We start from the raw sequence: 55,724 nt of genomic DNA, 5'->3' as shown, positions 1-55,724 counted from the left end.
ATCGCCGTGAACAAGATCGACCTGCTGGGCTACTCGCAGGCCGCCTACGACCAGGTGGCGACGGATGTCGCCGCGCTCGCGCGCGAACTCGGCCTGGAAGCCACGCACGTGATCCCCGTGTCGGCGCTCGCCGGCGACAACATCGTCGACCGCTCGGCGAACACGCCGTGGTACGACGGCCCGAGCCTGCTCGAACTGCTCGAGACGCTGCCGTCGCTCGACGAGCTCGAGACCGAGCTCGAGGCCTTCCGCCTGCCCGTGCAGCTCGTGATCCGCCCGCAGGGCGCGCTCGCGCACGACGTCGACGACGCCGAGGCGTTCCGCGACTACCGGGCGTTCGCCGGGCGCATCGCGTCGGGCACCGTGCGCGTCGGAGACCGGGTGCAGGTGTTCCCGGGCGGCGCGACGACGACCGTCACGGGCATCGACGCCGGCCCGTCGACGGTCGACGCGGCATCCGCCCCTCGTTCGGTGTCGTTGCGGCTGGCCGACCAGCTCGACGCCGCCCGCGGCGCCGTGATCGTCGCCGAGGGCGCGCTGCCGACGCCCCGCCGCGAGCTCGACGCCTCGGTGTTCTGGCTCGGGGCCGCCCCGCTGCGCCCTGGCGCCCGCGTGCTCGTCAAGTCGGGCACGAGCACCGTGCAGGCGCTCGTCTCCGACATCGTGGGGCGCCGCGACCTCGACACGCTCGCCCTCGAGCCCGCCGCGGCACTCGAGATCAACGACATCGGGCAGGTGCGCGTGCGCCTCGCCGCCGAGCTGCCCGTCGACGAGTACTCGACGCACCGTCGCGCAGGTGCGTTCCTCGTCATCGACCCGCAGTCGGGCTACACGCTCGCGGCCGGCATCGTGACCGAGGCGCCGGCCCCCACCCCCGAAGCCGTCGCCGAGGCCGAGACGGCCGCCGCCTGGGTGGCGGTATGAGCGGCGCGGCCCGCACCTCGGGCCGCGCTCGCGCGGTCGCGGGCGTCGTCGGCGGGCTCGTGCTCGCGGCGGCCATCGTCGTCGCGGCCGTGGTCGCCGGATGCCTGGCATGAGCCGTGGGTTCACGGCGCACGTCGCCGCCGCACGGCCGCGCCTCGAGCCCGGCCACGTCGCGCTCGTGGGCGCCGGCCCCGGGGACGCCGGCCTGCTGACCGTGCGGGGCCTCCGTGCCCTCGAGGCGGCCGACGTCATCGTCGCCGACCGCCTCGGCGCGCGCTCGGTGCTCGACGGGCTCGCCGCCGAGGGCGTGACGCTCACCGCCGAGGTCGTCGACGTCGGCAAGCTGCCCGGCCACCACGCCGTGCCGCAGGACGCGATCAACGCCCTGCTCGTCTCGCTCGCCCGCGACGGCAAGCGCGTCGTGCGACTCAAGGGCGGCGACCCGTTCGTCTTCGGGCGCGGCGGCGAGGAGCTCGCGTTCTGCCAGGAGGCCGGCGTCGCCGTCGAGGTCGTGCCCGGCATCACGAGCGCGATCTCCGTTCCGGCGATCGCGGGCATCCCGCTCACGCACCGCGGGCTCGCCACGGCGTTCACCGTCGCGACCGGCCACGACCAGATCCGCGACCTCGGCGGCGGGCGCGACCACACGGTGGTGCTGCTCATGGGCATCGGCACGCTCGCCAACTCGGCGATCACCCTCTCGCGCGGAGAGCGCGGCGGCGACTGCCCCGTCGCGATCATCGAAGACGGCTACGGCTCAGGTCAGCGTGTCACAGTGGGTACGCTCGACACGATCGCATTGCAGGCGGCCCGCCGCGGCGTCCGCTCGCCCGCAGTCGTCGTCGTCGGCGACGTGGTGACGCTGAGTCCGTACGCGCCAGAGGCGATCACCACCGGCACCGTCGCCACCGGCACCACCGCCATGGGCACGACCGTGCCCGGCGGCGAGGCCGCCCCCGGCGCCAACGGCGCCGGCCCCGAGACCATCACCCCTCCCGTCGACTGAAAGATCCCGCAGCCATGACCCTCTCCCTCCGCGTCGCGATCGTCGGCGCCGGCCCCGCCGGCATCTACGCAGGCAACATCCTGAACCGCCAGGTCACCGAGGCCGGCGGCGAGGTCGCGATCGACCTGTTCGAGTCGCTGCCCGCGCCCTACGGCCTGATCCGGTACGGCGTCGCGCCCGACCACCCCCGCATCAAGGGCATCGTCAACTCGCTGCACGAGATGCTCGACGCGGGCACGATCCGCCTCATCGGCAACGTCGAGGTGGGCCGCGACGTCACGGTCGACGAGCTGCAGGAGCGGTACGACGCCGTCATCTTCGCCACCGGTGCGCTGCGCGACGCCCCGCTCGACATCCCGGGCATCGACCTGCCCGGCTCGTACGGCGCGGCCGACTTCGTCGCCTGGTACGACGGCCACCCCGACGTGCCCCGCACCTGGCCGCTCGAGGCGCAGTCGATCGCCGTCATCGGCAACGGCAACGTCGCACTCGACATCGCCCGCGTGCTCGCGAAGCACCCGAAGGACCTGCTGTCGACCGACGTGCCGGCGAACGTCGTCGAGGGCCTCGAGGCCTCGCCCGTGACCGACGTGCACGTCTTCGGCCGACGCGGCCCCGGCCACGTCAAGTTCACGCCCATCGAGCTGCGCGAGCTCGGCGAGGTGCCCGACGTCGACGTGATCGTCTACGACGCCGACTTCGAGCGCGCCGCGAACGACCCGCACGCCGAACAGCTGCACGCGTCGAACAACCAGGTCAAGGTCATGACCCGCACGCTGAACGGATGGCGCAAGCCCGCCGGTCACGAGTACACGGCGTCGCGCCGCCTGCACCTGCACTTCCTGCACGCCCCGGTCGAGGTGCTCGGCACCGACGCGGTCGAGGCCGTGCGCTTCGAGCTCACCCGCCCCGTCGGCGACGGCTCGGTCGAGGGCACCGGTGAGGTCACCGACATCCCCGTGCAGGCGATCTACCGCGCCGTCGGCTACGCGAGCTCGCCCATCGTGGGCGTGCCGTTCGACGAGCGCAAGGCCGTCATCCCCAACGAGGGCGGCCGCGTCGTCGACGCCGAAGGCGCGCACCTGCCCGGCGTCTACGCGACCGGCTGGATCAAGCGCGGGCCCGTCGGCCTCATCGGCCACACGAAGGGCGACGCGCTCGAGACCATCACCAACCTGCTGGCGGATGCCACGGCGGGCTCGCTCCCCGCGGCCCTCGTCGATGCGGCCGACGGCGAGGAGATCTTCGCGCTGCTCGACTCGCGCGAGGTGAAGTACACGACGTGGAACGGTTGGCTCACGCTCGACGCGCACGAGCGCTCGCTCGGCGAGGCGTACGGCGCTCCCGCCGGCAGCGACACGGTGCGCGAGCGCGTGAAGGTCGTGCCCCGCGACGAGCAGGTCGACATCTCGCGCGACGGGTCGCTGGTCGTCTCGTGACCTACGTCATCGCGCTGCCGTGTGTCGACGTCAAGGACCGCGCCTGCATCGACGAGTGCCCGGTCGACTGCATCTACGAGGGTGAGCGTTCGCTCTACATCCACCCCGACGAATGCGTCGACTGCGGCGCCTGCGAACCCGTCTGCCCCGTCGAGGCGATCTACTACGAAGACGACCTGCCCGACGAGTGGGCCGACTACTACAAGGCCAACGTCGAGTTCTTCGACGACCTCGGCTCGCCCGGCGGGGCAGCCAAGGTCGGCGTCATCGCCAAGGACCACCCCGTCATCTCGGCCCTGCCCCCGCAGGGGCACTGAGCCGAGCGCCTGCGCCGCCGCACCGACCCGGGCGCCGGCGCCGCGGCATCCGTTCCGAGAACAGGAAGACCCGCCGCGACCGAACCCAGAACAGGCATCCGTCCCGCGTGTCGCGGGCGGGTGCCTGGTCTCGTGCGGGGCTCAGAAGCCGTCGGGGGGCACCAGCGGCGGCAGGCCGGGGGTGCTGGTGACCGTCGCGGCCAGTCCATCCGCGGCGAACGCACCGTGCACCGCCCGGATCACGTCCGAGGTCGCGCGCAGGCCGACCGCCGGGTCGTGCCAGAACTGGAGGCGAGCGATGACCCGGCCCGGTGAGATCGACTGGACGACGGTCTGCACGCGTTCGCCGTCGATGCCGTCGACCGATGACGCGGCCTCGACCGCGCGGGCGAGCACGTCGTCGACGACCTCGGCGTGGCCCCCGAGCTCGACACGCACCTGCACCTCGCTCCGGCGGGCGCCGCTCCGGGAGTGGTTGACGAGTGCGTCGGCCAGCAGCTTCGCGTTCGGCACGTGCACCGTGCGTCCGTCGACGGTGCGGAGGATGACGGATCGCGAGTTGAGTTCCACGACCGTGCCGACGATCGGCTCGCCGTCGGGGCCCTCCACCATGATCTCCTCGCCTGCCGTCACCGGCCGCCGGGTCTGGATGAGCACGCTCGCGGCGAAGTTGTCGGCGACCCCGCGCAGCACCAGCACGACGATAACCCCGACGACGAGCACGATCGCGATCAGGGGCTGCACGTCGGCGCCGAGGAAGGCGAGCGCGACGCCGATCCCGAGGAGGATCAGCAGCGTCCGCACGAATCGGGTGGCGAAGGTCAGCACCCCGGCGGGCAGGTTCGGCACTCGGCCGAGGACGACCGCGACCCCCTTGCCGACGAAGTGCGCGGCGACCCATCCGCCGAGGATCGCGATCACCGCCAGGAGCACCTGCGCCCAGGTGATGGTCGTCTCGGAGAGCTGACTCAGGTCCACACGGTCAGGATAGGAGCGCCGACCCGCTCCGCCCGGGAGCCTCGCAGGGTCAGCCCGCGAGCCACGCCCCGAGCGCCTCGCGGAACGCCTCGGGCTGCTCGACCCACGGGTAGTGCCCGCAGTCGTCGAGCAGACGCAGCTCCGCGCCGAGTGCCGCCGCATAGGCCTCGACCGGCGCGACCCCCGAGAGAATGTCGGCGTCGCCGCCGATGACCGTCGTCGGCACGCGCGGCGCGGCGAGGATGCGCGTGGCCGCGTCGTCGGGAACCCCCGTGAACCAGGCCTCGACCGATGCGAGCTCCCACCCGCCGACCGTGCTGTGGGCGCGCTCGCGCTCGGTCCAGCGTGCGTACCCGGCAGGGCCCTCCACGGCGCGGGCCGTCTCCCACTGCCGCTGGTCGAGCGGCTGCGGGCCCGTGAGCGACTCGAGCGCCGCGAACACCGCCGGGTCGCCACGGCGCCCGCCGATCGCGTCGCCGTCCCACGCGGCAACCGTCAGCCAGGCCGCCGCAGGAGTGACGAGCGCCATGCGCCGCACCCGCTGTGGGAAGCGAGCGGACGCCGCGAGCACGAGCCGTGTGCCCGCCGAGTGGCCGATCACGTCGAACCGGTCGAGCCCGAGGTGGTCTGCGAGCGCGACCAGGTCGTCGGCGTCGGCCCACCAGCCGTTGGACCGGCCGCCCGACGTCGGCGTGCCGCGCGGGTGCAGCACCGCGAGTGGCCGCTCGGCACCGACGCCGGCGAGGTCTTCGAGGTAGTCGACGCCGCGGCACGGGCCGCCGGGCACGACGAGCGCGGGCGCCTGTTCGGCCCGGTCGGCGCCGCCGCCGTCGCCGCCTCCGCCTATCAGGCTGTAGGCGAGGTCGGTTCCGTCAGCGGCTCGGAAGGTGCGCACCCGCCGACTGTACCCGCACCGACCGACGACCCGACGCGGACGCCGACCGGGTCATCCGTTGGGGGTCACTCCCGCGCGGGCACGTGCCGGGCGAGTGCGGCGAGCAGGTCGAAGAGCCCGGCGAGGTCGTCGCGCCCGACCGGCGGCACGGCGGCCGTCGCGCCGATCACGACGAGGTGCGGCAGCAGCGCCGCCGACCGGGCGGAGCGCTCGTCGCCCGTGATGCGCACCCAGACCGCGGTCAACGCCTCGAGGCGAGCCGCATCGATACGCGCCTGCGTCTCGCGTGCGTCGACGTCGTGGGCAGCCCAGGCCCGCACGGCCGCCTCGAGCGGCTGGTCGAGCAGCGCCGCGGCCTCGTCGCGCAGGAGCGCGGGAGCCTCGGCGGCCTCGAGCCCCGCAGCCGTGGCCGAGACGCCTGCGAGCGCGTCGAGCACCCGCCGCTCGTGCCGGGCGAGCAGGGCGCGTCGATAGTCGGCGGCTCCGGCGAAGTGATGGTGGAACGACCCCTTGGTCAGGCCGAGGCGCGCCGCGATGCGATCGGTGCGCACGCCGGGCTCGCCCGACTCGGCCAGCACGGCGAGGCCCTCGTCGAGCCAGTCGTCACGGGTGGACATGATCCATACCATACCGTATGGTACGGGGAGAAGGGAGCCGACATGCCCGCATCGCCCGATCCCGTGTGGCCGGTCCTCGTGCTGGCCCTCATCCAACTCGCCGACGCCCTGCTCTGCGTTCGACCGGTGCCCTTCATTGCCCGGTGCTTCGACGACGTGCGCTTTCCCCGGCGGCTGTGGTGGATCATGCCCCCGATCAAATTCGCGGCGGCGGCGGGGCTGGTCGCCGGCATCTGGATCCCCTACCTCGGCCTCGTCACCTGCCTCGCCCTGGTGACGTACTTCGTCGTCGCGATCGGCATGCACATCCGCGCCCGAGACTTCGGCCGCAACCTCTTCGTGAACGCGAGCGGGATGCTCGTGATCTGCGTCGGAGTGCTCGTGTGGTGCCATCTGATCTGACGGCGCCCGCCCAGCGTTCGCCGTGCCTCGCCGGCGACTCGGACCGGCTCAGGCGGCGAGGTCGGACCGCAGCAGCCCGCTCACGGTCGACAGTCCGCGCCCGAGCTCGGCCATGGTGGGCGCGCCGAGGCTGAGCCGCACGCCGCCGACCCGTTGGCCCGGATCGGCCAGCATCGAGTCGGGGTCCGTCACGAGCACCCCGGCGGCGTCGGCCGCGCGTGCGAGCACGCGGGCACGCTCGGGCGGCATGGGCAGGTAGACGTGGTAGCCGGACGCCGGTGCCACGAACAGGGCCGGCCCGAGCAGGTCCCGGGCGAGCGCGGTGCGCCTGGCCCCCTCGTCGCGGATCGAGGCCCGCACTGCGCCGGCGATGCCGGCGCTCACGAGCTCGTCGAGCAGCACGCAGATGAGCGGCGAGACCGGCAGCCCGAGCGCCCGGACCGCATCCGCGATGCGGGAGCGGAACGCGCAGGGGGGCTTGACCATGCCGACCCGGATCGCCGGGCTGAGGGCCTTCGACGCACTGCTCACGTGGAACGTGCGCTCGGGCGCGAGCGAGACCAGCGCGGGCGCCGTGCGCTCCTCGGAGAGCGCGTAGACGTCGTCCTCGATGATGAAGACGTCGTGCAGGCGCGCGATGCGCACGATCTCGCGCCGCCGCGACGCGCACATCGTCGCGGCGGTCGGGTTCTGCAGCGTCGGCGTGACGTAGAGCACGGGGCGGGGTCCGCCGGCGCGTGCGTGCTCGCGCAGCGCGCGGTCGAGCAGGTCGGGACGCATGCCCTGCCGATCGACCGCGACACCGTGCACCCGGTGTCCGGCGAGCCGCGCGTAGCTCAACGCGCCGTGGAACGTGACCTCCTCGGTGAAGACGGGCACCGGGCGAGCGCCGGGCGCGCCGCCGCTGAGCGCCATGAGCACCGCCGCGATGCCCTGCTGGGCGCCGTGCGCGAGCACCAGGTCCTCGGCCACGAGGTCGAGTCCGCTCGCCGCGATCCAGGCAGCGGCCGACCTGCGGTACTCGAGCCGACCGCCGGGCGGACCGCATGCCGAGAGCACCTCGGCGTCGACGCGGTGCGCACTCGCGGCGAGCGCCTCGCCGATGACGTCGTCGGAGAGCATGCGCGGCGGCATGTTCATCGCGAGGTCGATGCTGCCGGTCTGCTGTTCGGCGCGGTAGCTCACGAACGTGCCTCGTCCGTGGCTTCCCCGCACGAGTCCGCGCAGCGCGAGCTCGGCGTAGGCCTTCGTCACGGTTCCGACCGCGACGTCGAGCTGCTCGGCGAGCGCGCGATGCGGCGGCAGACGCTCGCCCTCGGCCACGACCCCGTCGAGGATGTCCTCGGCGAGCGCGGTGACGAGTCGCTCCGATGTCGTCGCCGTACCGGCGACGAGCCGAGGCGACCAGCCCGATGAGACGCGCACGCCCGCTCCGTTCCCCGGAAGTGTCGTGTGACACTTTGCCGATTCCTGCTCGAGTGTCCCAACATCGTCGCACATGGGAACGGGCGCCGAGCCGCGGCATCCGGATTCCCCAGACGAAGGAGGCGGATCGTGCCCGTCGAACCAGGCGCACTGCTCGGGATCACGCTCGTCGCCCTCGCCATGGTGCTCACCCGGGGCCGAACATGCTCTACCTGGCTTCGCGCAGCCTCTCGCAGGGCACCGCCGCGGGTTTCGTGTCGCTCGCCGGCACCGCGGTCGGGTTCGTGGTCTACCTGACGATGGCCAACCTCGGCCTCGCGGCGGTGTTCGTCGTGGTGCCATGGCTCTACACCGCGCTCAAGATCGCCGGCGCGGTGTACCTGCTGTACCTGGCCGTGCGGGCCCTCGCGCCCGGAGGCGCCGGACTCTTCGAGATGCGCGACGTCGAGCGCGACACGAACGCGCGGCTCTTCTCGATGGGGCTCGCCACCAACCTGCTGAACCCGAAGGCCGCGATCATGTACGTCGCGCTCATCCCGCAGTTCGTCGTCCCCGAGCACGGGCACGTCGTCGCCCAAGGGTTCATCCTCGGCGGCGTGCAGATCGCGGTCAGCATGTGCGTGAACGGGCTCATCATCGTCGCCGCGGGGGCCATCGCCGCCTTCCTGCGCAGGCGCCCGCGATGGCTGGCCTGGCAGCGGCGGGCGACCGCGACACTGCTCGCGGCCGTCGGCATCGGGCTCCTCGTCGAGGCCCCCGCGCCCGCGACGACCGCCGGCTGACGGCATCCGGGCCTCGGCCCGGCACCCAACAGCAGGGGTCCGGCACCCCACGCGGTCCGGCACCCCACAGAAGGAAGGACTTCCACGTGACCTGCGAGCTCTCCGCCAGCGAGCCTCTCCGCATCGCGCCCTCGTGCGCCGACCTGATCGCATACCTCCCGCTCGACCGGGCCGGAACCCGTGCGCGAGGCGACCGCGCGTTATTCACCCGCGCCTGGCGCGCCTCGTTCGCCCGGCTCCGCGACGCGCTGCGGTCCGACCCCGTCGACCTGCTCGACGAGTACCCCGAGTCCGAGCGGGCCAGGGCCCTCGGGCGGCAGTTCGCGGCCCTGCACTGGGTCAACCGCTGAGGGCCGCCCGCTACCGCTTCTGCTCGGCCGGCCCCGAGAGCTTCTGCGCGATGTAGATCGGGATGATCGACACCAGCACGAGCACCACGGCGATGACCGACACGATCGGCGCCTGGTTGGGGCGGAACATGTTGTTCAGGATGAAGATGGGCAGCGTCGTGACCCCCGACCCCGCGGTGAACGTGGTCACGATGATCTCGTCGAACGACAGCGCGAACGCGAGCAGGCCGCCCGCGAGGAGCGCCGACCGCAACTGCGGGAAGGTCACGAGCCGGAACGTCGTCCACACGCCCGCGCCGAGGTCGGCCGAGGCCTCCTCGAGGTTCGTGCCCTGCCGCCGCAGCCGCGCGATCACGTTGTTGAACACGGTCACGATGCAGAACGTGGCGTGCGCGATCACGACGGTCCAGATCGACAGCGGCACGCCCATGATCGTTCGGAAGAAGTTGTTCAGCGCGATGCCCGTGATGATGCCGGGCAGGGCGATCGGCAGGATCACGAGCAGGCTGATCGCGTCGCGTCCGAAGAACTCGAACCGCTGCAGCGCGATGGAGATGAGCGTGCCGAGCACGAGCGCGATGATCGTCGAGATGATCGCGACCTGCACGCTCGTGAGCACCGCCTCGAGTGCCCCGGCGCTCTGGAACGCCTTGGTCCACCACTCGAGCGTGAATCCGGGCGGCGGCCAGGTCAGCGAGGTCGACGTCGAGAACGAGTTCACGAGCACCACGAACAGCGGCACGTAGACCACCACGAGGATGATCGCGGTGACGACGCCGAGCGTGACGCGTGCGGGGCGGGAGAGGCGCATCCGTCTGCCTTAGAGGTTGTCGAGCGCGCCGGTGCGGCGCACGAGGAACAGGTAGCCGAAGATGATCACGATCGGGATGAGCGCGATCGCCGATGCCAGCGGGAGGTTGTTCGCGGCGCCCACGTTCGTGTAGACGAGGTTGCCGAGCATCTGGTTCGCGCCGCCGACGATGTTGACCGTGATGTAGTCGCCGAGCGAGAGCGAGAAGCTGAAGATCGTGCCGGCGATGATCGCGGGCAGGATGAGCGGGAAGACCACGAGCCTGATCGTCGACCACGACTTGCCGCCGAGGTCTCCCGATGCCTCGAGCAGCGAGTCGGGCACGCGCTCGAGCCCGGCGTAGATCGGCAGGATGACGTAGGGCAGCCACAGGTACGAGAGCGTGATGATCGTGGCCGGGAGCCCGTAGCCGGGCGTGTGCGCGCCGAACGGCGCGAGCAGCCACTCGAGGATGCCGTCCTGCGAGAGCACCGAGCGCCAGGCGTAGGCCTTCACCAGGTACGACGCCCAGAGCGGCGTGAGCACGAGGATCACGAGCACGCGCTGCATGCGCGGCGACGCGACCTTGGCCATGAAGAACGCGATGGGCAGCGCGAGCACCACGTCGATCAGGGTCACGGCGAGCGCGACCCCCACCGTGCGCAGGGTCACCGTCTGGTACAGGCTGCCCGTGACGACGGTGATGATGTTGTCGAGCGTGAACTCGGTCGTGATCTCGCCCGTGAAGCTGTCGACCGACCAGAAGGCCGTCACGAGCAGCAGTACGAGCGCGACGATGTAGACGACGACGAGCCAGAACAGCGGGGCTGCCAGCAGCAGCGCCAACCGCGTGCGCGGATGGGTCGAGAGGAAGGCGGAGCCCGCCCGCGCCGCAGAGCGACGCGGACGGGACTCCACTGAGGCCGAGGTCATCAGCCCTTGATCTCCTGCCACGCGGCGGTCCAGGCGGCGTAGTCGGTGCACGTGACATCCGTGCGACCGTCGAGGCACTTCTCGATGGGCGTGGTCCAGTACCAGATCTGCGACGCGTAGTCGGCGTCGCCGGCGTGGTAGGCCTCGCAGTCGTCGCGGAAGTCGCACGCGGCGTCGGACGACGGCGCCTCGCCGAAGTACGCGGTCGCGGTGGCGTTCGCCTCGGGGCTGGCGATGTAGTCGAGCCACGCGTACGCGCAGTTCGGGTTCTTCGCCTCGGACGCGATCATCCAGGTGTCCGACCATCCGGTCGTGCCCTCCTCGGGCAGCACGACCGCGGTGGGTGCCGCTTCGCCCTCGAGCACGTTCTGGATGACCTGCCAGCTCGTGCCGACGACGCTGTCGCCGGTCGTGAAGGCCTGGATCTCCTTGAGGTAGTCGCTCCAGTACTCGCCGACGCTCTCGCGCTGGGTCTTCAGCAGGTCGACCGCCGCGGCGAGCTGGTCCTCGTCGAGCGAGTACGGGTTCTCGATGCCGAGGTCGGGCTCGTGCGCCATGAGGTAGACCGCGGCATCCGCGATGTAGATGGGCGAGTCGTACGCCGTGACCTTGCCCGCGTTGTCGGAGGCCTTGTCGAACACGACGTCCCACGACGTGGGCGCGGTCGGGAAGACCTCCGTGTTGTACATGAGCAGGTTCGCGCCGTAGCCGTGCGGCACGCCGTAGGCGACGCCGTCGACCGAGTTCCACGGCTGGTCCTTCAGGAAGTCGTAGATGCCGGCGTAGTTCGGAATCAAGTCGGTGTTGACCGGCGCGACGTCGCCGCCCGCGATGAGGCGCAGGGTCGCGTCGCCCGACGCGGAGACCACGTCGTAGTCGCCCGTCTTCATGAGGTTCAGGGCCTCGTCGGAGGTGCCGAAGGTCTTGGTGGTGACCTCGCAGCCCGTGGCCTCGACGAACGGCGTGACCCAGTCGACGTTCGGGTCGTTGGTGCCGTCCTCGACGTAGCCGGGCCACGCGAGGATCGAGACCTGGCCCTCGTTCTCGCCGAGCTCGGTCGCGGCCTTCGCTCCCGAGTCGCCGGAACCGCCGGAGCCGCCTGACGTGCCGCAGGCCGTGAGCAGTGCGACCGAGGCGATCGCGAGCCCGACGACCGCGCCGCGGCGGGCCGTGTGCGGAATGCGCTTCATGGTTCTCTCCTTCTGTGTGGGACTGCAGGTGGTGCGGGTGGTGCTGGTGGGTGGTGCGGTCGGGGGCCCGGGTTCGGTTCGGTTCAGGCGACGGATGCCGCGGCATCCGCCTCGCTCGACGACCCCGCGGGCGAGAGCGCGACGACGTCGGCGTCGTGCCAGCTCACGTGCACACGGTCGCCCCGGTCGCCCGCGGCGAGCGCGCGTCGGTCGTTCTGCGCGAGCACGGTGATGCGCATGCCCGCGTCGAGGTCGACGACGGTGCGGATGCCGCTGCCGAGGTAGATGACCTCGACCACGGTTCCGGGGGCGCTGCGCACACCGGCCTCGGTCTCGGGTTCGGTCGAGACGACGAGCTTCTCGGGGCGCACGGAGTGTTCGCCGCCACGGCCGAGGAGCGCCTGCGACCGGGTGTCGTCGAAGAGGTTCGAGGTGCCGACGAATCCGGCGACGAACCGCGAGCCCGGCCGCTCGTAGAGTTCGGCGGGGGTGCCGAGCTGCTCGATGCGGCCGTCGTTGAACACGGCGACCCGGTCGGAGAGCGTGAGCGCCTCCTCCTGGTCGTGGGTGACGAAGATGAAGGTGATGCCGAGGTCGCGCTGGATCTGCTTGAGCTCGACCTGCATCTGCTCGCGGAGCTTGAGGTCGAGCGCACCGAGCGGTTCGTCGAGCAGCAGCACCTTCGGTTCGACGACGGTGGCGCGCGCGAGGGCGACCCGCTGGCGCTGGCCGCCCGAGAGTTGGGAGGGCTTTCGCTCGGCCATCTGCTCGAGGCGCACGCTCGCCAGGGCCCGCCTGGCCCGCTCGTTGCGCTCCTTCTTGCCGATGCCGCGCACGCGCAGGCCGTACGCGACGTTGTCGAGCACGCTCATGTGCGGGAACAGCGCGTAGTCCTGGAACACGGTGTTCACGTCGCGGTCGAACGGCGCGCGCTTCGTGACGTCTTCGCCGAAGAGCTCGATGGTGCCGCCCGTCGGCTGCTCGAATCCGGCGATGAGCCGCAGCACGGTGGTCTTGCCCGAGCCCGAGGGACCCAGCATCGAGAAGAACTCCCCGGCCGCGATCTCGAGGTCGACGTGGTCGACGGCGGTCACGGCACCGAACTCCTTGGTGAGTTCGGTCAGCCTGATCGCCGGCTGGCTGTCGGTCATGCGTTGCTCCTTCGCGAGGCGTGTTCAAAATCATATGGATCCAGATGTCTTAATCCAGACCCCCGTGTTACGGTCGTGTCACAGTTTCCGAGCCGCACACGGGAGGTCGGATGCCGCACGCAGCCGGCCGCACCGACGCCACCCGGGCCGTGGTCTTCGCCCCGCTCGACGGAGCCGGTCGCGCCGAGCTCGTCGAGCAGCGGATCACCGACGCGATCGTCGCCGGCGTGCTGCGCGACGGAGAGCGGCTGCCCAGCGAGTCCGACCTCGCGAAGAGCCTCGGCGTGGCGGTCGTCACGGCGCGTGAGGCGCTCGTCGCGCTGCGCGACAACGGCCTCGTGCACACCAGGCGCGGCCGCGACGGCGGCAGCTTCGTCACGTACGACCCCGACGCCTCGACCCGGCTCGTGGAACGACGGCTGAACTCGCTCAGCCGCGTCGAGCTGCGCGACCTGTCGCTGCACTACTCCGCGATCGCGGGCATGGCCGCCGAGGTGGCCGCTGATCGCGCGAGCGACGACGACCTCGCGAGCCTCGCCGACATCGACGCCCGCGCGGACCTCGCGACGCCGGGGGGCGCCAGGCGCTCGGTCGGGCGGTTCCAGCTCGAGGTCGCCGCGGTGAGCCAGTCGCCCCGGCTCGTGCACGAGGAGCTGCGCCTCCAGGCCGAGGCCGGTCCGCTGCTCTGGCTCTGCCTCCGCGAGCAGTCCTACCGCGACGCGAGCCGGGCGGCGCGGCTCGAGGTGATCGAGGCGATCCGCGCGGTCGACCCCGAGCGTGCACGCCGCGCCACCGCCTCGCACATCCAGCAGGCGGTGGAGTGGCTCATCGACGAGAAGGCCAGGCTCGAGGCCTCAGTCGCCCCCGTGGTCGAGGGCGACTGATCGACCGCGACTGGCCAGTCGCACCGGTCGATCGCACCGGCCGGCCGGGGCCCGGCCGACTGGGGCCCGGCCGACCGGTCGGGACTCAGGAGAAGAAGGCGTTCGCGCGCTTCGTCCAGAGCAGGATCAGGCCGATCAGCGGGAACAGCGCCGCGAAGAGCCCGCTCCAGAACGCGCCGAGCGTCATCAGCCAGATCGCGGTCGCGATGTTGATCACGAAGATGATCGTGACGATGATGCGCGCCGCGTTCGACCCGCGGAACAGGCCGAGGCTCACGATGATCGTGACGATGCCGAGGATGATGCCCCAGACGCCGGCGCCGAAGTTCTGGCCTCCCGGCAGGATCTGGATGACTCCCGTGATGATCTGCAGCGCGCCCGAGATCCACGCGAGCACTGCGACGAGCGTGACGCCGCCCGGACGTTCACCGGCCATGATGGAACCCCCTTCGTCAGGCCCGGCTCCGATGCCCGACCGTGACGCAACCGTACTCCCGGCCCGGAACCGAGGGAACCTCGACGCGCCCGCGCGGACGCAAGGCGGACTGGCCCGAAGCCGCCGCCTCTTGCCACGACGCGCCGGTGGGAGGAAGATGCTCGTGTCCGCGACCGCATCGCCCCGCGATCGGCCGAGGCGCTCGCCCCCGACGCGACACCCGACGTCGGGATGGCACCTGCGGAAGGAACCACCCGCGTGAACACCACCCTCGACCTCGCCGCCGAGCACATCGCCCGCCGCGTGGCATCGACGATCGAACCCGTGCTGGCCATGGTCGACGGCTGGCGAGCGGTGCTCGAAGCCGAGCTCTCGGGCCCGTTCGCGGGTGCCCTCACGGGCGCCCGTACCGCCGAGGCGATCAGCCTCGACCCGGTCGTCGCGGCGCTCGTCGGCCGCGAGCTCGAACGCGACGGCTCGCTGATCACGGGCGCGGGGTTCGTCGCCGCTCCCGGCTTCCTCGCCGACGCGCAGTGGCACCTCGCCTGGTGGCTGAGCAGTGCGAACTCGTTCGGCTCGCCCGGAACCGCGACGCTGCGCAGGCTCGACGCGGTGAGCGACCCCGACTCCGAGCAGTTCCGCGACTACACGACCCTCGAGTGGTGGCGGGTGCCCGGGCGCACGCTCCGCCGGCATCTCACCGGCCCGTACGTCGACTACCTCTGCACCGACGACTACACCGTCACGATCACGACGCCCGTGATCTCGGAGGGCGAGATGGTGGGGGTCGTCGGAGCCGATGCGTACGTCGCGCGCCTGGAGCGCGAGCTGCTGCCGGTGCTCCGCGAGTGGCGCGGAGCGTGCACGCTCGTGAACGCGTCGGGCCGCATCATCGCCTCGACCGACGCGCGACGGGCGACCGGCGCGCTGCTGCGCCTCGACGGCCTCGCCGAGGCGATCGCACCGCTGCACGAGGAGCACCCGGGGCACGCGGCCGTGCTGCCGGGCGGCGAGTCCGTGGTGCCGTGCGGCGACACGTCGCTCGCCCTCGTCGCCGGCGCGCCGACCGATCGCGCCTGACGGGCGCGCCGCTCCTGACGGGATGAGCGAGAGCGCCGACGGCCCGTGGACTCAGGTGTTGTTCGAGTCGTGCGGCAGGTAGGGCTCGATCGCCGAGGCGAGCTTCGCTGGGGTCATCGACTGGAGCCAGACGTGCCCCGGCCCGGTGAGCTTGGCGAGGAACAGCGAGTCTCCGAAGATCTTGTTCTTCACCCCGCTGATCGACGCGAACTCCATGCTCGTGCCGGCCGTGTACAGCGCGAGGTGGCCGGGGTGCACGAGGAGTTCCTCGCCGGGCGCGAGGTCGCGCTCGACGAGCTCGCCGGCGAGCTGCACCCACGCGGTGCCGGTGCCGGACAGCTCTTGGAAGACGACGCCCGCGCCGCCGAAGATGCCCGCGCCGAGCTTCTTCTGCAGGGCGACCGAGATCTCGACGTGGGGCGTGCTGGCGATGTAGGCGCCCGCGAGCACCATGAACCGGTCGGCCGCGTCGATCTGGAGCTCCTTGATGGTGCCGGGCAGATCGGCCGTGAACGAGACGTGCCCGCCGCGGGGTCCCGCCGTGTACTGGGTGAGGAACAGCTGCGCGCCGCCCAGCACGCGCTTCAGGCCGCTCATGAACCCGCCCTTGCCGCCGGTTCCGTGGGTCGTCGAGGTCTCGAGGTCGAAGTCGGACGAGAGCCAGGAGACGTCTCCGCCCTCGGCGATGATCTGCTCTCCGGCGTCCATCGTGATGGTCAGGACCGGCATGGTCGTACCGGTGATCGCTGTCTGCATAGCACGATGATGGCAGCACACCCCGCGTTCGGCAGCCCCTTCGCGGAACTCCGCGCCGAGGACGTCGGCGATGCACGACCGCCGAGCGTAGGCCCGTTCGTAGGATCGGACACGACGGAGGGGGGCCGGTATGCCGGCATGGCTCGTTGCGGTGCTCGCGGTGGCGGTGTTCGCGGTGGTCGGCACCTGGTTGGCGCGCCGGTGGTTCGACGCCCCGCTCACCTGGACGCGCGGCATCGTCGTGTCGGTGCTGGTCGTCGTCGCCGCCGCCCCCGGCGTGCTGTGGGTGATGACCGAGGCCCAGGTGGTGAAGGACGACCGGCTCATCGTCGACGACCTGGTCGCGGCGTGGTTCCTCGTGCTGATCACGGCCTGGGTCCTCGCCATCATCATGGCCGTGCTCACCGTGCTCGAGCTGCTCTTCCCGTCGAGGGGCGCCAGGAACCCCGTCGTCGTGATGCGGGAGTGGGTCGCCCGCCAACGACGCGCGCGCCGCTTCGCGAAGATCGCCTCGATCGCGTCCCGGCACGGCCTGGGCGGCCTCTGGAGCAGCAGGGGCTCGCCGGCCGACTGGGCGCCCGCGGCGCTCGTCGCCGCGATCAACGATGCGGGCGTGACGTTCGTGAAGGCCGGTCAGCTGCTCTCCACCCGTGCCGACCTGCTCCCGCCCGAGTTCGTGGCCGCGCTGGAGACGCTGCAGATGGACTCGACCCCGATTCCGTGGGCCGAGGCGCGCGGCGCGATCGAGGCGCAGCTGCGGCGGCCGATCGAGGAGGTCTTCGCCGAGATCGACGAGGAGCCGCTCGCCGCGGCATCCGTCGGTCAGGTGCACGCCGCACGCCTGATGGACGGCTCGAGCGTGGTCGTGAAGATCCAGCGCCCGCGCGCCCGGGCCGAGGTCGCGACCGATCTCGACATCCTGGAGCGCCTCGCAGGCGACCTCGAGCGTCGAGCGGGGTGGGCCGAGCAGATGGGGGTGCGGTCGATCGCCGGCGGCTTCGCGACGGCGTTGCGCGAGGAGCTCGACTACCGCGTCGAGGTCGCGAACATGGCGCTGATGCGCTCTGCAGCGGCCTACGACGACCGGTTGCGGATCCCCGTCGTGCACGCCGAGTTGTGCACCGAGCAGATGATCGTCATGGAGCGGGTCGAGGGCATCCCGTTCAGTCGCCTGGCAGGCGGCGCGCACGGGCTCGACGCCGACGAGGCTCGGGCGATCGCCGACTCGATCCTCGACGCGGTGTTCTCGCAGATCGCGATCCGGGGCATCTTCCACGGCGACCTGCACCCGGGCAACCTCATCCTCGCCTCCGACGGCGGCGTCTCGCTGATCGACTTCGGCTCGATCGGCGTGCTCGAGCGGAGCCTGCGGCGGCTCCTCCTCCCGATGCTCATCGCGATCGGCAACGACGACGACTCGAGCGCGACCGACGTCACGCTCCTGCTCGCGACGCCGAAGGGGGACGCCGACCTCGACATCGCCACCCTGCAGCACGACATCGGCGTGGTGCTCACGAGGGTGCGCAACAGCGGGATCGACGAGGGGGTCTTCTCGTCGGTGCTCGACGTCATGCGCCGCCATCGGCTCGCCGTCCCGCCCGGACTGCTCCTGGCCTTCCGCACGTTGGGTGCGCTCGAGGGGTCGCTCCGCCACCTCGTGCCCGGCTACGACATGACGAGTCGGGCCCTCGAGCGCGCGCCCTCGTACGTGCACGAGCTCGGGTCGTTCCGCTCGGCCGCGCTCACGGCCGAGGTGCAGTGGCAGGTCGGTATGGAGCGCATGCGCACGCTGCCGCGTCGGCTCGATGGCGTGCTCGGCTCGCTCGAGCAGGGCACGCTGTCGCTGCGGCTCAAGACGTTCGAGAGCCCGTCGGAGCGGTCGTGGATCCAGTCGCTCGCCGCCCAGGGCATCCTCACGGTCATCGGCGTCTCGCTCATGGCCATCGGGATCCTGCTCGGGCTGGCGAACGACGGGCCGATGCTCACGGGCGACGTGCCCGCGTATCCGTTCCTGGGCAGCGTGGTCGGGTTGAGCGGCCTCCTGCTGGTGCTGCGCGTGCTGCAGGGCGCGCTGCGCAGGAGCGGCCCTGGGCGGTGACCGGCCGGCTCAGCGGCCCGGCGCGACCGATGCCCCCGTCGCGCCCGGCGCGCGCGGCGCCTCGATTGCGTCGAGCGCTGCCCCGGGCGTGAGCAGCAGTTCGGCGATCGCCGGGTCGGCGCCGAGCGACACGAGGCGGTCGCGGTATGCGCGCCGCGCCCGCACGTAGTGCACGTCGCTCTCGCGGATGACGGCCATGAGGTTCATCCACTCGAAGGTGCCCTGCAGCTCGAACGCGAGCTGGTCGGGGTCGTCGAGGCCCGGCAGCTCGCCGAGCTCGATCGCGTACCGCGCCGAGGCCGAGATGTAGCCCATCCAGCTCTCGAGCTGGTCGGCGAGCGCGTCGCGCACGGGCCCGGCCTTGGCGTGGAAGTCGGCCGCGGCCGCCGAGAAGAAGCATCCGCCCGGGAACACCCGATCCTGCGAATAGGCCACGACGCAGTCGAGCAGCGCCGTCAGTCGACGGATGCCGCGGGGCTGCACCCGTGCGGGCACGATCACGGTCGCGGTGAACCGTTCGGTGGCCGCCGCGACCGTCGCGAGCTGGAGCTGCTCCTTCGAGCCGAAGAGCGTGGCGATGCCGCTCTTGCTGACGGATGCCGCGGAGGCGAGCCGCCCGATCGAGAGGCCGTCGAGTCCTTCGAGCGACGCGAGGTCGGCGGCGGCATCGAGCACGATCCGGCGCGAGGCGTCTCCGCGGGCCCGTCGTCCGTCGGTCGCGCGCTGCTCGGTCATCGCCATGCTTGCAGTTTACGCACGAACGTTCGTACACTCTACGTACGAACGTTCGTAGAGTTTCTGGAGGCACCCCGTGAGCGCACCGGCATCCGACACCGCTTCGATCCCGACCGTCGACCGGGGTCGCGCCGAGGCAGCCCGATCCGACGGGCGCGGGCAGGGACACGGGCATGGGCACGGGCGCGACGCCGTCCCTGCGCGCACCGCGCCGCCCGCACCTCCGCTCGCCCTCCGCGCCATGGCCGGGGGCGTGCGCCTCGCCTCGGCGATCTCTCCCGCGTTCGGCTCCCGGTTCGCGGTGCCGATGTTCCAGCATCTCGGCGCCCCCGTGAGGGTCGCGGCGGCCGACGCCGCCACGCATGCCGAGGCGCGGCGCGGCACCGTGCGGATCCCGGGCATCCGGCGCCGGGGCGTCGACGTCGTGACGTACGAGTGGGGCGGCGGGCCCGAGACGGTGGTGCTGGCCCACGGCTGGCAGTCCCGCGCGAGCGTGTTCGCGCCGCTCGTGCGGGAGCTCCGCGCCGAGGGGTTCCGCATCGTCGCGTTCGACGCGCCCGGCAACGGAGACTCGCCGAAGCAGCGCACGTACATCGTCGACCACCTCGACGCGCTCCGCGAACTGCAGCTCAGGCACGGCCGGTTCCACGCCGTCGTCGGGCACTCCTTCGGCGGCCTCGCCGCGACGCTCGCACCCGGCGAGGGCATCGACGCGCGCCGTGTCGCGACGATCGCCAGCGCCGCGACCCCGAACGTGTTCATCGACGGATTCGGCTCGGCGGTCGGCCTCGACGCGGCCACGCGACGCGCCACGGCCGATCGCTTCTCCCGCACGGTCTTCCCGCACGAGGCCGATCCGTTCGCCCGCTACTCCGCCACGCTGCGACCGCTGCCCTCCGACCTGCCGCTGCTGCTCGTGCACGACCACGCAGACCGGCGCGTGCCGTTCACCGAGTCCGAGGCCCTCGCCGCGGCGAACCCCCACGCGCGCCTCGTGCCGACCGACGGGCTCGGGCACAACCGCATCCTGCGGGCCGACGTCACGCTCGACGCGGTGGTCGACTTCGTCACGGCTCCGGATGCCGCGTTGCGGCCTGCAGCATAGGTCAGGCGAATCCCCAGGGCTGCGCCCCGGCGTACGTCGTCGCGCGTGCGCCGGCGGCGACGGCGGCGTGCAGCGCGTCCGTGCGATCCGCGCCGGCCGCGAGCTGCGCCACGAGGGCGCCCGCGAACGCATCGCCCGCGCCCGTGGTGTCGACGACGTCGACCGGGCGAGGGGCCGCCTCGGCGTCGCCCCATCGCGCCCCGGCCGCGCCGAGCGTGACGCAGGCGTCGGGCGGCGACCCGAGGGCGGCCCACTCGTGCTCGTTCACGATGACGACGTCGGCGAGCTCGAGCAGGGCGGATGCCTCGGGCGACACGGGCGACGCGTTGAGCACCGTCGTGGCGCCGAGCGCCCGACCCCGCCGCAGCACGGCCTCCGCGACCTCTGGCGCGAGCTCGAGCTGGGTGACCACGACAGCCGCGTCGTCGGGGATCGCCCGCGCCGCGGCATCCGGAGCCAGGCCCGCGTTCGCGCCGCCGATCACGATGATGCTGTTCTCGCCCGAGTCGGCGACCGTGATGAACGCCTGCCCGGTGGGCTGCGTCGGATCGACCGTGACGACCGACGTGTCGACGCCGTGCTCGGCGAGGCGCCCGACGTAGCGGCGGCCGAGGTCGTCGGCGCCGACCCGGCCGATGAGCAGCACGTCGGCGCCCGCTGCGGCTGCACCCGCGGCGAGGTTCGCGCCCTTGCCGCCGGGCAGCAGCTCGACGCCGAGGCCGAGCACGGTCTCGCCGGGCGCCGGATGCTCGGCGACGCGCACCACCGAGTCGACGTTGATCGAGCCCACCACCACGACGCGCGCACCCATGCCCGCGAGCCTAGCCGCGCAGCCTCACCCGACGGGCCCGGGCCTGCGCCGTGCCGCGAGCCGGCGGCCGATGCGGCGCCCGACGTGCAGCTGCACGAACAGCGTCGCCGTGCCGGCGATGAGCAGGCCCGCCAGGTTGATCGCGAGCTGCACGAGCGCCGCGACGGACTCGTCCCACGCCCCGACCGCCAGGGTCAGGCCGATCGTGCCGACCGCCGGCACCGTCGTGATCGAGATGAAGACGCCGACCAGCGCCGACGACTTCGACGTCGTGAGCGAGAGCACGCCCGCGATGCCCGCGAGCAGCGCGATGACGAATGACCACGCGTCGGGGGCGACGATGAACTCCGTCATCGGGCCCGTCGTGGCCTGCTCGAAGGTGAACGCCCCGAGTGCGTAGAGCACCGCCCACACGCCCCACGCGATGAGCGCGCTCAGCGCGAAGCCGCCGAACAGGGTCAGCGACGCCATGCCGGCGATGCCCCGCTTGCGGCGCACGATCGCGTAGCAGATGGCCGCGATCGGAGCGAACTCCGGACCCACGACCATGGCGCCGATGATGAGGATCGGCTGGTCGAGCAGCCGCCCGATGCCCGCGATGAGGGTGGCGAGCAGCAGGAACGCGAAGAAGCTCCACGACGGGCGCGAGTCCTCGCGCGACGTGTCGGCGAGCTGCGCCCAGAGCACGCCGTCGGCCGGATGCCCCGGTGCCGCGCGCTCGGCCTCGGCCGCGGCATCCGACACCACCGCGAGCGCGTCGCTCACGACGATCGACCCGACGGCCGGCACCCCCGCGTGCCGCAGCATGCGCATGATGTTGTTCGCGTTCTCGCGCGCGAGCTCGAAGAAGAGCACGTCGCCCTCGCCGGCGAGCGCGACCCCCGGCACGAGCGCAACGTTGCTGACCGTCGGCTCGGCGATCAGTCGCTCGCGAAGGCTCCCGGCGAGCGCGTGCGGCGCGGTGACCCTGACGTTGAGCATGAGCCGATTCCTCCTCGAGCGCGTTCGCGCGCGTGACCACGATAGGCGCGATCGAGAGCGGGGCGGATGCGGCGGGCGGGCGGCCGGGCGGGCGGCCGGCCCGGCGGCGGGCGGGCGGCCCGTCGGCGAGCGGTCGGGCGGTCAGCCGGTGATCATGCCGAGCAGTGCCTCGAGCCGGTGCTCGCCGTCGCCGGGCACCCGGTTCGAGCGCTGCAGCAGCGACAACCCGTGGAGGCTCGCCCAGTACACCTCGGCGAGCGTGTCGGGGTCGTCGGTGAACGGGTCGACCGAGGCGCGCAGTTCGGTGAAGCCGGCCACCAGGTCCGCGGGCGTCTGCGCGTCGGCGAACGCCAGTCCGGTTCCTCGCACGAACATCGCGTCGTACATGGCGGGGTGCTGCTCGGCGTAGCGCAGGTAGGCCCGACCGACCCGTGCGAGCGCGTCGCGGTCGTTCGATGCGGCGGCCCTCGCCCGTGCGAGCTCGGGGGCGAGCTCGGCGAAGCCCTCGAGCGCGACCGCGTCGATCACGGCCTCCATCGACGCGAAGTGCGAGTAGATGACCGGCTGGGTGTAGTCGATCGCGTTCGCGAGACGCCGCGAGGTCACCGCGCTCCAGCCCTCGGCCTCGGCGATCTCGCGCGCGGCCGCGAGGATCGCACCCTGCCGCTGGTCGCGTCGCCGCGCCATGCGCTCACTGGTTGCCACGGACTCACACTAGCGCTCGGGTGAAAGGATTGCTAGCGTTGCTAGAAATCTTGCACTGAAAGGAATCTCCATGGATCTCAGCACCTTCACCCCCGCGACCTGGATCGGCGTCGCGCTGGTCCTCGTGGTCGGCCTGGGCATCATCGCCATCGGGGTCTGGTACCTCGTCGCGCCGACCACGGCGTCGGCCGGATTCGGCTTCACCAGCCGGATCACGCCCGAGGTGACGCCCTGGCAGCACATCAAGGGCCCACGCGACATCGCGTCGGGGCTCGTGCTGCTCGCGATGCTCGTCGGATTCGGCCCGGCGGCCGCAGCGGTGATCCTGATCCTCGAATCGATCATCCCCATCGGCGACATGGCGACCATCCTCCGGCACCGCGGCAACCGCTCGGCCGCCTTCGGCATCCACGGGGCGACCGCGGCGGGCATGCTCGTCGCGGCGGTCCTCCTGCTCGTGTGAGCCGGAGCGTGCGCTCAACTCAGGCCGACTCAGCCGAGGCCGGGGCGCTGCAGCGCCGCGAGCGCGCGGGCCAGCGCGTACCGCGTGCGACCCGCCGGAGTGCGCGAGTCGTAGCCGAGGGTCTCCGCGAGTGCGTCGAGCCTGGCCTGCACGCTCGAGTGGTGCATGCCGAGCGCGGAGGCCGCCTGCCGCACGCTGCCAGCGTCGGCGAGCGCGTCGAGCACCGACCGGGCGCGCGAGTCGAGCGCGGCCAGCGCCGCGGCATCCGGATGCGGGTGCTCGTGGCGGTCGGCAGCCTCGGCCACGAAGAGCAGGGCGCCGAGCTGCGAGGCATCGACGACGGGCTCCGAGTCGGTGGCCAGCCGCAGGGCGATGAGCGCCGACGCGAACGACTCGGGCAGGCGATCGGCCGTGCCGGGCGTTCCGACGCCCGCTCGCACGCCGGACGGCACCTCGACGGTGCCCTCCACGAGCACGACCCTGGCAAGCCCGCGGGCCGTCGCGACCACCGCGGTGGGTCCGGCGACGGGGGCGGGCTGCGCCGCGTGGAACGCCACGACCCGCACGTCGGACGCGCAGTCCAGCCGCAGCCGCGACGCCGCGACTGCCCGCTCGGACGCAGCGGCGCCCGCCGTGACCACGACCTCGACCGCGGCATCCGCCGTGCCGGACCGACGAGCGGTCGTGATCGCCACGGCGAGCGCGAGCCGTTCGAGCACCATCGCGTCGTTCGCATGCGCATGGCCCGTGCGCTCGAGCCACACCAGCGAGCCGTCGCTCGTCGCGCGTGACGGCCAGGCGGATGCCGCGGCATCCGCCTGCGCGTGCTGATCACCGCCGAGGGACTCGCCGTCCGGCCCGACCCGCCTACCCTGGCCGGCGCCGCTCGGGGCGAACCCGGCGACCGCGCCCGAGAGCACCGCGGCACCGCGCAGCAAGGACTCGAGACCGACCCCTCCGGCGACGAGCGTGTCGAAGTACGAGACGACCTTGAGCGTCTCGCTCGCCTCGGGATCGAGCGCCGTCAGGCGACCGACGAGTTCTTGCATGGTGCGGGCTCCATCGCGCGTGTGCGCCCAACCCTAACCGAGCGGGCGCACGATGTCTCCGCGGTCGCGGACGGGCGGGCAGGCGTCCTGGCCCGCCGCGACCGCGGAAGTCTGGACTCCGGTCAGACGCCGAGCACGCGGGCGAGCCAGCTCGCGCGCGCCGCGACCGACGCCCGCGAGACCGCCGCGTGCGGGGCCATCATGTCGAAGCCGTGGAACCCGCCGTTCCACACATGCAGTTCCGCCTCGCCGCCGTCGGCCCAGATGCGGCTCGCGTACGCGACGTCCTCGTCGCGGAACACCTCGGCGCTGCCGCAGTCGATGTACGCGGGCGGCAGGCCCGACAGGTCGGTCGCGCGCGCCGGGGCCGCGTAGATCGAGACGTCGTCGGTACCGCGGCGGTCGCCGAGCAGCGCCGACCATCCGGTGACGTTCGAGCCGCGGTCCCAGACGCCCACACCGTCGATCTGCGCGGTCGAGACGGTGGAGTCGCGATCGTCGATCATGGGGCAGATGAGCAGCTGGCCGGCGAGCGCCGGGCCGCGGCGGTCGCGGGCCAGCAATGTCGTGCCCGCAGCCAGGCCACCGCCCGCACTGCCGCCCGCGATGACGAGCCTGTCGGCGTCGATACCGAGCTCGGTGAGGTTCGCGCCGGTCCAGACCAGGCCTGCGTAGCAGTCCTCGACGGGATACGGGTCGGGGAACTCGGGCGCGAGTCGGTACTCCACCGTGACCACCACGGCGTTGTGCTGCTCGATCAGGTCGAAGAACAGGGGCACGCCCAGCCAGCGATCGCCGACGATCATGCCACCGCCATGCGTGTGGAAGATTCCGGGGCCCGTGCCGGTGCGCCCCGGCCGTTCGATCACGCTCACCACGATGTCGTCGCCCGCGTGCCCGGGAATCGTCACGTCGCGCACGACCAGGCCGCGCTCGGCGATCTCGGCGAGCACGGCCTCGCCCGCCAAGCTCGAGCGGCTCGCCGGGATGAGTTCGGAGGTGAAGGTCACGGGCATCTGCTCGCGGATGAGCGAGAGGGCCGCCTCCAGCTCGGGGTCGAACGGCGGTCGGGTCCGGGTCGCGGTCGTCGTGTCGGTCATCGGTGGACTCCTCGATCGTGCGTCACCTCGTCGTGACGTCTGCTCCGATGATCCGCGCGGGCACACGGCATCCGGAACCGACGATCGTAGCCGGTTCGGCCGGGACTGCCCGCCAGACGGCGGGGCTCAGCCGCCGAGCGACCCCGCGTCGGTCGCGCCGACATCCGTGCGGTGGAAGTTGTGGAACGACCGCGACGCCGTCGGGCCGCGCTGGCCCTGGTACCGCGAGCTGTACTCGGCCGAGCCGTAGGGCCGTTCGCTCGGCGACGACAGGCGGAAGAAGCACATCTGCCCGATCTTCATGCCCGGCCAGAGCTTGATCGGCAGGGTCGCGACGTTGCTCAGCTCGAGGGTGACGTGGCCGGTGAAGCCCGGGTCGATGAAGCCGGCCGTCGAGTGCGTGAGCAGGCCGAGACGACCGAGCGAGCTCTTGCCCTCGAGCCGGGCGGCCACGTCGTCGGGCAGGGTCACGGCCTCGTACGTCGAGGCGAGCACGAACTCGCCCGGGTGCAGGATGAACGCCTCGTCGGGCCTGACCTCGATGAGGTGCGTCAGCTCGGGCTGGTCTTCGGCCGGGTCGATGAACGGGTACTTGTGGTTGTCGAACAGCCGGAAGTACCGGTCGAGCCGCACGTCGATGCTGCTCGGCTGGAGCATCGCCGGATCGGACGGTTCGAGCTTGACGCGCCCGAGTTCGAGTTCGGCACGGATGTCGCGGTCGGAGAGCAGCACGGGTTCAGCCTACCGACGGGGGTGCCGATCACGCGGCTCAGTGATTCCTCGTTGCGACCCCCGTCCTTGCTACGATGGTCAACGTCGCATCTCCGGATGCCGCACGCCGATGTAGTTCAATGGCAGAACTTCTGCTTCCCAAGCAGATAGCGCGGGTTCGATTCCCGTCATCGGCTCTCTCGAGTCCGACCGGCCGTCAGTCGCCGTCGGGCAGTCCCCAGAACGGCCCAGACAGCCCGACGGAGCGGAAGTAGTCGGATGCCTCTGCGGGCTCGCGGCGCGAGTACGGCGAGTCGAGTCGGCCCTCGTACCACTTCGCGGCGAGACGCCAGAGCGTCGCGAGCGACATGACGTAGCCGCGCGGTTCGCCGGTGCGCTCGAGCCAGGCGTCGACGCAGGCCTCGGAGCAGAAGATCTGCTGGTGGTCGCAGGCGTGCGCGGCGTCGGGCCAGATCTCGTGCATGGGCGTGAGGAAGTGGGCGACCTGCGATCCGGGTGGCGGCGCGGCATCCGTCACGACCCAGGCGTGCGGGGTCTCGCAGGCCGGGCAGGTCGTCGCGACGAGGGAGGGCGAGGCGCCGGGCACGAGGTTCGGGATGGCGAACGAGTCCCACGCGCATCCGCCCCACCAGAGCGTCTCGTCGCTCATCACCGAGAACCGGAACGACCGGGTGGCGAACGGGTGCGCCATCTCGATGCGGTCGCCGTCCTTCAGGATGACGTGGCGCGCCGCGGCGACCTCCTCGAGCGCCGCGCGGAACGTGGCGGGGGCGAGGGCGAGCCGACCGGCGAGCACGTCGTTGCCCGGCAGCACGCCGTCGCGGGCGAGGGTGCGGTACACCTCGAGGCGGACGCGCTCGGCGTCGGTGGAGAGGGTCATCGGCCTGCCTTCCGTGGGTTCGCTCCCAGTCTGCCGTGATCTGCCCGGCCCGGCGCCGTCCCGAAGGCCGTCCGGGCACCATCCGACGTAGGCTGGAGACGGGTCGCCGATCCGATCCACGCAGCACGGAGGAGCACCGCCATGGTCGAGAGCGCCCAGCACAAGGAACACCGAATCTTCGGCATGACCTTCGCGAGCCTCTACCCGCTCTACGTCACGAAGGTCGAGCGCAAGGGCCACACCGCCGACGAGGTCGATCAGGTCATCACCTGGCTCACCGGATACGACGAGGCCGGGCTCGAGCGCGTGAAGTCCGACGGCACCGACCTGCGCACGTTCTTCGCCGAGGCGCCCGAGATGAACCCGAACACCTCGCTCATCACCGGGCTCATCTGCGGCATGCGCGTCGAGGAGATCGAAGACCCGCTCATGCAGCAGATCCGCTACATGGACAAGCTCGTCGACGAGGTCGCGCGCGGCAAGAGGATGACGTCGATCCTGCGCACGGCCTGAGCGACGCGGCCAGAAGCGCCAGGTTCCGAACAGGGCTCGCCCGATCGCTCGGGCGAGCCCCGTCATGCGTTGCGGATCGATCACGGCGTCGCGCAACGCAGACCGTCGAGCGTGAAGGCGTCGGGCTTCGCGACGGTCTTCGCGTTCGCCGTGCCGGCGACCACGATCGTGCGGCTCTTCCCGGGCTTCAGCACGCTGTCGCCCAGGTCGATTTCGATTCGCGAACCGTTCTGCGTCAGCGTGCCGCTGGTCGCGAGCAGGGCCGCCTCGCCGCTGCCCGCATGCCAGGCGAGCCGGCCCAGCGCGAGGTCGGCTGTGCCGGTGTTCCGCAGCGTGACGGTCGAGGCGTACCCGCCGAGCACGATGGGGGTGGCGCGCTGCGTCACCGCGCACGTCGCCGTCGCGGCGGCGAGCAGCCCGGTGTTGCCGCCCTCGTCGATGAAGGTGCCCCAGAGGTGGTTGCGGCCGTCGGCGGGCTCGGTCACCCCAGAGACGCGGACGTCGCGGAACCGGTGGTCGCCGCCGACCCGCGCCGCGACGGCGTACGAGCCGGTGCCCTCGATCGTGACGTCGCTGACGCGCAGGTCGTTGACCCAGTGGCTGCCGCTGACGAGCAGGCCCTCGTAGGTCGAGTCGATGATGCGCGTGTGCTCGATGAGCACGGGCGTCGTGATGTGGCTCGTGTCGGCGAACACCCAGATGCCGCCGAACGAGGTGTTCCAGTTCGGCTCCCATCCGCCGCTGCGGAAGATGTCGTTGCCCGACACGATCGTCGTGCCCGAGAACGGCACCGGGTTGAACCGCGTGCTGACGGCGATGCCGGCCGGTGCGGTGAGGGTGTCGGCGATGACCGAGTCGACGATGCGGTTGGAGTCGCCGCCGTAGACGGCCGCGCCGTTGCCGAGCAGCGGGCTCTGCACGGTGCTGTGCGCGAACGTGCCGCGCACGACCGCGCCGCCCGACGACCACATCGCCATGCCGTCGTCGCCCGTGCTGCGCACGCTCGCGTGCTCGACGCGCGTGTCGACCACGCCGCCGTCGAGGTGCACGCCGTCGGCGAACGTGTCGCTGACGCGCAGCCCGACCGCGTACAACCCGTCGGTGCCCGCGGTGGCCCAGAACCCGGTCTTGGTGTGCGAGATCCAGACGTTCTGGATGAGCGATCCCTGGCCGAAGTTGCCTTCGATGCCGGTGTCGAAGAGCCGGTCGTCGCGGTATCGCACATCGCCGTCGATCATGAGGTCGGTGATCGTGACGCCGGTGCCCATCGCGTACAGGCCGCCCTTGCCGTCGCGGCCCGCGAGCACCGAGTACCAGGGGCCGGCCCCGGTGATCGAGACATCCACGAGCCTGACCGCCTCGGTGAGGGTGAATCGCCCGCTGGGCACCCAGACGCCGACACCCGCCTCGCTCGCGGCATCGACTGCCGCCTGGATCGCCGCGGTGTCGTCGGTGCCGTCGTCGGGCGTCGCACCGAACGCGGTCACGTCGAGCGACCCGGCGGGAGCCGCGAGGGGCTTCGCCCGCATCTCGGTCTCGACGAGGTCGACCGTGTAGGGCAGCGCTCCGGATGCCGCGTCCTTCTGCAGCCGCAGCACGGTGCCCGCCGGCAGCTTCGCGAACGTCGCGCGCGAGTCGTCGAAGAACCGCTGGGCGCCGCCCTGTGACGGGTCGTTGCCGTAGGGATAGCCGCCGTACACCCATGAATAGGTGCTCGAGACGGGCACGTCGGCGATCTTCCGCTTGCCCGCGTACAGCGCCAGTGTGCCGGATTGGCCGGTGCCGTCGGCGCTGTCGGGGATCGAGGCTCGCAGCACCAGTGCGTCGGCGGACTCGGTCAGCACCCACTCGACCGCGTCCTTCGTCTCGGTCAGCGTGACCGCCTGTCGACCGGATGCCTCGGCGGCGAGGTCGCGGAACGTGCGGCTCGGGGCGAGGATCTCGCCCGTGGTGCGGCCGTGCTCGGCCTCGTAGACGACCGTGCCGGTCGTCGCTCCGCGTGCCGCCGGCTGGTCGGCGTGCTCGACCCCGATCGAGTCGACGACGACCGACCCGTCGTGTTCGGCGGCGGTGCGCCGCAGTTCGAACGTGCCGAGGCCGGTGCGCAGCGGCAGTGAGACGGCGACCTCGCGCCAGTCCTGCGCGGGTGCCAGCTCGATCGTCCCGACGGGCGCCCCGTCGACGCCGACGACCACCCGAACGGGCGCGGCCGTGGCGTTGACGTAGCGGATCGACACCTTCTGGGCGCGGGCGGTCGTGGCGAACGTCGAGACCGCCAGCCGCGCGCGGGGCGCCGTCAGGTCGACGCCGGTTCGGCCGGCCCGCTCCACGGCGGTCGCGCCGTTCGCGAAGAACGCGTCCTCGGCCTCGTACGCCTGCGTGCGCTTCGGCGCCGGCACCACGGCGAGCGCGTTCGCGACATCGTCCCACCGGGTGTCGGGCCCGGAACCGGGGATCTCGCCCGGGTCCGTCGCCCCGCCGCCGGGCGTCGACACATCGCCGACGGCCGTGAGCGCGATCGCGTCGAGGTTCACGTTGCCGGTGTCGTCGTCGTCGAAGCGGAACGTCACGTCCTGCACGCCCGCCTCGAGCTCGACGGTCTCCTGGTGCACGAACCACCGGCTCCAGGAGGCGCCCGCGGCCGACGGCAGCACGATCTGCCGGTCCTCGTCGCCGATCACCTGCGACAGGGTCATGTCGGTGCCGAGGCCGTTGGCGTATCGCAGGTTGAGCCCGTACTCGCCCGCCGCCGGTACGTCGACACTGAACGTCACCGAGGCCGTGCCCCGATTGTCGAGCACGAACCCGTCGACGAATCCGGAGCCCGAGTAGCCGAGGTGGTTCGCGTTCACGCCCGCCCCGCCCGACAGCGCAGCCGCTTCGGCCTCGTACTCGTGCGGCAGGTCGGCGGCGAACGCCGGCGGTGCGAGGGCGAGGCCCGCGGCGATCACGCCGCCGACGGTCACCCCGATCAGGGTGTTGCGGGTTCGGTGCGACATCAGGATCTCCTTCGATCGATGGTGCGTTCGTGGTGCCGATGGGTGGTGCCGGTGGGTGGGCGGTGCGGGTAGGCGGTGCCGGTGGGCGGCGCGGGGAGGTTGGCGGTGCCGTCAGGCCTCCGCCGTGGCGAAGACCTCGAGGAGCGCGCCGAGCAGCACGGGCGGCAGGCCGATGCCCGCCAGCTCGTCGGCGAGCGCGATGCCCTGCGCCCGCTCGATGGTCGCGAGTGCGCGGTCCTTCAGGTCGAGGTCGATCCGGGCACGTTGCAGCAGCCCGAATGCATCGCGGCTCGCGGAACGAACCCGGCGGCGGGCGCCCGTGACCCGCAGCTCGACGGCAGCGTGCAGGTCGACGCCGTGCGCCTCGAGGCGCAGCGCAGCCGAGAGGTCGGCCGCGTCATCCGTCGCATGCTCGACCTGCGTGATCGGCCGTTCGACGCCGTCGACGAATAGCACGGCGCCCTCGATCGACGCGATGCCCACGAGGTCGAACGCGAGCGCCTCGAGCCTGCGCGCGGGCACGTCGGCCTCGCTCGCGAGCACGAGCCGGATGTCGCTGCCGCCGTCGTCGCGACGGGTCGTCGTCTGCGTGGCCTCGGTGGTCCATGGCCGGGGGCGCGCGCTTCCGTCGTCCTCGACGATCGTGGAGGTCGACGTTCCCTCGAACACCCGCAGCGCGAGGCGCGCCGGGTTCTCGTCGACCGGGGCCATCGCGTCCATGGCGAGCGGCAGCACGGCACCGGCGCGCACCAGCACGGGGTACTCGTCGAGGCCGCGGTGCACGGTCGTCGTGCGTCCGCCGCGGTAGCGTCGCCCGCTGAACAGGTCGGTCCACTCGCCCTCGGGCAGCCACACGGCGGTGGCCGCGACCTGCGCCTCCCCGTCGACGGGGGTGGTGATGGGGGCGACGAGCAGGTCGGGGCCTAGCAGGTAGACGTTGCGATGCAGGTACGCCTCGTCGGTGTACGGATGCGCGTGGTACATCGGCCTCACGACGGGAACGCCGTCGGCGTGCGCCCGGTGCGCCGCCGTGTAGAGGTAGGGCACGAGCGCGTGGCGCAGGCGCAGGTAGCGGGCCGCGATGCCGCCGAGCTCGGTGCCGAGCAGGTTCGGCTCCTTCGAGCCGAACGGGCTCGCCGAGGAGTGCAGGCGGTTCACGGGCGACAGCACGCCGAACTGCATCCACCGCAGCGTCAGCTCGGGATCGGTGCGGCCCCGCATGTGGCCGCCGATGTCGTGGCTCCACCAGAAGTAGCCGATGTTGGCCGCGGTGCTCGTGAAGTAGGGCTGGAAGTCGAGCGACGCCCAGGTCGCGTGGGTGTCGCCCGAGAACCCGACCGGGTAGCGGTGGCTCCCGGGCCCGGCGTACCGCGACAGGGTCACGGCGCGCTTGCCGGACTCCTGCAGGTCGGTGACGTGCACGTGGTTGAGCATCCACAGCGGGTCGAGCCCGTCGATGCGCGAGACGCCGCCCGACTGCCAGTCGAGCCACCAGAAGTCGACGCCCTGCTCCTCGATCGGATGGTGCACCTCGGTGAGGTACGCCTCGACGAACTCGCGCGAGCCGATGTCGAAGACGATGCCGTCGCCCGACTCGGGGTCGACGCCGAGCGCCCGGGCGACGGCGGGATAGCTCGCCTCGTGGCGACGGATGCCGTCGGCCGGGTGCACGTTCAGGGTGACCGCGAGTCCGCGTCGGTGCAGTTCGGCGAGGAACGCGGCCGGGTCGGGGAACAGCTCGGGGTTCCACGTGTACCCCGTCCATCCGGTGCCGATCGCGGGATCGACGTCGACGAGGTGCCAGTCCATGTCGAGCACGGCGACCGAGAACGGCTGGCGTTCCGCGGCGAAGCCGTCCATGAGCTCGAGGAACTCGCCAGCGGAGTACGGCCAGTACCGGCTCCACCAGTTGCCGAGCGCGTAGCGGGGCACGAGCGCCGGTGCCCCCGTGAGGCGGAAGTAGTCGTCGAGCGCGCCCTGGTAGTCGCGGCCGTGGGCGAACACGTAGAGGTCGCAGCCGCCCGCCGGGCGTGCGCGCGGCCATCCGTCGTCGCCGATCAGCACCGAGCCCGAGTCGTCGAGTGCCTCGAACCCGTAGGTCGACAGGATGCCGGGCTCCAGCGGGCAGTCGCCGTCGACCTCGTCGAGCGTTCGCGCCGTGCCGCCGAGGTTGCCCCTCGTCTCGTACAGCCGCGGGATCTGCTCGCCGTACCGCCACGTGGAGTAGTGGATGTCGGGAGCGGCGTGCAGCGAGATCGACAGCCCCGACGACGAGAACTCGCGACCGTCGTACTGCAGTTCGAGGTACCGCGTGCGTATGACGAGGCCTCCGTCGTCGCTGCGGGTCGCGGTGAAGTCGGCGGGCGGGAACTCGCGGTCGACGACCACGGCCGTCTGCCCGTCGACGAAGGCGCCCGAGTCGCTCCACTCGATGCGGATGAGGCGCTCGGTGAGCACCGTGAATCGGTAGTGCTCGCCCTCGATCACGGACTCCGGTCGGGCGGTGCGCAGCGTTGTGGCGGTGGTGATGGTCAAGTCGGGGCCTTTCTCGGGAGGTTTCGCGGTCGGCGAAGCAGACGTCTGGGAGGTCGGATGCCGAACGACGACGTTTCGGCGACGGTGCGGGTCTGGTCGGGTCTTCTGGTCTGTCTGGTGACGGATGCGGCGGGCCTGGCTCAGCCCTTCGTCGACCCGGCGGTGAGCCCGGAGACGATGTAGCGCTGCAGCGCGAGGAACAGCAGCACGACCGGGATCGCCGCGAGCACCGCGCCCGCGGCGAACAGGCCCCACGGGGCGTTGCGCTCGTCGGAGCCCCAGTTGTAGAGCCCGATCGCGAGGGTGAACTGCTCCGAGCGCTGCAGCACGACCCGGGCGATGATGAAGTCGCTGTACGTGCCGATGAACGACAGCAGCCCGACGACCGTGAGGATCGGCGTCACCAGGCGCATGATGATGCGCCAGAAGATCTGCGCGTGGCTCGCGCCGTCGATCTTGGCCGCCTCGTCGAGTTCGCGGGGCACCGTGTTGAAGAACCCGTACATGAGGAAGGTGTTCACGCCGAGCGCGCCGCCGAGGTACACGCAGACGAGGCCGAGATGCGAGTTCAGCCCGAGCGCCGGGAACACGTCGCCGACCGCGAGCAGCACCAGGAAGATCGCGACGAACGCCAGCATCTGCGGGAACATCTGCAGGAGCAGCAGCGTCGTGAGGCCGGCCCTGCGCCCAGCGAAGCGGAATCGCGAGAACGCGTAGGCTGCGGCGGCGCCCATCAGCACCGTGCCGACCGCCGTCAGCGACGCGACGATGATCGAGTTCTTCATCCACAGCCAGAACGGGGTGTCCCACAGCGCGGCGAAGTTCTCGGCGGACACCACGCGGAACAGGTCGTACGACCCCGTGAGCGTGCCGGCCGGATTCAGCGCGGCCGACAGGGCGTAGAGCAGCGGGAACACGCAGACGACGATCATCACGGCGGCGACCACGTAGCGCCATCCGATCTCCGACCACCACCGCGCACCGCTCAGGCGGCGACCGCCGGGTTCGATCGCCGCGGCGCCCGGCGAGGAGCGCGTGGCATCCGCGGTGGTGATGCCCGTGACATCCGCTGTCGTGACGTGTGCCATGTCAGATCTCCTCGAGACGGCGCGTGCGACGGAAGCCGAGCCACGAGATCAGGCCGACCAGGATGAAGATCAGCAGCGACAGCGCACTCGCGACGCCGTACTGCTTGCTGCCGCTCTCGAAGGCGACCGAGTACACCATCGAGATCAGGATGTCGGTGTGCCCGACCACGTACGGCGTGCCGACGAAGTTCGGCCCACCGCCCGTCAGCATGTAGATCAGGGCGAAGTTGTTGAAATTGAACGCGAACGACGAGATCAGCAGCGGCGCCACCGAGACCATCACGAACGGCAGCGTGAGGAAGCGGAAGATCTGGAACCGTCCGGCGCCGTCGATGCGCGCCGCATCGATCGTGTCGGCGTCGATCGCCTGCAGGGCACCCGTGCAGATCAGGAACATGTACGGGAACCCGAGCCACAGGTTGACCAGGATCACCGAGACCTTCGCCATGACGGCGTCGGTGAGCCACGGGATGTCCGCGCCGCCGAGCAGCACGACGTTGATGTATCCGAACCGGTCGTTCAGCATGCCCGCCCAGACCAGTGCCGAGAGGAAGCCCGGGAAGGCGTAGGGGAGGATCAGCAGCGAGCGGATCACCTTGCGGCCCTTCAGCCGCGGGTCGTTGAACGCGATCGCGAGGAAGATGCCGAGCCCGAAGGTCAACACGACCGACACCAGCGCGAACACGAACGTCCAGGTGAAGATCTCGGCGAAGGGGCCGACCATGCGCGGGTCGGTGACCATCGACGTGAAGTTGGCGAATCCGACGCCCACGCGCCAGCCCGGGGTGAGCTCGGTGCCGTCGTCGGAGACGAAGTTGCCGGTCTCGCTGGCGTGGTAGACCGTGCCGTCGTCGGTGTTCACGAACGTGTCGGTCTCGGCGTCGTACTGCAGCACGGGCACCGCGACGAACCCGGACGAGCCGTCTTGGGTTCGCACCGACCCGTCGGCCGGGTCGTCCGACATGGGAACGCGCAGCGCGACGACCTCCGCCTGCCGGTCGGCGACGTCGAGGAAGGTGAGCGCGTCCCATCCCGGGACCGCGGTGACCCGGCCGCCTTCGACGGTCGCGTCGTCGACGGGCTCGAGCGGCCGGTCGGCCGACCCGACCTCGACGCGGCCGCCGTCGACCACCGCGAAGCCGAGCACGTCGCCCTGCGCGAGCACCGTGAGCGGGAAGGTCGGCGACCCGTCGAGGCGCACCTCGTTCTGCGCCGAGATCTGCTCGATCGCATCCTGCTTCGTCGAGTTGTGCCCGTCGCCGTAGTTGGTGAACGCGACGTAGCCCGTGTAGGCCATCGCGAAGATCTGGTAGGCGACGAGGAAGATCAGGCCGGGCACGAGGTACTTCGCCGCGACCGCCCGTCGGGACATGTAGGCCCAGTCGACGAACGCGAGGGTGACGACGAGGAAGATCAGGATCGCCCACTGCCCGACCGCCCACGCCGACAGGATGCCGGAGAGCCCGAACGCGTTCGCGACGGCGACCAGCACGAGCTTGACCCAGAAGCCGGTGGAGCGTCGAGGGCCGCCGAAGTCGAGGCGTCGACGCGGAGCCGGCGTGCCGGCACCGGGCTCGGTGGGCGCCGGCGTCTCGGCCGGGCGCGCGGATGGAGGTGAGATGGTCATGCGATCCTCGGTGCGGTTCGAGCGGGTGATGTCGTGACGGCGTCGCCGGTCGGGTGCGAGATCTGCCCCATCCGGTTCCCGGCGGAGACGCCGCCTCCGTACGCGTGAGCACACGGAGGCGGCGTCGCGCGATCAGCCCTTGTCGATGGCGTCCTGGATGTTGGCGACCATCGTGTCCCACCCGGTGATCGGGTCGACCTGGCCGTCGATGATCTGAGCCTCGGCGGTGCCCCAGAAGCCCCACACGGCACTCATCTCGGGGATCGCGGGCATCGGCGCGCCCTCGGCGCCCGCGGCGTTGAAGCCGGCGATCACCGGGTCGGTGACCTTGTCGGCCGAGGCGATGAGCGCGGGGCTGCGCTTGCTCGAGTCGTACAGCAGGTCCTGCGCCTCCTCGGTCGCCATGTAGTTCACGACGAACTCGTTGGCGAGCACGGGGTTCTTCGACTTCGACGAGATGAAGATGCCCGAGACGCCGACGAACGGCTGGGCGGGCTCGCCGCCTGCGCTCGGAACCGGCAGCACGGTGAAGTCGATGCCGGCCTCCTCCATGCCCGGGATGCCCCACGGGCCGGTGATGATGTACGGCGACTTGCCGTCGCCGAACGCCTGGCCGGCGATCGCGCCGTCGACGGCGATGTCGAGCACGCCCTCCTGGCCGAGCTTCGCGATGTAGCTCGCGAAGGCGTGCCCCTCGTCACCGCCCATCGCCAGTTCGTCGGTGTACGAGCCATCGGGGTTCTGCTTGAAGACCGGCGCCCCGAACGAGGTCTGCAGGGGGTACATGTGGTACGGGTCGGAGGACTCGCCCTGCTGGATGAGCACCGGGAACTCCGTGCCGGCGGTGCGGCCCTCGGCGATCAGCTCGTCGAAGGTCGTCGCCTTGGTCTCCTTGAGGAGGGCGTTGTTGCGCACGAGCGCGACGTTCTCGATCGCGAGCGGCACGCCGTAGTACTGGCCGTCGTACGCCATGGCGGCCGTGGCGACCGGCACGAAGTCGTCGACGACGTCACCGAGCTCGATGGGTGCGACGACACCGTTCTTGATCCATTCGCCGAGCCCGTCGTGCGCCGAGATGATCATGTCTGGGCCCTCGCCGGTCGGCACCTGGGCCACGAAGTCGGGCCCGATCTTGTCGACCGCCTTCTCGACGAGCTCGACCGTGACGCCCCTCTTCTCCTTGAAGTCGGCCACCAGCGGCTTCATCTCGACCGCGCGGTTGGGATCGACCCACAGGGTCAGGGTCTGGTCTTCTTCCGGCGCGCTCGTGGTGCCGCCCGAGCCGGCCGCGCAGCCGGCGAGCGCCAGCACGACGCCGACCGCGCCGATGATCGTGATGCTCCTTCGCATCATCCACTCCTCTTCGAGTTCGTCACCCGCCGGGGGTCAGCGGGACTGAGTGATCTCACGATAGCGGCGTTCTCGAGATTTGGAAAGGAATTTCACTCATTCTGCACAAGATTCCATTGGCGTCATTCGCTTGTTCCAGCGATCAGCCTCGAACGCGCGCGCAGAAGCGTCGCGCGGCACCCGACCGGATGCCGGATGTCGGATGGCGATTCGGGATGCCGATGCCGGCTGCCGGATGTCGCGGCGACCGCCTCGCAGAATCAGGCGCGCACGGGCCCAGTGGAGCTGCGGAGCACGAACTCGGGCTCGAACAGCAGCTCGCCGACGGGCTCGTCGGTGCCCTCGATCTGCGCCATCAGCAGGTCGAACGCCGCGCGCCCCATCGCATCGATCGGCTGCCGCACGGTCGTCAGCGGCGGATCGATGAAGCTCATGAGCTGCGAATCGTCGTAGCCCACGACCGAGACGTCTTCTGGCACCCTGAGCCCGGCGCGCCGTGCGGCCCAGATCGCGCCGAGGGCGAGCATGTCGGAGGCGCAGACGATCGCCGTCGCGCCCACGCCGAGCAGCTTCGCCGCACCGGCCTGGCCCGCCTCGATCGAGTACATGCCCCGCACGACGAGCGCGTCGTCGACCTCGCAGTCGAGCTCGGCGAGCTTGCGCTGCGCGCCGAACACCTTGCGCTGCGACGGCAGGTGGCCGCGGCCGCCCATGAGCAGCCCGATGCGGCGATGGCCCAGCTGGTGCAGGTGCGTCACGGCCTGCTCGGCCGCCGCGACGTCGTCGGTGGACACCGTCGGGAACGGGAGCGCGTCGACCGTGCCGTTGATCACGACGGTCGGGAGCCCGGATTCCTGCAGGCGGATGAAGTGCGGCCGCGCCGCCGCGCCGTCGGGGTTCACGCCCGCGAGGTAGATGACCCCGCTGACCTGCTGCTCGAGCAGCAGCTCGACGAAGTCCGAGTCGGTCATGCCGCCCGTGTTCTGCGTGTTCAGCAGCGGGCTGAACCCGTTCTGCGTGAGCGTGCCGCCGATGAGCTCGGCGAGCGCCGGGAAGATCGGGTTCTGCAGCTCGGGCATCACCAGTCCCACGAACCGGGGTCGGTCGCCCCGCAGGCTGGAGGGGCGCTCGTATCCGAGCACGTCGAGCGCGGTGAGCACGGCCTGCCGCTTCGCCTCGGACACTCCGGGCCGATCGTTCAACACGCGGCTCACGGTCGCGGGGCTCGTGCCCGCCTTCCGCGCCACATCGCTCAGTCTGCTCGCCACCGTCGCAGTTTACGGTGACGCCGGACTCGGGGCGACGAAGCCGCGATTCCCCCGTCGAACGCCGCAGCATATCCTGATCGGATGCCGCACTCCCCCGCCCAGCGCACGGCGAACCCGCAGGTCGACGCCCCGGTCGTCGACGGCTCGCACGTCGACGGCACGCACGTCGACGGCACGCACGTCGACGGCCCGGTCGACGACGGCCGACGCGCCTCGCTCGTCGCGATGATCGCGGGCGACCCCCAGCGCCTGCGACGGCGCAGCATCTCGCTCGGCGTGCCGCTCGACGACGCCGACGACGTCGCGCAGACCGTGCTGCTGCGCGCGTGGCGGTCGATCGAGCGCCTGCACGCGCCTGACGAGACCGGCAAGATGTGCTCGTGGCTCGACACCATCGCCCGCAACGCGGCGATCGACCTCGCGAGGCAGCGCATGCGACGCCCGAGCATCGCCCTCGAGGCCGGCGCAGAGGTCGCCGACCCGGTGAACGTGTCGCAGAGCGTCGAGACGCGGGTGATCCTCGACGCGGCAGTGCAGGCCATCAACGCCCTGCCGGAGTCACTCCGCCGCCCCCTGCTCATGAGCGTCGCCGACGAGATGCCGGCCGCCGAGATCGCCGAGCGGCTCGGCATCAGCATCGACACCGCGAGGCAGCGCATCGCGCGTGCGCGCAAGGCGCTGGCCGGATGCCGCGAATCGGGGATGTCCGCGGCATCCGTCGGCTGACCGCTCAGGCGGTGCCGAAGGGGTTGTCGACCGCGTAGCGCCAGCCGTGCTGCTCGTCGAACACCGCGACGTCGGCCGTCGTTCCGGCGAGCGCGACGTCGGAGCCGTCGGGCGCGGTGCCCGTGATGCTCCAGTCCGCGATCGCGAGTCCGGTGTCACCGCTCCGGAAGACGTGGCGGACCGTCATCGTGATCGGCAGGGCGAGGCCGAGGAACTGCTCGAGCGCGCCGCGCACGGCGGACTCGCCCTGCACGGGCTGACCCGGCGCGGGCACGAAGACGACGTCGGGCGCGTTGAGCGCCATGAGGCCGTCGAGGTCGCGGGCGTTGAAGCGTTCGGCGAACGCGAGGTTGAGCTGGTCGAGGGCGGCGACGGGGGTCGCGACGGTGCTGGTCATGCTGCGGTCCTTTCACTGTGGAGCCCACCCGATGCGGGCCCCACCGTGAAGGACGACGGCCTCCGCGGCGTCGTGACATCTCGAACGAGTCCTCGGCGCAGCGGGGCTCGAACCCACAACCTCCCCGCACCCAGGAGCGTGCGCGTTCAGGAGTCGGTCGGGGCTACGTGTGCTTCGCCGCAGATGCCATGCTTGGTCCCCATGAGTCGAAAATCCTCCGAATCGTCGTTCGCGTGACGCTCGCCACGACGTTCGGCCGGTTGCCGACCTGGGCCAAGGTCACATCCTTGGTGTCCGCAGCCGTCATCGTGCTCGGCGCCGTCGCCGTGCCGGTTGCCGCTGCGGCAGTCGACCAGAACGACCGGAGGCTCGCCCGCGAACTCGCCGAGACCGAGGCCGCAGCTGAGCTGAGGCTGGCCGCCGAGGCCGCGAAAGTGCTCGGTGAGACCAAGGAATCCGCGGCCGAGGTCAATGCCGACTGGGCCGGATTCAGTGCGTCACTCGGGAACGCGGTGAGCCCGGATGCAGCTGCAGCCTTCGAGACCGCACGAGTGGACCTCTCCCTCGCCATCGCGAGCGGGGGAGTCGAGGAGATGACGTCCGCGATGAAGGCACTCGTCACCGCGATGGAGCAGCTCGTCTCGAGTGCCGCGCGCCAAGCGGAGGCGCTGCTCAGCGCGAGCCCCCTCGCCGACCCTGCGTCGAAGGACGAACTCATGGCAGCGGTCGCTGCGATGGACGCATCCTTCGACGCTCGGGTCGTGCTGACCCGCGTGAAGGAAGCGTCGGACGCCGTCGTCGCCTCGCAGGCTGCCGGCCAAGCTGCTGCAGACGCCGCGGCGGCGGCGGCGGCGGAACGGAGTGCGGCCGAGGCGGACGAGCGGAGTGCGGCCGACGGCGCGCCCGAGGGCGGCTCGGGCGATGAGCCGACCACCTGGCAACCGAACGGAGCCCTCGATCCGGGCGTCCTCGGCATGAACCCGTGGGAGCTCGAGAGTTGCGACGACGTCGCGCCCGGGCAGGTCATCCACATCGACTTCGAGTGGCAGGCACGGGAGGGCAATACCGTCGACATCTCCTACGCGTTGTCGCCCGATCCGTCGCTGGCGACGGCCGGTTTCACTCAGATCGTGACGGGCGGGGCATCTGCGGGGACCGTCAGGATTCCGCGCACGTGCCCCACTGGAGTGGAACAACGTCCGTTCGTCTCGATCGTGGTGGTCGCCAGCAACGAGTACGGCTCATCGACCGCGAACTATTGGGGTCTGTGAGCAGCCCGTCGGGCGGGCGATCGTGATGCGGCGGTGCGGGACTTCCCTCGAGACGCGTGCCGTCCGACAACCACGGCGGCCGATGCCCGGCTTGCGAGCGGCCGCCATCCTGGGCGAGCGCCGACCGCAGGGCGCGGATTCGCGACATCCACACCCTGCAGTGACGATCGCCTAGCTCGCGGTGCCGACCGGCTCGACCGCGGCCTCGGGCGTCTCGGCCCCTGTCGTGAGGGCAATGCGGAGCGCCGCACCGAGGTCGGCGTCGACGTTCGTCCAGTACTGGATCGCGCGCTCGCGGATGTCGTCGCGCTGCACGCCGCCGACAGCCCCCGTGATGGTGTCGAGGAACCGCTCGCGGGCGGCATCGTCGAAGACCTCGCGGTAGAGGGCGCCCGCCTGGCCGAAGTCGTCGTCTTCTGCGTGCAGGGTCGCGGCGGCGCGCACGAGCTCGCCGTCGGACTCCCACGAGCCCTCGCCGGCACGCGCCGGGTCGGCGACCGGGCCGCCGAAGCTGTTCGGCGCGTACACCGGGGCGCCGGGCGCGTTGAAGTGGTGACGCTGCGCGCCGTCCTGCGAGTAGTTGTGCACGGGCGCCGCGTGCGGGGCGTTGACCGGGATCTGGTTGTAGTTCGTTCCCACGCGGTAGCGCTGCGCGTCGGGGTAGCTGAACACGCGCGCCATCAGCATCTTGTCGGGACTGATGTCGGTGCCTGGCACCTGGTTCGCGGGCGAGAACGCGGCCTGCTCGATCTCGGCGAAGTGGTTCTGCGGGTTGCGGTTCAGCGTGAAGTGCCCGACCGGGATGAGCGGGTAGTCCGCGTGCGGCCACACCTTCGTGAGGTCGAACGGGTTGAACCGATAGCCCGCGGCGTCGGCGTAGGGCATGACCTGCACCTTGACGTCCCACGTCGGGTGCTTGCCGCGCTCGATCGCCTCGTAGAGGTCGCGACGGTAGTAGTCGGCGTCGGCGCCCGCGATGGCCTCGGCCTCGATGCCGTCGATGTTCTCGACGCCCTGGCGCGCGACGAAGTGGTACTTCACCCAGAAGCGCTCGCCCTCGGCGTTGATCCACTGGTACGTGTGCGAGCCGTAGCCGTTGACGTGGCGCCACGACTTCGGCAGGCCGCGGTCGCCCATGAGGTAGGTGACCTGGTGGGCCGACTCGGGCGAGAGGGTCCAGAAGTCCCACTGCATGTCGGCGTCGCGGAGGCCCGAGCCCGGAAGGCGCTTCTGCGAGTGGATGAAGTCGGGGAACTTGATCGCGTCGCGGATGAAGAACACCGGGGTGTTGTTGCCGACGATGTCGAGGTTGCCCTCGGTCGTGTAGAGCTTGAGCGCGAAGCCGCGCACGTCGCGCCACGTGTCGGGCGAGCCCATCTCGCCGGCGACCGACGAGAAGCGCAGCAGCGTCTCGCTGACCGCGCCCGGCTGGAACACGGCGGCACGGGTGTAGGCCGAGACGTCCTCGGTCACGGTGAACTCGCCGAACGCGCCGCCGCCCTTGGCGTGCACGATGCGCTCCGGGATGCGCTCGCGATTGAACTGCGCGAGCTTCTCGACGAGGTAGCGGTCGTGCAGCGCCGTTGCGCCGTCGCGGCCGGCGGTCAGCGAGTGGGCGTCGCTGCCGACCGGGGTTCCGGTCTGGGTGGTCGTGTGGTGCTCGTGCATGGTGCTCCTTTGTTCGGTAGGGAGATCGCGCCCCGTGACGGTGTCGCGAACGGATGCCGCGGCATCCGTTCTCGGGGCGCGACGAACGGACCGCCCGGGCGGGCGGCGTGGTGCGATGCGCTTACTCGGCGGCGGTCGCCTGGCAGTCGGGGCACAGGCCCCAGAACGTGACCTCGGCCGTCTGGATCGCGAATCCGGACGCGGTCGAGGGCGTGAGGCACGGTGCGTGGCCGACGACGCAGTCCACGTCGGCGACGGCCCCGCACCGGGAGCAGACGACGTGGTGGTGATTGTCGTCGATGCGACGCTCGTAGAGCGCCGCGGAGCCGGCCGGCTCGATGCGGCGGATCAGGCCCGCCGCGGTCAGGTCGGCGAGGATGTTGTGCACCGACTGGATCGACGTCGTCGGCAGGTCGCGGGATATCGCCCGCAGCACCTGCTCGGCGTTCGAGTGCGCCATGGAGTCCAGCGCCTCGAGGACGGCGACCCGGCCTGCGGTCGCCTTCAGCCCGGCACTGCGCAATGCCGAGTCGAGCGTGGTCTCCATGTCTTCGACCGTACTCGGTATTTTGAATTACTCAAAACACCGACAGGCCGTCGGCCTGCCCGAATCGCTTGCACGATACCCCCTAGGGGTATACCTTGGAGACATGGACGAGCGCCGCGAACACGAGCACGACCACGCCGAGCACACGATGACGGCCCCCATGGGGCATCCGGAACACGATGCGCACGGGGGGCATGACGGGCACGAGATGCACGCCGGGCACGACATGCACGCGGAGCACACGGCCCACGCCGACCACGCAGGGCATGACATGCACGCCGGCCACGGCGGCGGCGGCCATGCAGGCCACGGCGACCACGTCGGCCAGTTCCGCCGCCTGTTCTGGATCATGCTCGCGGTCGCGATGCCCGTCATCGGCTTCAGCGGCATGTTCGCGTCGATCATCGGCTATCCACTGCCGGATGCCGCGTGGGTGGCGTGGATCTCTCCCGTGCTCGGCACGGTCATGTACGTCTGGGGCGGACGCCCGTTCCTCACCGGAGCGGTCTCAGAGCTCAAGGCCCGAAAGCCCGGCATGATGCTGCTCATCGCGCTGGCCATCACGGTCGCGTTCCTCGCGTCGTGGGGCGCGAGCCTCGGCATCCTGCATCACGAGCTCGACTTCTGGTGGGAGCTCGCGCTCCTCATCGTCATCATGCTGCTCGGCCACTGGATCGAGATGCGCTCGCTCGCCCAGACCTCGTCGGCGCTCGAGTCGCTCGCCGCGCTGCTGCCCGACGAGGCCGAGCGCATCGAGGGCGACGCCGTGGTCGCGGTCGCGCCGTCCGACCTCGTCGTCGGCGACCTCGTGATCGTGCGCCCGGGCGGCCGGGTTCCCGCCGACGGCGTGGTCGCCGAGGGCACCGCCGACGTCGACGAGTCGATGATCACCGGGGAGTCCCGAGCGGTCAGCCGCGGCCCCGGCGACCAGGTCGTCGCCGGAACGGTCGCCACCGACACGGCGATCCGGGTGCGCATCTCGGCGGTCGGCGACGACACGGCCCTCGCCGGCATCCAGCGCCTCGTCGCCGAGGCGCAGAACTCGACGTCCCGTGCACAGCGCCTCGCCGACACGGCCGCGGGCTGGCTGTTCTGGTTCGCGCTCGGCGCCGCCGTGCTGACCGCGATCGCCTGGACCCTCCTCGGGCAGCCCGACGACGCCGTCATCCGCACCATCACGGTGCTCGTGATCGCGTGCCCCCACGCACTCGGTCTCGCGATCCCGCTGGTCGTGGCGATCGCGACCGAGCGCGCGGCCAAGGGCGGCGTGCTCGTGAAGGACCGCCTGGCGCTCGAGAGCATGCGCACGGTCTCGGCCGTGCTGTTCGACAAGACCGGCACACTGACCAAGGGCGAGCCGACCGTCACGCACGTCGCCCCCGTCGCACCGCGCACCGAGGCCGAGGTGCTGGCCCTCGCCGCTGCGGCCGAGCAGGACAGCGAGCACCCGCTCGCGAAGGCGATCGTGCAGGCGGCCGCCGCGCGCGAGCTCGTCGTTCCGCGCGCGAGCGGGTTCACGGCCTCCGCGGCCGAGGGCGTCACGGCGACGGTCGACAGGGTCTCGATCGCCGTCGGCGGACCGGGCATGCTCGCGCGCCATGCGCAGCACGAGCTCGCCGCGGCATCCGACTGGCGCGAGCACGGCGCGATCATCCTGCACGTGCTCGCCGACGGCGAGGTCATCGGCGCGCTCGCCCTGGCCGACGAGGTGCGGCCCGAGTCCCGCGAGGCCGTCGACGCGCTGCACCGCCTCGGCGTGCAGGTCGTCATGATCACGGGCGACGCCGAGGCCGTCGCGCAGTCGGTCGCCGCAGACCTCGGCATCGACCGCGTCTTCGCCGGCGTGCGCCCTGAAGACAAGGCCGCCAAGGTCGCCGAGCTGCAGCACGAGGGGCACCACGTCGCGATGGTCGGCGACGGCGTCAACGACGCGCCCGCCCTCGCGCAGGCCGACGTCGGCATCGCGATCGGTGCCGGAACGGATGTCGCCATCGCCTCCGCCGGCGTGATCCTCGCGAGCGACGACCCGCGCTCGGTGCTCTCGGTCATCGAGCTGTCGCGCGCGAGCTACCGCAAGATGAAGCAGAACCTCTGGTGGGCCGCGGGCTACAACCTCATCTCGGTGCCGCTCGCCGCGGGCGTGCTCGCGCCCATCGGGTTCGTGCTGCCCATGGCCGTCGGAGCGATCCTGATGTCGCTGTCGACCATCGTCGTGGCGGTCAACGCCCAGTTCCTGCGCCGCCTCGACCTGTCGCCCGAGGCGAGCACGCGCGGTGCTCGAGCGCTGAGCCGTGGCGCCGAGGGCAACCCGGCGCCGCGGCCCGTTCAGCCCTGCGGCTCGACCGGCTCGAACTCCTCGATCGTCCACTCGTCGCGCCACGAGATGTACGGGCGGTCGCCGTCGAACCGGATCGGCAGCCACACGTAGTCGGCGAGCGACGTGTCGGGCTCGCCGAGGTCGATCGCGCCCCACTCCCGCGGGCCCTCGTGGTCGACGTCGAACACCCGCTCGAACAGTGCGGGGATGTCGGGCAGGTCGGCCGGCGGGTCGACGATCCAGCGGTCGGCGATCGCGATGTACAGGTCGCGCCGGTGCGGGTGCTTGAAGATCGACGAGATCTGCGACCGGTACGAGGTGCGCGACTCGTCGTCGGGGTGCGCGTCGCCGAGCTCGGTCCACGGCCCGTGGTACGACCCGGCGACCGCGAACTCCGACGGGTTCGGGAAGTACCCCGTGGTGCCCGACGTCGCGAGGTAGTGCCGGCCGTGGCGGCGGAAGTACGCCGGGGCCTCGCGCACGAACGGCGGCTGCAACCGCGGGAAGTGCGTCGAGTAGTAGCCCGAGACATCCGTGTAGTCGTCGGTCAGGTCGGCGACGATGAGCTCGCTGTGCACGCGCTCGAAGATGTAGTACGCCTTGCCGTCGGACGGCTCGACGACGAGGTCGAAGTCGCCCGCGTTCATGCCGAGCGGCTTGATGCTGCGGGTGACGAGTTCGTAGGGGCCGGTGATCTCGTCGGCCGTGAACACGCTCGAGCGCTGCTCGCCGTTGCGGTGCATGACCTTGACCCAGCACACGAACTTGCCGGTCTCGGCGTTGTGGATGATGTGCGGCCGGTCGGCCAGCTGCGCCGGGTGCAGCGGGTGGGTCTCGTCGTCGAGCACGGGCGACAGGATCGTGCCGAGGTCCTGCCAGTTGTACAGGTCCTTCGACGAGTAGGCCCGCACGCCCCAGTGCCAGATGCCGTTGCCCGGCGCCGTCTTCTCCTTGTTCTCGCCGTACCAGTAGAACGTGTCGCCGACGGCGATGATCGACCCGCCGTGGGTGTGGATCCGGTTGCCGTCGGTGTCGAGCCAGGGCTGTCCGGGTCGGATCGAGTGCTGCACGTGCGTCCTTTCGAGGGTGCGGTCGTTCGTCATGAGGGGCTCGCCACGGTCTCGCCGGTTTCCACGGGAGATGCGGTGACGGATGCCGCGGGCGCGGCGTCGTCCTGGTGCGGCCCGCCTCGCCAGCGCTGCCGGGGTCGGGACGGGTCGGATGCCGCGTCCCGCACGACGCACGTGAAGGTGTGGGCCCCGGCGCCGAGGCCCCGCACCTCGCTGCCGTCGGGCAGGTGCACGCGCGCGGTGGCCCCGACCGGGATCAGCACGTCGAGGGTGAACAACTCGCCCTCGCGTCGCCACGACGAGGTCGCGAGCCCGAGCGGGCCGAGGTGGCTCGCCGACGCGTGCCTGAGCCCGCCGCCCGGGTGGGGGGCGATGCGCAGCTGGTCGCCTCCGGGCGAGGCCGTGTCGAGGCCCGCGATCACCCGATGCATGAAGCCCGCGACCGCGCCGAGCGCGTAGTGGTTGAACGACGTCATGTCGCCGGGGTTCACGGTGCCGTCGGGCAGCATGCTGTCCCAGCGCTCCCAGATCGTCGTCGCGCCCATGCCCACCTGGTAGAGCCACGACGGCAGCTGGTCCTGCAGCAGCAGGTGGTACGCGGCATCCATCGCCCCGGCCTTCGCGAGCGCGTCGCAGATGATCGGCGTGCCGACGAAGCCCGTGCTGATGCGGAAGTCGTTCGCCGCGACGAGTTCGACGAGGCGTTCGCCGGCGCGCTGCTCCTGCTCCTCGCTCGCGAACAGGTCGAACATGAGCGCGAGCGCGATCGAGGTCGGGGTGTCGCTCACGATGCGCCCGGCCGGTGACAGGTACTCGGAACGGAACGCGGCGAGCGCGCGCTCGGCGATGCGGCGATACCGCTCCTCGTCGTCGGCGCGCCCGAGCAGGGCAGCCGTCTCGGCCATGATCCGCGCGGTGCGCACGTGGTACGCGGTGGCGACCAGGTGCTTGTCGGTGTGCGATTGGCCCGGGTTGTCGGGCGGTGCCGCCGGATCGAGCCAGTCGCCGAGCTGGAATCCGGTGTTCCAGAGCCCGGTACCGCCCGTGAGCCGGTCGACCAGGTCGACCCACCCGCGCATGCTGTCGTACTGGTCGACGAGCACGCGCAGGTCGCCGTCGTGCTGGTAGAGCTCCCACGGCACGATGACCGCGGCGTCGCCCCATGCGGCGGTGGGGAAGTTCGGGAACCCGCACTCGATCCACGGCACGAAGTTCGGCACGTGCCCCTGCTCGGCCTGCTCGGCGGCGACGTCGCGCAGCCAGCCCGAGAGGGTGCCGTGCGCGGCGAAGAGCCGCAGAGCCGTGGGCGCGAACACCTGGATGTCGCCGGTCCAGCCGAGTCGCTCGTCGCGCTGCGGGCAGTCGGTCGGCAGGTCGACGAAGTTGTCGCGCATGCTCCACACGACGTTCTCGTGCAGCCGGTTCAGGGCGGGGTGCGAGCTCTCGAACCATCCGGTGCGCACCAGGTCGGTGTGCACGACGAGCGCCTCGACGTCGACCGTGTCGAGGTCTCCGGGCCAGTTCTCGAGCTCGGCGTAGCGGAACCCGTGGATCGTGAACCGCGGCGACCAGCTCTCGACTCCACCGCCCGCGCACACGTACTCGTCGATCGAGACCGCGGCCCGGAGCGGACGGACGCCGAGGGCGCCGTTCTCGAGCACCTCGGCGTGGTGCAGACGCACGGCGTGACCCGCGGGCCCGTCGACCGCGATGCGGAGCTTGCCAGAGACGTTCTGGCCGAAGTCCAACCGGATGCGACCGCCCTCGAGCCGCTCGACCGACTGCGGTCGCAGAGCCTCGATGACGCGCACGGGCGGGCCGGTCGGGGGCTCGAGCTGCGCGTCGAACCCGTCGAGCGGCAGCAGGGCCGGCGCCGACCACTCGCCGTCGTCGAACCCGGGCAGGCTCCAGCCGGCGGGCAGCAGGCGCGCGTCGTGGCGCTCGCCCTCGTAGAGTCCGACCTGCGTGATGGGCGACGGATGCCACGACCAGGCGTCTTCGAGGGGCACGCGCACGAGACGTCCGTCGTCGAGCACGAGCTCGAGCTGGAGCAGCAGCGCGACGTCGGTCCCGTACACGTTCCACAGGCCGCCGTCGAAGCCGATGCGACCGCGGTACCAGCCGTCGGCGAGCCACGCGCCGATGGCGTTCCGCCCGTCGACCAGCGCGTCGGTCACGTCGTAGGTCTGCGTGCGCAGACGGTGCGAGTAGCTCGTCCAGCCCGGCGAGAGCAGGTCCTCGGCGACGGGCGACCCGTTGAGCTCGAGCTCGTACACGCCGTGCGCGGTCGCGTAGACGCGTGCGCGCTTGATGCGGGCCGGATCGACGCCGAGCTCGCGCGCATCCCACGTCGCGCGCAGCAGGTAGCCGGGGCGCAGTTCGGCGGCCGATCCGGCCGGCTCCGCCGTCGACGGCGAGACGAACGGCACGGCCCAGTCGGCCCGGTCGAGCAGGCCGGCCTCGACGCGCAGCGACGGGCCCCACGCGGCATCCGCCAGCGCAGCCCGCACCCGCAGGAGGCCGCCCCGTCGCGAGGCCAGCGGAGTGAACGGCCACTCGACGAGCCTCGTCGAGCCCGAGGTCGAGACGGCGTGCTCGACCGTGCCGTCATCGCGCAGCAGTTCGAGCTCCCACGCGGCCGCGGTCGCCGTGGCGACCCATGACAGGCGCGGACGCGTCTCGCCGATGCCGAGGCCGTCGAGGCCACGGCGGTTCTCGAGCCAGACCTCCTGCACGAGCACGTGCTGCCGCGTCATCCCTTCACCGACCCAGCCGTCAGGCCCTTCATGACCTGCTGGTTGAGGAACAGGTACAGCAGCAGCGTGCCGAACACGCTCACCGCGATCGCCGCGAACGTCGGCCCGTACTGCACGGCGCCGTACTGGCCCGTGAAGTTCAGCAGGCCGACCTGGATCGTGCGCAGGTTGCTGCTCGTCGTGAACGTCAGCGCGATGAGCAGGTCGTTCCAGAGGAAGAAGAACTGCACGAGCCCGACCGTGAAGATCGCGTTGCGCACGAGCGGGAGCCCGACGCTCCAGAACGCGCGGAGCATGCTCGCCCCGTCGAGGGTCGCCGCCTCGAAGATCTCGCGCGGAACCGTGCGGAAGAACGTCGCCATCATGAACACGGTCAGCGGCAGGCCGATCGCCGTGTACGTCAGGATGAGCGGCCAGAGGCTGCCCGTGAGGCCGGTGCGGAAGTAGATCGTGAACAGGGGCAGCAGGATCATCTGCGCGGGCACCATGATGCCGGCGAGGAACAGCAGCAGCACCGGACCCCGGCCCTTCCAGACCATGACCTCGAGCGCGAAGCCGGCCGCGACGCCGAACAGCAGGATGAAGAACAGCGACGGGAACACCGCGATCACGCTGTTGACGATGTACTGCCCGAAGTTGCCGGTCGTGAACACCTCGACGTAGTTGTCGAGCGACCACGAGGAGGGGAGCGACCAGAACGGCTCGTTGAGGAACTCGGACTGGCTCTTGAACGATCCGAGGAACATCCAGACCATCGGGTAGATCTCGATGACGAGCAGCACCGCGATGATCGTGCGAAGCGGCAGGCGGGCGAAGAAGTCGCGGGCCCCTCGGCGGGAGCGCGGCGCCCGGGGCGACGAGATGGCCACGGTGTGCAGCTCGTCGGGGCGGAAGTCGGTGGTGGCGGACACGGGTCAGCCCTTCGTGAGGTCCCGGCGCGTCGACCGGAAGATGAAGACGGTGAACAGCAGGCAGAGGATCGTCAGCATCAGCGCGATCGTCGAGCCGTAGCCGTAGTCGCCGTAGGTGAACGAGGTCTGGAACATGTAGAGCGTGAGCGGCGTGGTCGCGTTGCCGGGCCCGCCGTTCGTGAGGGCGACGACCGTGTCGAACACCTTGAGCGTGCCGTTGATGCTGAAGATGAGCGACGAGAGCAGCACGGGCAGCGAGAGCGGCAGCACGATGCTGCGCACGAGCTTCCAGCCGTGGGCGCCGTCGAGGCGGGCCGACTCGAGCAGCTCGTCGGGGATGTCGACGAGTCCGGCGTAGAGCAGCACGGCGTAGAAGCCCATCGACCGCCACAGGTCCATGAGGATCACGATCCAGAACGAGGCATCCGGCGTGCCGAACCAGTCGACGGATGCGATGCCGAACGAGTTGAGCAGGGCGTTCACGGGGCCGGTGGTCGGCGCCGCCTCGAAGAGCCGCTGGAACAGCAGCGCGACGGCCACCGTCGGCAGCACGACCGGGAAGAAGACGATGGTGCGGATCACGCTCGACGCCTTGCGGAGCCAGAACACGTAGAGCAGCGCGAGGCCGTAGCCGACGCCGACCTGCAGCACGGTGAGCGCGAGCGCGTACTTCAGCGTGAAGCCGATCGCCTCCCACGCCGCCGGGTCGCTGAAGAACGTGACGAAGTTGTCGAAGCCGGTGAACTGGAACCCGATGATCGGGTTGCCGTCCATCACCGTGTAGCCGAGCGACCACACGATCGGCACGAGCATGATGAGGCTGTACACGAGCAGCGCGGGCCCGAGCAGGATCAGGATGGTGCGCTTGTCGCCGAGTGCTTTGTCCATGGGATGGCAATCTGGTTCGGCCGCCGGGGCGGCAGGTCTGGTGCGGCATCGCCGGGCCGCGACTGGTGCCGCGGCCCGGCCATGCGAGGTGGGTCGGGCGTCAGCCCTGGTCGTTCGCCGACTGCACGAGGTCCATGAACTCGGCGCCGCTGAGGGTGCCGTTGCCGAGGCCGCCGCCGTTGGTCTGGCTGACGGTGGTGCCCTTCGAGGTGAAGAGCGCCTCGAACCAGAGCACGCTCGACGGGGCGTTCGCGATGACGTCCTGCACGGTCTGGGTCGTCTCGGGCAGGTCGGCCGGCGGGTTCTCGAGCGCGAAGCCCGAGACGACGCCGCTGTCGGCGAGCACGGTGTCGCCGTAGTTCTCGGCGATGCACTTGAGCCAGTCGGCCGTCGTGTCGGTGTAGCCGTTGCTCGAGAGCATCACCGGGATGCCGACGTTCGCGGGGACCTGGTCGATGCTGCCCGCGCCGCCCGCGACATCCGGGAACTGCGCGAAGCCGATGTTGTCGGCGCCGATCTGGTTCTGCTCGGGGTCGTTGAAGTTCGCGAGCGCCCAGCTGCCCATGTAGAAGAACGCGGAGCCGCCGGTGAGGAACTGGTTCATCGCGGCGTTGTAGTCGACCGAGCCGACCGCGTCGCCGAAGTACCCGGCCTTGCCGAGTTCGGCGACCGCGTCGGCCGCCGCGACGTACTCGGGGTCGGTGAGCTTGGCGTCGCCGTCGGCCACCTTCTTGAGCGCGTCGGGCCCGAGGTCGCGCACGATGTAGTCGCCGACGAGGCGCGTGACGGGCCAGCCGTCCTTGCCCGCCGCCGAGAACGGCTGGATGCCGGCCGCCTTCAGCGTCGCGGCGGCGTCGACGAGCTCGTCCCACGTCGTCGGCGCCTCGATGCCGTTGTCGGCGAGGAGCTGCTTGTTGTACCAGAAGCCCTCGATGTTCAGTTCGGTCGGGAGCGCGTACAGGGTGTCTCCGCCGTAGAGCGCCTTGATCGTGGACTCGGCAGCCGGGAGGATCTCGTCGGCGACGCCGAGGTCGTCGAGCGCCTTCGAGAGGTCCTGCACCTGGCCTGCGTCGATGAACTGCTGCATGAGCGAGGGCGTGCCGGCGGCCATCGACATGTCGGAGAGCGCGCCCTGGCCGGCGAGCAGCTGGAGCTTCTGGTCCCACTGGGTGCCGGCGATGCTGTCGGTCGTGAGCGGGGCGGCCTTCTCCTCGGCTGCGCACTGGTCGCCGCCGAGCGTCTCGAGGGTCTTCACGATGGTGGTGTTCTCGGTCTGGCCGAGGTAGGTGAATGTCTTGTCGTCGCCTCCGGCGCTGCTGCCGCCGTCTGCGGGGCCGCACGCGGTGAGCGCCAGTGCGCCGGCGCCGAGCAGTGCACCGAGGGGCAGCAGACGCCGCCGCATGAATGCTGTGGTGGTCACAATTCCTCCTTGAATGTGGCGCCGATTGAAGCGCTTCACCGATAAGATAGCCATCGATTCAAGAATTGTCACGCAAGTTCGGTCACATTCTTGAAACGCTTCATTCTCCTCGACCGTCATCGGCGGCTAGCGTGGGAGCATATCGAGGAACCGGCGACCCGCGGTCGTCGCCACCGCACACGGAGGTGCCCCATCGCTGCTGAACGACGTCGAGTCGCCAGGGCCCAGCCCAGCATGGCGGATGTCGCGCGCCACGCCGGCGTCGCGATCGGCACCGTCTCGAACACGCTGAACAACCCCGACAAGGTGTCGGAGTCCACCCGGCGACGCGTGCTCGCCTCGATCGCCGAGCTCGGCTTCGTGCGCAACGACGCCGCCCGGTCGCTCGCGGCAGGCAGCAGCACCACCGTCGGTCTCGTGCTCGCCGACCTCGACAACTCGTTCTTCGTCGACATCGCGCGGGGCGCGGAGTCGCTGCTCAGGCAGCACGGCATGAACCTCCTCATCGCGAACACCGACGTCGACCCCGCGCGCGAGCAGCGCAACCTCGAGCTCTTCGAGGAGTCGCGGGTCGCGGGCATCCTGCTCGCCCCGACGCCGTGGGTCGCCCCGCGCATGCCGACCGTGCGCAGCACGCCGCTCGTCTACGTCAACGCCGAGCCCTTCGACGCCCTGCACTCCGGCGTCGTCGTCGATGAACGCCAGGGCGGCTACCTCGCCGCGCGACACCTCATCGACCTCGGGCGAACCCGTCTCGCATTCGTCGGTGGGCCGTTCCTGCTGAGCGCGGTCGCCGGTCGGTACGAGGGCGCACGTCGCGCGGTCGACGAGAGCGACGGCGTCACGCTCGAGATCATCGAGACCCGCGGCGTCGACATCTCGCACGGACGCCACGCGGCCCGCGACATCATCGACGGCGGGGCCGGGCGCTTCGACGGCATCGTCGCGGCATCCGACCTGCTCGCCATCGGCTGCATCCAGGTCTTCGACCAGCAGCCGGGCTTCGACGTACCGGCAGACCTCGCGATCACGGGGTACGACAACAACCACTTCGTCTCCGAGAGCGCCACTCCGGTCAGCACCATCGCCCAGCCCGGCGAGGAGATGGGCCGCGTCGCCGCGCAGATGCTGATCAACCAGATCGTCGAACCCTCGACCGCGCTCCCCCGCACGGTGGCCCTCGTGCCGAACCTCATCGCGCGCCGCTCGACGCTCGGGGAGGCGTGGCGGCGCGACTGACGCCCGCGCCCGCGACGACGCACTCGCCCCGCGCCCACCCTCGAGCCCGCGTCGGCGCTCAGCCCTCGCGACCGTCAGTCGTTCGGCGGTCGGCGCAGCCGCTTGACGTCGGTGCGCCGCTTCTTCTCCTGCAGGCGGCGCTCCTTGGCGCCGCGGCTCGGCTTCGTCGCCCGACGCTTCGGCGGCGGTGGCCGGAGCAGTTCGGCCACGAGTGCGGCGAGGCGCTCGCGCGCGGCATCCCGGTTGCGCAGCTGCGCACGGTGCTCGGATGCCGCGATCGTCAGCACGCCGTCGACCAGGCGTGCGCCGAGTCCATCGAGCAGGCGCTCGCGCTGGGCATCGGAGAGAGCAGCGAGTGCGGCGGAGCCGGCGACATCCCACACGAGTTCGACGCGCGAGTCGGCCGTGTTCACGCCCTGCCCGCCGGGACCCGACGAACGCGAGAACCGCCACGACAGTTCGGACTCGGGGATCGTGAGCCCGGCGTTCACCCTGAGGCCGGGACGGTGGGCAGCGGGCATGGGTCCATCATGCTCGCTCGCGCTTCGCAGAAACGACCGGCCGTCGGAACTCGATCCCCGGTCCCGCCGCTGCGGGCTGCGAGAATACGGCCATGACCGTCGTCGATGTCGACCTCGTGGACGGGCCGCGCGTCGAGGCCCGCAGCGAGGTCGCGACGCTCGGCATCCGCGAGACCGTGCCGTTCCGGACGATGCTCGCCGCCCGCGACCGGTTGCTCGCCGAGCTGATCGGTTGGCTGGGCGATCACGAGGTGCAGCCGACCGGACACTTCTTCCTCCGCCTGCACGTGGTCGACATGGCCGGTCCGATGCAGATCGAGGTCGGGGTCACGGGTGCGGCCCATGCCGGCGATGGACGGGTCGGCGCAGGCACGCTGCCCGCCGGAGACTACGCCGTCCTGACCTACCGGGCGACGTCGATGGCCGCGAACCGCCTGCTGCTGACCTGGGTGCAGGATCAGGGGCTGACCCTCGATCGGCACGACGTCCCGGGCGGCGACGCGTTCGCGGCACGCTGCGAGACCTACCTGACCGACCCTCGGATCGAGCGGCGCAAGAAGCAGTGGCTGGTCGAGCTCGCCTTCCTCACCCGGCGCTGACCCGGCTCGACTCCGCCGCTGCCCGAGCGTCGCGTCACCGCACCCCGCGGAACCTCCGCAGCAGCAGGCTGTTGCCCACCACGAACACCGACGAGAACGCCATGGCGGCGCCCGCGACGAGCGGGTTCAGCATGCCGAGCATCGCGACCGGGATCGCGGCCACGTTGTACGCGAACGCCCAGAACAGGTTGCCCTTGATCGTCGCGAGCGTGCGCCTCGACAGCCGGATCGCATCGACCACGGCCACCAGGTCGCTGCGCACCAGCGTGAGGTCGCTCGCCTCGATCGCGACGTCGGTGCCCGTGCCCATCGCGATACCGAGATCGGCGGTCGCGAGCGCGACGGCGTCGTTCACGCCGTCGCCGACCATCGTGACGACCCGACCGGTGGCCTGCAGTTCGCGCACCGCCTCGGCCTTGCCCGCGGGCAGCACCCCGGCGCGCACCTCGTCGATGCCGACCTCGGCGGCGACCGACATTGCGACGCGCTCGTTGTCTCCCGTGAGCAGAACCGGACGCAGGCCCAGCGCCTTCAGCTGCGCGACGGCGGCCGCGCTGGTCGGCTTCACGGTGTCGGAGACGCTCAGGATGCCGCGTGCCGCGCCGTTCCACGCGACGGCCACGACCGTCGCGCCCGACGCCTCGAGCTCGGCCTGACGCGTCTCGAGCACGGCGGGCAGTTCGACGGCCCACTGGTCGGCGAGCCACGCCGGACGGCCCACGAGCACGAGCCGGCCGTCGACGACGGCCTGCACCCCGAGGCCCTGCGACGAGGCGAAGGACTCGGCTGGCGCGAGCCCGCCCGCATCCGCCTGCGATGCCGCAGCGGTGGCAGCGGCAGCATCGGCAGCAGCGGCAGCAGCGATCGCCCGCGCGATCGGGTGCTCCGACCCCGACTCGGCCGCCCCCGCGAAGCGCAGCACCTCCGCCTCGTGCTCGCCGGGCGCGGGCACGACCTCGGCGAGCGACATCCGCCCGCTCGTGACGGTGCCGGTCTTGTC

Annotated in this window: 52 protein-coding genes and 1 tRNA gene (2 of these 53 running past the window's edge); 19 read left to right on the top strand and 34 right to left on the bottom strand. The window is 71.3% G+C overall.

Features of this window, described 5'->3' with window-relative positions; all coding sequences use genetic code 11:
• The 4 genes from ACFVS8_RS16640 to fdxA all read left to right on the top strand — a co-directional run.
• On the top strand, positions 1–924 hold the 3' portion of the coding sequence (locus tag ACFVS8_RS16640) for a sulfate adenylyltransferase subunit 1 (protein WP_387064687.1). It extends 429 nt beyond the left edge of the window; the window shows 924 of its 1,353 coding nt (coding positions 430–1,353); its start codon lies off the left edge, out of view; the stop codon is at positions 922–924.
• Positions 925–1,033: 109 nt separating this feature from the next.
• Positions 1,034–1,930: a uroporphyrinogen-III C-methyltransferase gene (cobA, locus tag ACFVS8_RS16635; protein ID WP_387064684.1), complete on the top strand. Its 897-nt coding sequence runs from the start codon at positions 1,034–1,036 to the stop codon at positions 1,928–1,930.
• A gap of 14 nt (positions 1,931–1,944) precedes the next feature.
• The gene (locus tag ACFVS8_RS16630) at positions 1,945–3,369 is read left to right on the top strand and encodes an FAD-dependent oxidoreductase (protein ID WP_387064681.1); all 1,425 of its coding nucleotides are present in this window, start codon (positions 1,945–1,947) and stop codon (positions 3,367–3,369) included.
• Positions 3,366–3,686, top strand: coding sequence for a ferredoxin (gene fdxA, locus ACFVS8_RS16625; RefSeq protein WP_387064678.1), 321 nt, complete (start codon positions 3,366–3,368; stop codon positions 3,684–3,686). Before ACFVS8_RS16630 ends, fdxA begins: the two co-directional genes overlap by 4 nt.
• Before the next feature lie 141 nt (positions 3,687–3,827).
• Here the strand turns inward: fdxA and ACFVS8_RS16620 are convergent, their stop codons facing one another.
• The 3 genes from ACFVS8_RS16620 to ACFVS8_RS16610 all read right to left on the bottom strand — a co-directional run bounded on the left by ACFVS8_RS16620 (position 3,828) and on the right by ACFVS8_RS16610 (position 6,176).
• Positions 3,828–4,664 carry a mechanosensitive ion channel family protein gene (locus ACFVS8_RS16620; protein WP_387064676.1) on the bottom strand — a complete coding sequence of 279 codons (837 nt, stop codon included), beginning with the start codon at positions 4,662–4,664 and terminating at the stop codon, positions 3,828–3,830.
• A gap of 49 nt (positions 4,665–4,713) precedes the next feature.
• Positions 4,714–5,559 carry an alpha/beta fold hydrolase gene (locus tag ACFVS8_RS16615; protein ID WP_387064673.1) on the bottom strand — a complete coding sequence of 282 codons (846 nt, stop codon included), beginning with the start codon at positions 5,557–5,559 and terminating at the stop codon, positions 4,714–4,716.
• Between the two features lie 65 nt (positions 5,560–5,624).
• On the bottom strand, positions 5,625–6,176 hold the full coding sequence (locus ACFVS8_RS16610) for a TetR/AcrR family transcriptional regulator (RefSeq protein WP_387064671.1): 552 nt from the start codon (positions 6,174–6,176) through the stop codon (positions 5,625–5,627).
• 42 nt (positions 6,177–6,218) lie between these two features.
• Between ACFVS8_RS16610 and ACFVS8_RS16605 the strand changes: the two genes are divergently transcribed.
• Positions 6,219–6,578, top strand: a complete 360-nt coding sequence (locus tag ACFVS8_RS16605) for a DoxX family protein (protein WP_387064668.1) — start codon at positions 6,219–6,221, stop codon at positions 6,576–6,578.
• Positions 6,579–6,626: 48 nt separating this feature from the next.
• On the opposite strand, the gene ACFVS8_RS16600 is transcribed toward ACFVS8_RS16605, so the two are convergent.
• Positions 6,627–8,003 carry a PLP-dependent aminotransferase family protein gene (locus ACFVS8_RS16600; protein WP_387064665.1) on the bottom strand — a complete coding sequence of 459 codons (1,377 nt, stop codon included), beginning with the start codon at positions 8,001–8,003 and terminating at the stop codon, positions 6,627–6,629.
• A gap of 203 nt (positions 8,004–8,206) precedes the next feature.
• Here ACFVS8_RS16600 and ACFVS8_RS16595 point away from each other — a divergent pair, with 203 nt between their 5' ends.
• Complete coding sequence (locus ACFVS8_RS16595) at positions 8,207–8,785, top strand: LysE family translocator (protein ID WP_387064662.1); 579 nt, start codon at positions 8,207–8,209, stop codon at positions 8,783–8,785.
• 86 nt (positions 8,786–8,871) lie between these two features.
• On the top strand, positions 8,872–9,135 hold the full coding sequence (locus ACFVS8_RS16590; RefSeq protein ID WP_387064659.1) for a hypothetical protein: 264 nt from the start codon (positions 8,872–8,874) through the stop codon (positions 9,133–9,135).
• A 10-nt stretch (positions 9,136–9,145) separates the two neighbouring features.
• Here ACFVS8_RS16590 and ACFVS8_RS16585 read toward each other — a convergent pair whose 3' ends face one another.
• From ACFVS8_RS16585 to ACFVS8_RS16570, 4 genes are all read right to left on the bottom strand, one after another.
• Positions 9,146–9,946 (bottom strand): ABC transporter permease, encoded by an 801-nt coding sequence (locus tag ACFVS8_RS16585; protein WP_387064656.1) that lies wholly within the window; start codon positions 9,944–9,946, stop codon positions 9,146–9,148.
• 9 nt (positions 9,947–9,955) lie between these two features.
• Positions 9,956–10,858, bottom strand: a complete 903-nt coding sequence (locus ACFVS8_RS16580; protein WP_387064654.1) for an ABC transporter permease — start codon at positions 10,856–10,858, stop codon at positions 9,956–9,958.
• Positions 10,858–12,048, bottom strand: coding sequence for an ABC transporter substrate-binding protein (locus tag ACFVS8_RS16575; RefSeq protein ID WP_387064651.1), 1,191 nt, complete (start codon positions 12,046–12,048; stop codon positions 10,858–10,860). The genes ACFVS8_RS16580 and ACFVS8_RS16575 overlap by 1 nt, the downstream gene beginning before the upstream one ends.
• 83 nt (positions 12,049–12,131) lie before the next feature.
• On the bottom strand, positions 12,132–13,199 hold the full coding sequence (locus ACFVS8_RS16570) for an ABC transporter ATP-binding protein (RefSeq protein WP_387064648.1): 1,068 nt from the start codon (positions 13,197–13,199) through the stop codon (positions 12,132–12,134).
• Between the two features lie 110 nt (positions 13,200–13,309).
• Between ACFVS8_RS16570 and ACFVS8_RS16565 the strand changes: the two genes are divergently transcribed.
• Complete coding sequence (locus ACFVS8_RS16565) at positions 13,310–14,083, top strand: FadR/GntR family transcriptional regulator (protein WP_387064645.1); 774 nt, start codon at positions 13,310–13,312, stop codon at positions 14,081–14,083.
• Positions 14,084–14,168: 85 nt separating this feature from the next.
• On the opposite strand, the gene ACFVS8_RS16560 is transcribed toward ACFVS8_RS16565, so the two are convergent.
• Positions 14,169–14,519, bottom strand: coding sequence for a hypothetical protein (locus tag ACFVS8_RS16560; RefSeq protein ID WP_387064643.1), 351 nt, complete (start codon positions 14,517–14,519; stop codon positions 14,169–14,171).
• A 258-nt stretch (positions 14,520–14,777) separates the two neighbouring features.
• Here ACFVS8_RS16560 and ACFVS8_RS16555 point away from each other — a divergent pair, with 258 nt between their 5' ends.
• Complete coding sequence (locus ACFVS8_RS16555) at positions 14,778–15,599, top strand: hypothetical protein (protein WP_387064640.1); 822 nt, start codon at positions 14,778–14,780, stop codon at positions 15,597–15,599.
• 51 nt (positions 15,600–15,650) lie between these two features.
• On the opposite strand, the gene ACFVS8_RS16550 is transcribed toward ACFVS8_RS16555, so the two are convergent.
• The gene (locus ACFVS8_RS16550; RefSeq protein WP_387064638.1) at positions 15,651–16,355 is read right to left on the bottom strand and encodes an AIM24 family protein; all 705 of its coding nucleotides are present in this window, start codon (positions 16,353–16,355) and stop codon (positions 15,651–15,653) included.
• Positions 16,356–16,485: 130 nt separating this feature from the next.
• Here ACFVS8_RS16550 and ACFVS8_RS16545 point away from each other — a divergent pair, with 130 nt between their 5' ends.
• Complete coding sequence (locus ACFVS8_RS16545) at positions 16,486–18,453, top strand: ABC1 kinase family protein (RefSeq protein WP_387064635.1); 1,968 nt, start codon at positions 16,486–16,488, stop codon at positions 18,451–18,453.
• Between the two features lie 9 nt (positions 18,454–18,462).
• On the opposite strand, the gene ACFVS8_RS16540 is transcribed toward ACFVS8_RS16545, so the two are convergent.
• Positions 18,463–19,194, bottom strand: a complete 732-nt coding sequence (locus ACFVS8_RS16540) for a TetR/AcrR family transcriptional regulator (protein ID WP_387064632.1) — start codon at positions 19,192–19,194, stop codon at positions 18,463–18,465.
• 70 nt (positions 19,195–19,264) lie between these two features.
• Between ACFVS8_RS16540 and ACFVS8_RS16535 the strand changes: the two genes are divergently transcribed.
• Complete coding sequence (locus ACFVS8_RS16535) at positions 19,265–20,293, top strand: alpha/beta fold hydrolase (protein WP_387064630.1); 1,029 nt, start codon at positions 19,265–19,267, stop codon at positions 20,291–20,293.
• Position 20,294: 1 nt separating this feature from the next.
• Here ACFVS8_RS16535 and ACFVS8_RS16530 read toward each other — a convergent pair whose 3' ends face one another.
• The 3 genes from ACFVS8_RS16530 to ACFVS8_RS16520 form a co-directional block, all read right to left on the bottom strand.
• The gene (locus tag ACFVS8_RS16530; RefSeq protein WP_387064627.1) at positions 20,295–21,104 is read right to left on the bottom strand and encodes a PfkB family carbohydrate kinase; all 810 of its coding nucleotides are present in this window, start codon (positions 21,102–21,104) and stop codon (positions 20,295–20,297) included.
• 24 nt (positions 21,105–21,128) lie between these two features.
• Positions 21,129–22,085: a DUF389 domain-containing protein gene (locus tag ACFVS8_RS16525; protein WP_387064624.1), complete on the bottom strand. Its 957-nt coding sequence runs from the start codon at positions 22,083–22,085 to the stop codon at positions 21,129–21,131.
• A gap of 141 nt (positions 22,086–22,226) precedes the next feature.
• A complete protein-coding gene (locus tag ACFVS8_RS16520; RefSeq protein ID WP_387064621.1) occupies positions 22,227–22,790 on the bottom strand; it encodes a TetR/AcrR family transcriptional regulator in 564 nt (187 codons plus the stop codon).
• Positions 22,791–22,860: 70 nt separating this feature from the next.
• On the opposite strand from ACFVS8_RS16520, the gene ACFVS8_RS16515 reads away from it, so the two are divergent.
• Positions 22,861–23,253 (top strand): DUF4267 domain-containing protein, encoded by a 393-nt coding sequence (locus ACFVS8_RS16515; protein ID WP_387064618.1) that lies wholly within the window; start codon positions 22,861–22,863, stop codon positions 23,251–23,253.
• A 29-nt stretch (positions 23,254–23,282) separates the two neighbouring features.
• On the opposite strand, the gene ACFVS8_RS16510 is transcribed toward ACFVS8_RS16515, so the two are convergent.
• From ACFVS8_RS16510 to dcd, 3 genes are all read right to left on the bottom strand, one after another.
• Entirely contained in the window at positions 23,283–24,302 is a 1,020-nt protein-coding gene (locus ACFVS8_RS16510) for a helix-turn-helix domain-containing protein (protein ID WP_387064615.1), read from the bottom strand.
• A 122-nt stretch (positions 24,303–24,424) separates the two neighbouring features.
• Positions 24,425–25,402 carry an alpha/beta hydrolase gene (locus ACFVS8_RS16505; protein WP_387064613.1) on the bottom strand — a complete coding sequence of 326 codons (978 nt, stop codon included), beginning with the start codon at positions 25,400–25,402 and terminating at the stop codon, positions 24,425–24,427.
• Between the two features lie 126 nt (positions 25,403–25,528).
• Positions 25,529–26,134, bottom strand: coding sequence for a dCTP deaminase (gene dcd, locus ACFVS8_RS16500; protein ID WP_387064610.1), 606 nt, complete (start codon positions 26,132–26,134; stop codon positions 25,529–25,531).
• Between the two features lie 105 nt (positions 26,135–26,239).
• On the opposite strand from dcd, the gene ACFVS8_RS16495 reads away from it, so the two are divergent.
• A tRNA-Gly gene (locus ACFVS8_RS16495) sits at positions 26,240–26,310 on the top strand.
• A gap of 20 nt (positions 26,311–26,330) precedes the next feature.
• Here ACFVS8_RS16495 and merB read toward each other — a convergent pair.
• Positions 26,331–27,014, bottom strand: a complete 684-nt coding sequence (gene merB / locus ACFVS8_RS16490; RefSeq protein WP_387064607.1) for an organomercurial lyase — start codon at positions 27,012–27,014, stop codon at positions 26,331–26,333.
• A gap of 141 nt (positions 27,015–27,155) precedes the next feature.
• On the opposite strand from merB, the gene ACFVS8_RS16485 reads away from it, so the two are divergent.
• A complete protein-coding gene (locus ACFVS8_RS16485; RefSeq protein ID WP_387064604.1) occupies positions 27,156–27,527 on the top strand; it encodes a DUF2200 domain-containing protein in 372 nt (123 codons plus the stop codon).
• A gap of 80 nt (positions 27,528–27,607) precedes the next feature.
• Here ACFVS8_RS16485 and ACFVS8_RS16480 read toward each other — a convergent pair whose 3' ends face one another.
• From ACFVS8_RS16480 to ACFVS8_RS16455, 6 genes are all read right to left on the bottom strand, one after another.
• Positions 27,608–30,526: a glycosyl hydrolase family 28-related protein gene (locus tag ACFVS8_RS16480; RefSeq protein WP_387064601.1), complete on the bottom strand. Its 2,919-nt coding sequence runs from the start codon at positions 30,524–30,526 to the stop codon at positions 27,608–27,610.
• A 111-nt stretch (positions 30,527–30,637) separates the two neighbouring features.
• Complete coding sequence (locus tag ACFVS8_RS16475; protein ID WP_387064599.1) at positions 30,638–33,061, bottom strand: TIM-barrel domain-containing protein; 2,424 nt, start codon at positions 33,059–33,061, stop codon at positions 30,638–30,640.
• Positions 33,062–33,201: 140 nt separating this feature from the next.
• Complete coding sequence (locus ACFVS8_RS16470) at positions 33,202–34,149, bottom strand: sugar ABC transporter permease (protein WP_387064596.1); 948 nt, start codon at positions 34,147–34,149, stop codon at positions 33,202–33,204.
• Position 34,150: 1 nt separating this feature from the next.
• Positions 34,151–35,776, bottom strand: a complete 1,626-nt coding sequence (locus tag ACFVS8_RS16465) for an ABC transporter permease subunit (protein ID WP_387064593.1) — start codon at positions 35,774–35,776, stop codon at positions 34,151–34,153.
• 132 nt (positions 35,777–35,908) lie between these two features.
• A complete protein-coding gene (locus tag ACFVS8_RS16460) occupies positions 35,909–37,126 on the bottom strand; it encodes an extracellular solute-binding protein (protein ID WP_387064590.1) in 1,218 nt (405 codons plus the stop codon).
• Positions 37,127–37,386: 260 nt separating this feature from the next.
• The gene (locus tag ACFVS8_RS16455) at positions 37,387–38,394 is read right to left on the bottom strand and encodes a LacI family DNA-binding transcriptional regulator (RefSeq protein WP_387064587.1); all 1,008 of its coding nucleotides are present in this window, start codon (positions 38,392–38,394) and stop codon (positions 37,387–37,389) included.
• 81 nt (positions 38,395–38,475) lie between these two features.
• On the opposite strand from ACFVS8_RS16455, the gene ACFVS8_RS16450 reads away from it, so the two are divergent.
• Positions 38,476–39,120, top strand: coding sequence for an RNA polymerase sigma factor (locus tag ACFVS8_RS16450; RefSeq protein ID WP_387064585.1), 645 nt, complete (start codon positions 38,476–38,478; stop codon positions 39,118–39,120).
• 4 nt (positions 39,121–39,124) lie between these two features.
• Here ACFVS8_RS16450 and ACFVS8_RS16445 read toward each other — a convergent pair whose 3' ends face one another.
• Positions 39,125–39,517: a YybH family protein gene (locus ACFVS8_RS16445; RefSeq protein ID WP_387064582.1), complete on the bottom strand. Its 393-nt coding sequence runs from the start codon at positions 39,515–39,517 to the stop codon at positions 39,125–39,127.
• Positions 39,518–39,684: 167 nt separating this feature from the next.
• Between ACFVS8_RS16445 and ACFVS8_RS16440 the strand changes: the two genes are divergently transcribed.
• Complete coding sequence (locus ACFVS8_RS16440; protein WP_387064579.1) at positions 39,685–40,788, top strand: hypothetical protein; 1,104 nt, start codon at positions 39,685–39,687, stop codon at positions 40,786–40,788.
• 171 nt (positions 40,789–40,959) lie between these two features.
• On the opposite strand, the gene ACFVS8_RS16435 is transcribed toward ACFVS8_RS16440, so the two are convergent.
• Positions 40,960–42,456, bottom strand: coding sequence for a catalase (locus tag ACFVS8_RS16435; protein ID WP_387064576.1), 1,497 nt, complete (start codon positions 42,454–42,456; stop codon positions 40,960–40,962).
• 121 nt (positions 42,457–42,577) lie between these two features.
• Positions 42,578–43,003, bottom strand: coding sequence for a Fur family transcriptional regulator (locus ACFVS8_RS16430; protein WP_387064573.1), 426 nt, complete (start codon positions 43,001–43,003; stop codon positions 42,578–42,580).
• A gap of 103 nt (positions 43,004–43,106) precedes the next feature.
• Here ACFVS8_RS16430 and ACFVS8_RS16425 point away from each other — a divergent pair, with 103 nt between their 5' ends.
• Positions 43,107–45,431 (top strand): heavy metal translocating P-type ATPase, encoded by a 2,325-nt coding sequence (locus ACFVS8_RS16425; protein ID WP_387064570.1) that lies wholly within the window; start codon positions 43,107–43,109, stop codon positions 45,429–45,431.
• Here the strand turns inward: ACFVS8_RS16425 and ACFVS8_RS16420 are convergent.
• The 5 genes from ACFVS8_RS16420 to ACFVS8_RS16400 all read right to left on the bottom strand — a co-directional run bounded on the left by ACFVS8_RS16420 (position 45,329) and on the right by ACFVS8_RS16400 (position 52,365).
• A complete protein-coding gene (locus ACFVS8_RS16420) occupies positions 45,329–46,423 on the bottom strand; it encodes a family 43 glycosylhydrolase (protein ID WP_387064567.1) in 1,095 nt (364 codons plus the stop codon). The genes ACFVS8_RS16425 and ACFVS8_RS16420 overlap by 103 nt on opposite strands.
• On the bottom strand, positions 46,420–49,146 hold the full coding sequence (locus ACFVS8_RS16415; protein WP_387064564.1) for a family 78 glycoside hydrolase catalytic domain: 2,727 nt from the start codon (positions 49,144–49,146) through the stop codon (positions 46,420–46,422). Before ACFVS8_RS16415 ends, ACFVS8_RS16420 begins: the two co-directional genes overlap by 4 nt.
• Positions 49,143–50,057 (bottom strand): carbohydrate ABC transporter permease, encoded by a 915-nt coding sequence (locus ACFVS8_RS16410; protein ID WP_387064561.1) that lies wholly within the window; start codon positions 50,055–50,057, stop codon positions 49,143–49,145. The genes ACFVS8_RS16415 and ACFVS8_RS16410 overlap by 4 nt, the downstream gene beginning before the upstream one ends.
• A 3-nt stretch (positions 50,058–50,060) precedes the next feature.
• Positions 50,061–50,945, bottom strand: coding sequence for a carbohydrate ABC transporter permease (locus ACFVS8_RS16405; protein WP_387064558.1), 885 nt, complete (start codon positions 50,943–50,945; stop codon positions 50,061–50,063).
• A 100-nt stretch (positions 50,946–51,045) separates the two neighbouring features.
• Complete coding sequence (locus ACFVS8_RS16400; RefSeq protein WP_387064556.1) at positions 51,046–52,365, bottom strand: ABC transporter substrate-binding protein; 1,320 nt, start codon at positions 52,363–52,365, stop codon at positions 51,046–51,048.
• 234 nt (positions 52,366–52,599) lie between these two features.
• Between ACFVS8_RS16400 and ACFVS8_RS16395 the strand changes: the two genes are divergently transcribed.
• Positions 52,600–53,604: a LacI family DNA-binding transcriptional regulator gene (locus ACFVS8_RS16395; RefSeq protein WP_387064553.1), complete on the top strand. Its 1,005-nt coding sequence runs from the start codon at positions 52,600–52,602 to the stop codon at positions 53,602–53,604.
• Positions 53,605–53,678: 74 nt separating this feature from the next.
• Here the strand turns inward: ACFVS8_RS16395 and arfB are convergent, their stop codons facing one another.
• Entirely contained in the window at positions 53,679–54,125 is a 447-nt protein-coding gene (gene arfB, locus ACFVS8_RS16390) for an alternative ribosome rescue aminoacyl-tRNA hydrolase ArfB (RefSeq protein WP_387064550.1), read from the bottom strand.
• A gap of 92 nt (positions 54,126–54,217) precedes the next feature.
• Here arfB and ACFVS8_RS16385 point away from each other — a divergent pair, with 92 nt between their 5' ends.
• Positions 54,218–54,724, top strand: a complete 507-nt coding sequence (locus tag ACFVS8_RS16385; RefSeq protein WP_387064547.1) for a hypothetical protein — start codon at positions 54,218–54,220, stop codon at positions 54,722–54,724.
• A gap of 34 nt (positions 54,725–54,758) precedes the next feature.
• Here ACFVS8_RS16385 and ACFVS8_RS16380 read toward each other — a convergent pair whose 3' ends face one another.
• Positions 54,759–55,724: the 3' end of a heavy metal translocating P-type ATPase gene (locus ACFVS8_RS16380; protein ID WP_387064544.1), read on the bottom strand. Its footprint extends 1,380 nt past the window's final position; only the last 966 of its 2,346 coding nucleotides appear in the window; its start codon lies beyond the right edge, outside the window — the gene reads right to left on this strand; the stop codon is at positions 54,759–54,761.

Source organism: Agromyces sp. NPDC058110 (assembly GCF_042884735.1).
Taxonomy (GTDB): Bacteria; Actinomycetota; Actinomycetes; order Actinomycetales; family Microbacteriaceae; genus Agromyces.
This window is presented reverse-complemented; position numbering and strand designations above follow the sequence as displayed.

Coding starts and splice junctions, on each gene's coding strand:
- cobA (WP_387064684.1), top strand. CDS start 1,034: ATGAGCCGTGGGTTCACGGCGCACGTCGCCGCCGCACGGCCGCGCCTC.
- ACFVS8_RS16630 (WP_387064681.1), top strand. CDS start 1,945: ATGACCCTCTCCCTCCGCGTCGCGATCGTCGGCGCCGGCCCCGCCGGC.
- ACFVS8_RS16610 (WP_387064671.1), bottom strand. CDS start 6,176: ATGTCCACCCGTGACGACTGGCTCGACGAGGGCCTCGCCGTGCTGGCC.
- ACFVS8_RS16605 (WP_387064668.1), top strand. CDS start 6,219: ATGCCCGCATCGCCCGATCCCGTGTGGCCGGTCCTCGTGCTGGCCCTC.
- ACFVS8_RS16595 (WP_387064662.1), top strand. CDS start 8,207: ATGCTCTACCTGGCTTCGCGCAGCCTCTCGCAGGGCACCGCCGCGGGT.
- ACFVS8_RS16585 (WP_387064656.1), bottom strand. CDS start 9,946: ATGCGCCTCTCCCGCCCCGCACGCGTCACGCTCGGCGTCGTCACCGCG.
- ACFVS8_RS16580 (WP_387064654.1), bottom strand. CDS start 10,858: ATGACCTCGGCCTCAGTGGAGTCCCGTCCGCGTCGCTCTGCGGCGCGG.
- ACFVS8_RS16575 (WP_387064651.1), bottom strand. CDS start 12,048: ATGAAGCGCATTCCGCACACGGCCCGCCGCGGCGCGGTCGTCGGGCTC.
- ACFVS8_RS16570 (WP_387064648.1), bottom strand. CDS start 13,199: ATGACCGACAGCCAGCCGGCGATCAGGCTGACCGAACTCACCAAGGAG.
- ACFVS8_RS16565 (WP_387064645.1), top strand. CDS start 13,310: ATGCCGCACGCAGCCGGCCGCACCGACGCCACCCGGGCCGTGGTCTTC.
- ACFVS8_RS16560 (WP_387064643.1), bottom strand. CDS start 14,519: ATGGCCGGTGAACGTCCGGGCGGCGTCACGCTCGTCGCAGTGCTCGCG.
- ACFVS8_RS16550 (WP_387064638.1), bottom strand. CDS start 16,355: ATGCAGACAGCGATCACCGGTACGACCATGCCGGTCCTGACCATCACG.
- ACFVS8_RS16545 (WP_387064635.1), top strand. CDS start 16,486: ATGCCGGCATGGCTCGTTGCGGTGCTCGCGGTGGCGGTGTTCGCGGTG.
- ACFVS8_RS16540 (WP_387064632.1), bottom strand. CDS start 19,194: ATGGCGATGACCGAGCAGCGCGCGACCGACGGACGACGGGCCCGCGGA.
- ACFVS8_RS16530 (WP_387064627.1), bottom strand. CDS start 21,104: ATGGGTGCGCGCGTCGTGGTGGTGGGCTCGATCAACGTCGACTCGGTG.
- ACFVS8_RS16525 (WP_387064624.1), bottom strand. CDS start 22,085: ATGCTCAACGTCAGGGTCACCGCGCCGCACGCGCTCGCCGGGAGCCTT.
- ACFVS8_RS16515 (WP_387064618.1), top strand. CDS start 22,861: ATGGATCTCAGCACCTTCACCCCCGCGACCTGGATCGGCGTCGCGCTG.
- ACFVS8_RS16510 (WP_387064615.1), bottom strand. CDS start 24,302: ATGCAAGAACTCGTCGGTCGCCTGACGGCGCTCGATCCCGAGGCGAGC.
- ACFVS8_RS16505 (WP_387064613.1), bottom strand. CDS start 25,402: ATGACCGACACGACGACCGCGACCCGGACCCGACCGCCGTTCGACCCC.
- merB (WP_387064607.1), bottom strand. CDS start 27,014: ATGACCCTCTCCACCGACGCCGAGCGCGTCCGCCTCGAGGTGTACCGC.
- ACFVS8_RS16485 (WP_387064604.1), top strand. CDS start 27,156: ATGGTCGAGAGCGCCCAGCACAAGGAACACCGAATCTTCGGCATGACC.
- ACFVS8_RS16480 (WP_387064601.1), bottom strand. CDS start 30,526: ATGTCGCACCGAACCCGCAACACCCTGATCGGGGTGACCGTCGGCGGC.
- ACFVS8_RS16470 (WP_387064596.1), bottom strand. CDS start 34,149: ATGGCACACGTCACGACAGCGGATGTCACGGGCATCACCACCGCGGAT.
- ACFVS8_RS16465 (WP_387064593.1), bottom strand. CDS start 35,776: ATGACCATCTCACCTCCATCCGCGCGCCCGGCCGAGACGCCGGCGCCC.
- ACFVS8_RS16460 (WP_387064590.1), bottom strand. CDS start 37,126: ATGCGAAGGAGCATCACGATCATCGGCGCGGTCGGCGTCGTGCTGGCG.
- ACFVS8_RS16450 (WP_387064585.1), top strand. CDS start 38,476: ATGCCGCACTCCCCCGCCCAGCGCACGGCGAACCCGCAGGTCGACGCC.
- ACFVS8_RS16445 (WP_387064582.1), bottom strand. CDS start 39,517: ATGACCAGCACCGTCGCGACCCCCGTCGCCGCCCTCGACCAGCTCAAC.
- ACFVS8_RS16435 (WP_387064576.1), bottom strand. CDS start 42,456: ATGCACGAGCACCACACGACCACCCAGACCGGAACCCCGGTCGGCAGC.
- ACFVS8_RS16430 (WP_387064573.1), bottom strand. CDS start 43,003: ATGGAGACCACGCTCGACTCGGCATTGCGCAGTGCCGGGCTGAAGGCG.
- ACFVS8_RS16425 (WP_387064570.1), top strand. CDS start 43,107: ATGGACGAGCGCCGCGAACACGAGCACGACCACGCCGAGCACACGATG.
- ACFVS8_RS16420 (WP_387064567.1), bottom strand. CDS start 46,423: ATGACGAACGACCGCACCCTCGAAAGGACGCACGTGCAGCACTCGATC.
- ACFVS8_RS16415 (WP_387064564.1), bottom strand. CDS start 49,146: ATGACGCGGCAGCACGTGCTCGTGCAGGAGGTCTGGCTCGAGAACCGC.
- ACFVS8_RS16405 (WP_387064558.1), bottom strand. CDS start 50,945: ATGGACAAAGCACTCGGCGACAAGCGCACCATCCTGATCCTGCTCGGG.
- ACFVS8_RS16395 (WP_387064553.1), top strand. CDS start 52,600: ATGGCGGATGTCGCGCGCCACGCCGGCGTCGCGATCGGCACCGTCTCG.
- arfB (WP_387064550.1), bottom strand. CDS start 54,125: ATGCCCGCTGCCCACCGTCCCGGCCTCAGGGTGAACGCCGGGCTCACG.
- ACFVS8_RS16385 (WP_387064547.1), top strand. CDS start 54,218: ATGACCGTCGTCGATGTCGACCTCGTGGACGGGCCGCGCGTCGAGGCC.